The 56196-nt window shown below is 72.5% G+C and carries 55 protein-coding genes (2 of these 55 only partly in view); 30 read left to right on the top strand and 25 right to left on the bottom strand.

Annotated elements, in window-relative coordinates:
* The 10 genes from hemL to hemE form a co-directional block, all read right to left on the bottom strand.
* On the bottom strand, nt 1–1116 hold the 5' portion of the coding sequence (gene hemL / locus MRBLMI1_RS06470) for a glutamate-1-semialdehyde 2,1-aminomutase (protein WP_367728522.1). It extends 213 nt beyond the left edge of the window; the window shows 1116 of its 1329 coding nt (coding positions 1–1116); it begins with the start codon at nt 1114–1116; the stop codon falls past the left edge of the window.
* Between the two features lie 67 nt (nt 1117–1183).
* The gene (hemB, locus tag MRBLMI1_RS06465; RefSeq protein ID WP_367728519.1) at nt 1184–2167 is read right to left on the bottom strand and encodes a porphobilinogen synthase; all 984 of its coding nucleotides are present in this window, start codon (nt 2165–2167) and stop codon (nt 1184–1186) included.
* The gene (locus MRBLMI1_RS06460; protein ID WP_367728517.1) at nt 2164–2979 is read right to left on the bottom strand and encodes a uroporphyrinogen-III synthase; all 816 of its coding nucleotides are present in this window, start codon (nt 2977–2979) and stop codon (nt 2164–2166) included. Before MRBLMI1_RS06460 ends, hemB begins: the two co-directional genes overlap by 4 nt.
* On the bottom strand, nt 2976–3974 hold the full coding sequence (gene hemC / locus MRBLMI1_RS06455; protein ID WP_367728509.1) for a hydroxymethylbilane synthase: 999 nt from the start codon (nt 3972–3974) through the stop codon (nt 2976–2978). Before hemC ends, MRBLMI1_RS06460 begins: the two co-directional genes overlap by 4 nt.
* Complete coding sequence (hemQ, locus tag MRBLMI1_RS06450; protein ID WP_367728507.1) at nt 3971–4639, bottom strand: hydrogen peroxide-dependent heme synthase; 669 nt, start codon at nt 4637–4639, stop codon at nt 3971–3973. The genes hemC and hemQ overlap by 4 nt, the downstream gene beginning before the upstream one ends.
* A gap of 190 nt (nt 4640–4829) precedes the next feature.
* On the bottom strand, nt 4830–5108 hold the full coding sequence (locus tag MRBLMI1_RS06445; protein ID WP_367728506.1) for a hypothetical protein: 279 nt from the start codon (nt 5106–5108) through the stop codon (nt 4830–4832).
* Nucleotides 5098–5508 carry a phage holin family protein gene (locus MRBLMI1_RS06440; protein ID WP_367728504.1) on the bottom strand — a complete coding sequence of 137 codons (411 nt, stop codon included), beginning with the start codon at nt 5506–5508 and terminating at the stop codon, nt 5098–5100. Before MRBLMI1_RS06440 ends, MRBLMI1_RS06445 begins: the two co-directional genes overlap by 11 nt.
* Before the next feature lie 3 nt (nt 5509–5511).
* Complete coding sequence (locus MRBLMI1_RS06435; protein WP_367728494.1) at nt 5512–5913, bottom strand: hypothetical protein; 402 nt, start codon at nt 5911–5913, stop codon at nt 5512–5514.
* 155 nt (nt 5914–6068) lie between these two features.
* Nucleotides 6069–7616 (bottom strand): protoporphyrinogen oxidase, encoded by a 1548-nt coding sequence (gene hemG, locus MRBLMI1_RS06430; protein ID WP_367728493.1) that lies wholly within the window; start codon nt 7614–7616, stop codon nt 6069–6071.
* Nucleotides 7613–8650, bottom strand: a complete 1038-nt coding sequence (hemE, locus tag MRBLMI1_RS06425; RefSeq protein WP_367728489.1) for a uroporphyrinogen decarboxylase — start codon at nt 8648–8650, stop codon at nt 7613–7615. The genes hemG and hemE overlap by 4 nt, the downstream gene beginning before the upstream one ends.
* A gap of 111 nt (nt 8651–8761) precedes the next feature.
* Here hemE and MRBLMI1_RS06420 point away from each other — a divergent pair, with 111 nt between their 5' ends.
* The 16 genes from MRBLMI1_RS06420 (at nt 8762) to MRBLMI1_RS06345 (ending at nt 26376) form a co-directional block, all read left to right on the top strand.
* A complete protein-coding gene (locus tag MRBLMI1_RS06420; RefSeq protein WP_367728487.1) occupies nt 8762–10087 on the top strand; it encodes a glutamyl-tRNA reductase in 1326 nt (441 codons plus the stop codon).
* A 496-nt stretch (nt 10088–10583) separates the two neighbouring features.
* Complete coding sequence (locus tag MRBLMI1_RS06415; RefSeq protein WP_367728475.1) at nt 10584–11159, top strand: HhH-GPD-type base excision DNA repair protein; 576 nt, start codon at nt 10584–10586, stop codon at nt 11157–11159.
* A 133-nt stretch (nt 11160–11292) separates the two neighbouring features.
* A complete protein-coding gene (locus MRBLMI1_RS06410; RefSeq protein ID WP_367728473.1) occupies nt 11293–11613 on the top strand; it encodes a hypothetical protein in 321 nt (106 codons plus the stop codon).
* A gap of 20 nt (nt 11614–11633) precedes the next feature.
* Nucleotides 11634–11945 (top strand): pore-forming ESAT-6 family protein, encoded by a 312-nt coding sequence (locus MRBLMI1_RS06405; protein WP_367728472.1) that lies wholly within the window; start codon nt 11634–11636, stop codon nt 11943–11945.
* 103 nt (nt 11946–12048) lie between these two features.
* Nucleotides 12049–12393, top strand: coding sequence for a DUF6507 family protein (locus MRBLMI1_RS06400; protein WP_367728468.1), 345 nt, complete (start codon nt 12049–12051; stop codon nt 12391–12393).
* Nucleotides 12393–15017 carry a hypothetical protein gene (locus MRBLMI1_RS06395; protein ID WP_367728465.1) on the top strand — a complete coding sequence of 875 codons (2625 nt, stop codon included), beginning with the start codon at nt 12393–12395 and terminating at the stop codon, nt 15015–15017. The genes MRBLMI1_RS06400 and MRBLMI1_RS06395 overlap by 1 nt, the downstream gene beginning before the upstream one ends.
* The gene (locus tag MRBLMI1_RS06390) at nt 15014–15499 is read left to right on the top strand and encodes a hypothetical protein (protein ID WP_367728464.1); all 486 of its coding nucleotides are present in this window, start codon (nt 15014–15016) and stop codon (nt 15497–15499) included. The genes MRBLMI1_RS06395 and MRBLMI1_RS06390 overlap by 4 nt, the downstream gene beginning before the upstream one ends.
* 5 nt (nt 15500–15504) lie before the next feature.
* On the top strand, nt 15505–16362 hold the full coding sequence (locus MRBLMI1_RS06385) for a hypothetical protein (protein ID WP_367728462.1): 858 nt from the start codon (nt 15505–15507) through the stop codon (nt 16360–16362).
* Between the two features lie 79 nt (nt 16363–16441).
* Nucleotides 16442–17389, top strand: coding sequence for a hypothetical protein (locus MRBLMI1_RS06380; RefSeq protein ID WP_367728460.1), 948 nt, complete (start codon nt 16442–16444; stop codon nt 17387–17389).
* 139 nt (nt 17390–17528) lie between these two features.
* The gene (locus tag MRBLMI1_RS06375; RefSeq protein WP_367728458.1) at nt 17529–18302 is read left to right on the top strand and encodes an FHA domain-containing protein; all 774 of its coding nucleotides are present in this window, start codon (nt 17529–17531) and stop codon (nt 18300–18302) included.
* Nucleotides 18303–18348: 46 nt separating this feature from the next.
* Entirely contained in the window at nt 18349–19422 is a 1074-nt protein-coding gene (locus MRBLMI1_RS06370) for a DUF6177 family protein (protein ID WP_367728456.1), read from the top strand.
* Nucleotides 19422–19679 carry a hypothetical protein gene (locus tag MRBLMI1_RS06365; RefSeq protein WP_367728454.1) on the top strand — a complete coding sequence of 86 codons (258 nt, stop codon included), beginning with the start codon at nt 19422–19424 and terminating at the stop codon, nt 19677–19679. The genes MRBLMI1_RS06370 and MRBLMI1_RS06365 overlap by 1 nt, the downstream gene beginning before the upstream one ends.
* Nucleotides 19676–21025 carry an EsaB/YukD family protein gene (locus MRBLMI1_RS06360; protein WP_367728453.1) on the top strand — a complete coding sequence of 450 codons (1350 nt, stop codon included), beginning with the start codon at nt 19676–19678 and terminating at the stop codon, nt 21023–21025. The genes MRBLMI1_RS06365 and MRBLMI1_RS06360 overlap by 4 nt, the downstream gene beginning before the upstream one ends.
* Nucleotides 21026–21048: 23 nt before the next feature.
* Nucleotides 21049–21924, top strand: a complete 876-nt coding sequence (locus MRBLMI1_RS06355; RefSeq protein ID WP_367728451.1) for a hypothetical protein — start codon at nt 21049–21051, stop codon at nt 21922–21924.
* A complete protein-coding gene (gene eccCa / locus MRBLMI1_RS06350) occupies nt 21921–26021 on the top strand; it encodes a type VII secretion protein EccCa (protein WP_367728447.1) in 4101 nt (1366 codons plus the stop codon). Before MRBLMI1_RS06355 ends, eccCa begins: the two co-directional genes overlap by 4 nt.
* Nucleotides 26011–26376, top strand: coding sequence for a hypothetical protein (locus MRBLMI1_RS06345; protein ID WP_367728433.1), 366 nt, complete (start codon nt 26011–26013; stop codon nt 26374–26376). Before eccCa ends, MRBLMI1_RS06345 begins: the two co-directional genes overlap by 11 nt.
* A gap of 25 nt (nt 26377–26401) precedes the next feature.
* On the opposite strand, the gene MRBLMI1_RS06340 is transcribed toward MRBLMI1_RS06345, so the two are convergent.
* From MRBLMI1_RS06340 to MRBLMI1_RS06325, 4 genes are all read right to left on the bottom strand, one after another.
* Nucleotides 26402–28105, bottom strand: coding sequence for an amidase (locus MRBLMI1_RS06340; protein ID WP_367728431.1), 1704 nt, complete (start codon nt 28103–28105; stop codon nt 26402–26404).
* Nucleotides 28102–29136, bottom strand: coding sequence for an agmatine deiminase family protein (locus tag MRBLMI1_RS06335; protein WP_367728429.1), 1035 nt, complete (start codon nt 29134–29136; stop codon nt 28102–28104). The genes MRBLMI1_RS06340 and MRBLMI1_RS06335 overlap by 4 nt, the downstream gene beginning before the upstream one ends.
* Before the next feature lie 114 nt (nt 29137–29250).
* The gene (locus MRBLMI1_RS06330) at nt 29251–30870 is read right to left on the bottom strand and encodes an amidohydrolase (protein WP_367728427.1); all 1620 of its coding nucleotides are present in this window, start codon (nt 30868–30870) and stop codon (nt 29251–29253) included.
* Nucleotides 30867–32120 carry an MFS transporter gene (locus MRBLMI1_RS06325; protein WP_367728424.1) on the bottom strand — a complete coding sequence of 418 codons (1254 nt, stop codon included), beginning with the start codon at nt 32118–32120 and terminating at the stop codon, nt 30867–30869. Before MRBLMI1_RS06325 ends, MRBLMI1_RS06330 begins: the two co-directional genes overlap by 4 nt.
* Nucleotides 32121–32322: 202 nt before the next feature.
* On the opposite strand from MRBLMI1_RS06325, the gene MRBLMI1_RS06320 reads away from it, so the two are divergent.
* The gene (locus MRBLMI1_RS06320) at nt 32323–33309 is read left to right on the top strand and encodes a LacI family DNA-binding transcriptional regulator (RefSeq protein ID WP_367728420.1); all 987 of its coding nucleotides are present in this window, start codon (nt 32323–32325) and stop codon (nt 33307–33309) included.
* An 81-nt stretch (nt 33310–33390) separates the two neighbouring features.
* Here the strand turns inward: MRBLMI1_RS06320 and MRBLMI1_RS06315 are convergent, their stop codons facing one another.
* From MRBLMI1_RS06315 to MRBLMI1_RS06305, 3 genes are all read right to left on the bottom strand, one after another.
* The gene (locus MRBLMI1_RS06315; protein WP_367728418.1) at nt 33391–34779 is read right to left on the bottom strand and encodes a glycine--tRNA ligase; all 1389 of its coding nucleotides are present in this window, start codon (nt 34777–34779) and stop codon (nt 33391–33393) included.
* A gap of 122 nt (nt 34780–34901) precedes the next feature.
* Nucleotides 34902–35888, bottom strand: a complete 987-nt coding sequence (locus MRBLMI1_RS06310; protein WP_367728416.1) for an aldo/keto reductase — start codon at nt 35886–35888, stop codon at nt 34902–34904.
* Nucleotides 35889–35890: 2 nt separating this feature from the next.
* Nucleotides 35891–36784 carry a helix-turn-helix transcriptional regulator gene (locus tag MRBLMI1_RS06305; RefSeq protein WP_367728414.1) on the bottom strand — a complete coding sequence of 298 codons (894 nt, stop codon included), beginning with the start codon at nt 36782–36784 and terminating at the stop codon, nt 35891–35893.
* Nucleotides 36785–36908: 124 nt separating this feature from the next.
* Between MRBLMI1_RS06305 and MRBLMI1_RS06300 the strand changes: the two genes are divergently transcribed.
* The 3 genes from MRBLMI1_RS06300 to MRBLMI1_RS06290 are packed head-to-tail and all read left to right on the top strand — an operon-like array spanning nt 36909 to nt 38756.
* Complete coding sequence (locus MRBLMI1_RS06300) at nt 36909–37256, top strand: carboxymuconolactone decarboxylase family protein (protein ID WP_367728406.1); 348 nt, start codon at nt 36909–36911, stop codon at nt 37254–37256.
* Nucleotides 37253–37684 carry a cupin domain-containing protein gene (locus MRBLMI1_RS06295; RefSeq protein WP_367728404.1) on the top strand — a complete coding sequence of 144 codons (432 nt, stop codon included), beginning with the start codon at nt 37253–37255 and terminating at the stop codon, nt 37682–37684. Before MRBLMI1_RS06300 ends, MRBLMI1_RS06295 begins: the two co-directional genes overlap by 4 nt.
* A 52-nt stretch (nt 37685–37736) precedes the next feature.
* Nucleotides 37737–38756 (top strand): zinc-dependent alcohol dehydrogenase family protein, encoded by a 1020-nt coding sequence (locus tag MRBLMI1_RS06290; RefSeq protein ID WP_367728402.1) that lies wholly within the window; start codon nt 37737–37739, stop codon nt 38754–38756.
* 18 nt (nt 38757–38774) lie between these two features.
* Here MRBLMI1_RS06290 and MRBLMI1_RS06285 read toward each other — a convergent pair whose 3' ends face one another.
* The 3 genes from MRBLMI1_RS06285 to MRBLMI1_RS06275 all read right to left on the bottom strand — a co-directional run bounded on the left by MRBLMI1_RS06285 (nt 38775) and on the right by MRBLMI1_RS06275 (nt 41683).
* Entirely contained in the window at nt 38775–39308 is a 534-nt protein-coding gene (locus MRBLMI1_RS06285) for a hypothetical protein (RefSeq protein WP_367728400.1), read from the bottom strand.
* Nucleotides 39309–39419: 111 nt separating this feature from the next.
* The gene (locus MRBLMI1_RS06280) at nt 39420–40115 is read right to left on the bottom strand and encodes a response regulator (protein ID WP_367728398.1); all 696 of its coding nucleotides are present in this window, start codon (nt 40113–40115) and stop codon (nt 39420–39422) included.
* The gene (locus tag MRBLMI1_RS06275) at nt 40112–41683 is read right to left on the bottom strand and encodes an ATP-binding protein (protein WP_367728397.1); all 1572 of its coding nucleotides are present in this window, start codon (nt 41681–41683) and stop codon (nt 40112–40114) included. Before MRBLMI1_RS06275 ends, MRBLMI1_RS06280 begins: the two co-directional genes overlap by 4 nt.
* Before the next feature lie 167 nt (nt 41684–41850).
* On the opposite strand from MRBLMI1_RS06275, the gene MRBLMI1_RS06270 reads away from it, so the two are divergent.
* The 6 genes from MRBLMI1_RS06270 to MRBLMI1_RS06245 all read left to right on the top strand — a co-directional run bounded on the left by MRBLMI1_RS06270 (nt 41851) and on the right by MRBLMI1_RS06245 (nt 46978).
* Nucleotides 41851–42870: a Bug family tripartite tricarboxylate transporter substrate binding protein gene (locus tag MRBLMI1_RS06270; RefSeq protein ID WP_367728395.1), complete on the top strand. Its 1020-nt coding sequence runs from the start codon at nt 41851–41853 to the stop codon at nt 42868–42870.
* Entirely contained in the window at nt 42867–43421 is a 555-nt protein-coding gene (locus tag MRBLMI1_RS06265) for a tripartite tricarboxylate transporter TctB family protein (RefSeq protein WP_367728393.1), read from the top strand. The genes MRBLMI1_RS06270 and MRBLMI1_RS06265 overlap by 4 nt, the downstream gene beginning before the upstream one ends.
* Nucleotides 43422–43433: 12 nt before the next feature.
* Nucleotides 43434–45110, top strand: coding sequence for a tripartite tricarboxylate transporter permease (locus MRBLMI1_RS06260; RefSeq protein ID WP_367728392.1), 1677 nt, complete (start codon nt 43434–43436; stop codon nt 45108–45110).
* Nucleotides 45111–45277: 167 nt separating this feature from the next.
* Entirely contained in the window at nt 45278–46087 is an 810-nt protein-coding gene (locus MRBLMI1_RS06255) for an SDR family oxidoreductase (protein ID WP_367728390.1), read from the top strand.
* 7 nt (nt 46088–46094) lie between these two features.
* Nucleotides 46095–46304 carry a multidrug transporter gene (locus tag MRBLMI1_RS06250; protein ID WP_367728388.1) on the top strand — a complete coding sequence of 70 codons (210 nt, stop codon included), beginning with the start codon at nt 46095–46097 and terminating at the stop codon, nt 46302–46304.
* Between the two features lie 98 nt (nt 46305–46402).
* On the top strand, nt 46403–46978 hold the full coding sequence (locus tag MRBLMI1_RS06245; protein ID WP_367728387.1) for a hypothetical protein: 576 nt from the start codon (nt 46403–46405) through the stop codon (nt 46976–46978).
* Nucleotides 46979–46986: 8 nt separating this feature from the next.
* Here the strand turns inward: MRBLMI1_RS06245 and MRBLMI1_RS06240 are convergent, their stop codons facing one another.
* Nucleotides 46987–48663, bottom strand: coding sequence for a sigma-70 family RNA polymerase sigma factor (locus MRBLMI1_RS06240; RefSeq protein WP_367728385.1), 1677 nt, complete (start codon nt 48661–48663; stop codon nt 46987–46989).
* A 442-nt stretch (nt 48664–49105) separates the two neighbouring features.
* Between MRBLMI1_RS06240 and MRBLMI1_RS06235 the strand changes: the two genes are divergently transcribed.
* Nucleotides 49106–50617 carry a LuxR C-terminal-related transcriptional regulator gene (locus MRBLMI1_RS06235; RefSeq protein WP_367728384.1) on the top strand — a complete coding sequence of 504 codons (1512 nt, stop codon included), beginning with the start codon at nt 49106–49108 and terminating at the stop codon, nt 50615–50617.
* 12 nt (nt 50618–50629) lie between these two features.
* Here the strand turns inward: MRBLMI1_RS06235 and MRBLMI1_RS06230 are convergent, their stop codons facing one another.
* Entirely contained in the window at nt 50630–51031 is a 402-nt protein-coding gene (locus MRBLMI1_RS06230) for an arsenate reductase ArsC (protein ID WP_367728382.1), read from the bottom strand.
* A 61-nt stretch (nt 51032–51092) separates the two neighbouring features.
* The gene (locus MRBLMI1_RS06225; protein WP_367728380.1) at nt 51093–52415 is read right to left on the bottom strand and encodes an MFS transporter; all 1323 of its coding nucleotides are present in this window, start codon (nt 52413–52415) and stop codon (nt 51093–51095) included.
* Between the two features lie 216 nt (nt 52416–52631).
* On the opposite strand from MRBLMI1_RS06225, the gene purU reads away from it, so the two are divergent.
* Nucleotides 52632–53519 (top strand): formyltetrahydrofolate deformylase, encoded by an 888-nt coding sequence (purU, locus tag MRBLMI1_RS06220; protein ID WP_367728379.1) that lies wholly within the window; start codon nt 52632–52634, stop codon nt 53517–53519.
* Between the two features lie 51 nt (nt 53520–53570).
* On the opposite strand, the gene MRBLMI1_RS06215 is transcribed toward purU, so the two are convergent.
* Together MRBLMI1_RS06215 and MRBLMI1_RS06210 are read right to left on the bottom strand one after the other, a co-directional pair.
* A complete protein-coding gene (locus MRBLMI1_RS06215) occupies nt 53571–54455 on the bottom strand; it encodes an FHA domain-containing protein (protein WP_367728377.1) in 885 nt (294 codons plus the stop codon).
* Nucleotides 54456–54469: 14 nt separating this feature from the next.
* Entirely contained in the window at nt 54470–54745 is a 276-nt protein-coding gene (locus MRBLMI1_RS06210; protein ID WP_367728375.1) for a hypothetical protein, read from the bottom strand.
* Between the two features lie 155 nt (nt 54746–54900).
* Between MRBLMI1_RS06210 and MRBLMI1_RS06205 the strand changes: the two genes are divergently transcribed.
* Both MRBLMI1_RS06205 and MRBLMI1_RS06200 read left to right on the top strand, forming a co-directional pair.
* The gene (locus MRBLMI1_RS06205) at nt 54901–55425 is read left to right on the top strand and encodes a helix-turn-helix domain-containing protein (RefSeq protein ID WP_367728371.1); all 525 of its coding nucleotides are present in this window, start codon (nt 54901–54903) and stop codon (nt 55423–55425) included.
* A protein-coding gene (locus MRBLMI1_RS06200) for an MFS transporter (RefSeq protein WP_367728369.1) crosses the window boundary here: on the top strand, nt 55422–56196 show its 5' portion. Its footprint extends 557 nt past the window's final position; 775 of the gene's 1332 nt are visible here — the first part of the coding sequence; its start codon is at nt 55422–55424; its stop codon lies off the right edge, out of view. Before MRBLMI1_RS06205 ends, MRBLMI1_RS06200 begins: the two co-directional genes overlap by 4 nt.

Here is a 56196-nt window from a genome sequence, read left to right as displayed (position 1 = left end):
CTCGGGCAGGAAGGCGACGCCGAACAACGATCCGGCGTGCGGGACCGCGTGGACGACGCCCTCCGCGCTCAACGCCGCGCCGAGCGCGTGCGACACCTGCGCGGCCGCAGCGTCGACGGCCGCGTACACCTCCGGCGTCGCCAGCCGGAGCGTGGCGAGACCCGCCGCGACCGAGAGCGGGTTCCCGGACAGGGTGCCCGCCTGGTACACCGGGCCGAGCGGCGCGAGCTGGTCCATCACGTCGGCACGGCCGCCGAGGGCGGCCAGCGGCATCCCTCCGCCGACGACCTTGCCGAACGTCAGGATGTCGGGCAGGTACGTCTCGCCGTGGCTGGCCTGCAGGCCCCAGAAGCCGGCGGGGTGGACGCGGAAGCCGGTGAGCACCTCGTCCATGATGAGCAGCGCGCCGTGGCTGTGCGCGATGTCCGCCAGGGCGGCGTTGAATCCGGGCAGCGGCGGCACGACGCCCATGTTCGCGGCGGCCGCCTCGACGATGACCGCGGCGATGTTCTCACCGTGGACGGCGAACGCCTCGCGCACCGCGTCCAGGTCGTTGTACGGCAGCACGAGGGTCTGTGCGGCGATCGGTGCGGGGACGCCCGCCGATCCGGGCAGCGCCAACGTCGCGACACCCGAGCCGGCGGCCGCGAGCAGCCCGTCGGAGTGGCCGTGGTAGTGCCCGGCGAACTTGATGAGCAGGTCGCGACCGGTCGCGCCGCGGGCCAGGCGGATGGCCGTCATCGTCGCCTCGGTGCCGGTGGAGACCAGACGGACCTTCTCGACGGGCTTCAGATCGCCGACCTGCACGCGGTGCGCGATCAGATCGGCGAGCTCGACCTCGGCGCCGGTCGGCGCCCCGAAGGACAGACCACGGGATGCCGCCGACTGCACGGCCCCGACCACCTCGGGGTGCGCGTGTCCGAGCAGGGCCGGTCCCCACGACGCGACGAGGTCGACGTACTCGCGTCCGGCGGCGTCGGTGATGCGCGGACCCGCCGCCGACTGCACGAAGCGCGGGGTGCCGCCCACCGAGCCGTATGCCCGCACGGGCGAGTTCACACCGCCGGGGATGACGTCCTTGGCACGGGCGAACCACTGGTCGTTGAGGTCGGTCATGGCATCCATTCTTCCGGGCAGGACGACGCGCGGGGTCGGACGCTGAACGCCCCCTCGCTCGGACGGGTCAGAGCTCTTCGCGGAGCCAGCGGGCGGCCTCGAGGGCCCAATAGGTGAGGATCGCGTCGGCGCCGGCGCGGCGGATGCCGAGCAGGCTCTCGAGGATCGCGCCGCGGCGGTCGATCCACCCGTGGGCGGCGGCGGCCTCCACCATCGCGTACTCCCCCGACACCTGATAGGCCCAGACCGGGACGTCGACGGACGCCTTCACCTCGGCGAGGACGTCGAGGTAGGGCAGTGCCGGCTTGACCATGACGACGTCGGCGCCCTCCTCGACGTCGAGCAGCGCCTCGCGCACCCCCTCGCGTCCGTTGCCGGGGTCGAGCTGGTACGACCGGCGGTCGCCCTTCAGCTGGGAATCGACGGCCTCGCGGAACGGACCGTAGAACGCTCCGGCGTACTTCGCGGAATAGGCCAGGATCAGGGTGTCGGTGAAGCCCTCGGCATCCAGGGCGTCCCGGACGGCGGCGACCTGGCCGTCCATCATCCCGGACAGGCCCAGCATCGCCGAGCCGGCCCGCGACTGCGCCAGGCCCATCGCGGTGTAGCGCTCGAGGGTCGCGTCGTTGTCGACCGCCCCGTCGGGCTGCAGCACGCCGCAGTGCCCGTGGTCGGTGAACTCGTCGAGGCAGAGATCGGTCTGCACCACGACGGCGTCGCCCACCTCGGCGACGACGGCCGCGGTGGCGAGGTTCAGGATGCCGTTCGGGTCGTCGGCCCCGGAGCCGACGGCGTCCCGGTGCTCGGGCACGCCGAACAGCATGACCCCGCCGATGCGGGCCTCGGCGGCCTCCGCGACGACGCGGCGCAGGGAGTCCACGCTGTGCTGCACCACGCCGGGCATGGAGCCGATGGGGCTCGGCTCCGAGATGCCCTCTCGGACGAACAGCGGGAGCACCAGCTGCGACGGCACGAGGTGGGTCTCGCGGGCGACGCGGCGGATGGCGGGAGTGCGCCGGAGACGGCGCGGGCGGTGCTGGGGGAAGCTCATCTGTCGTTCTCGTCGGTGGGGAGGGGGAAGCGGGCCACGGCCTCGATCAGCGACTCGACCGTCTGCCGCTCGGCGACCACGTCGACGGTCAGCCCGGCGCGCTTGGCGTCCTTGGCCGTCCGCGGACCGATCGCCGCCACCACGGTGGTGGAGGGGATCTCGGCGAACTGCGCCACGACCTGTTCGGCCACCGAGCCGCTCGTCACGAGGATCGCGTTGATCCGTCCCGACCCGACGTCGCCGGCGATCTTCTCCGTCACGGGCACGCCGACGGTGCGGTAGGCGACGACGCTGCGCACGTGGTGGCCCGCCTCGATGAGCAGCCGTGTCAGCACGGGCTTGGCGATCTCGCTGCGCAGGGTGAGCACGTTCTTCGGCTCGGTCTCGAGCGCGATCATCTGCTCGGCCATGCCCTGCGCCGAGTTGTCGCGCTCGGGGACGAGGTCCACGCGGTAGCCGACCGCCTGCATCGCGGCGGCGGTCGTCTCGCCCACGGCGGCGACCTTCGTCGTCGCCGGGATGACCGCGCGGTAGGCGTAGAGGACGTCGACGGTGGTCGCGCTCGTGAGCGTCAGCCAGTCGAAGGCGCCGTCGGCGAGGTCCGCGAGGGCCTGGTCGAGCGTGGCCTGGTCGTTCGTGGGGGCGAAGTTGATGAGCGGCGCGATCACCGGGACGGCGCCGCGCTGGCGCAGGCTGGCCGCGACGCCGTCGCCCCAGGGGCCGCCGCGCGGCACGAGGACGCGCCGGCCGGCGAGCGGCTTGGGCACGCTCCCCGTGGAGGTGGTCGGCGTCTGCCGATGGCCTTCGTTCATGTGGTCGACTCTCGTGGTACCAGGTCGGCCGCCCCACGTTCGAGCAACCGACGTGCGGCTTCTTGGCCCGCACGCGTCGCACGCGCGATGGGTCCCCCGTCGTCGGCAGCATCTGCATCGTTGCCACTGCCCGGTCCCCGAGCATACCCCGGGTCCAGCGGCACGGTCCGATCGATGCCGATCCGACGCGAACCGTCCAAGGCGTACACGACGGCCCGCAGGCGCAGGTCGCCGTCGACGAGGGCCGCGTGCGTCCCGACGGGCGCGTGGCAACCGGCGTCCAGCTCCGACAGGACCGTCCGCTCCGCCGTGATGGCGATGCGCGTGCGGTCGTCGTCGAGCTGCGACAGGGCGTGGAGGATGTCGGGGGCGATGTCCGCGCGCGTCTCGACCGCCAAGGAGCCCTGTCCGGGCGCGGTCGGCCACTCGCCGAGGCCGAGGTACTCCGCCTCGAGCCCGCCGAGGTCCCCGCCCAGGCGCGAGATCCCGGCGGCGGCCAGGATGACGGCATCCAGTTCCCCGTCCCGCACGCGGGCGAGTCGGGAGTCGACGTTGCCGCGGATGTCGCGCACCTCGAGCCGGGGGTTGTGCCGCAGCACCTGCGCGATGCGCCGGGGCGAACCGGTGCCGACCGTGGAGCCGGCCGGGAGCGACGACAGCGGGGTGCCGTCGCGGGTGACCACCACGTCGCGCGCGTCCTCCCGGGACGGGGTCGCCGCGATGACGAGGCCGTCGGGCTGCGCGGTCGGGAGGTCCTTCAAGGAGTGCACGAGGAAGTCGCAGCGGTCCGCGGCGAGCGCCTCGCGCAGGCCGTTGGCGAACACGCCCCGGCCGCCGAGCTGCGACAGGGACGCGCGGTTGACGTCGCCCTCCGACACGATCGGCACGAGGTCGACCTGGCGACCGGACGCCTCGGCCACGGCGTCCGCCACCATCTGCGACTGCGCCATCGCCAGCGCGCTGCGCCGGGTGCCGAGACGCAGGGGCGCGGTCACTGGAGGATCTCGGGGATCTCGTCGAGCGTGACCAGGCGGCCCGTGTAGAAGGGCACTTCCTCGCGCACGTGACGGCGGGCCTCGGTGTACCGCAGGTCGCGCATCATGTCGACGAGGTCGGTGAGCACGTCGGCCTCCATCGGGAGGAGCCACTCGTAGTCGCCGAGGGCGAACGACGCGACGGTGTTGGCGATGACGCCCTTGTAAACGGAGCCCTTCTTGCCGTGCTCGATGAGCATCTCGCGGCGCTCGGCCTCCGGCAGGAGGTACCACTCGTAGCTGCGCACGAAGGGGTACAGGCACAGCCACTGCTGGGCCTCGATGCCGCGGAGGAAGCCCGGGACGTGCGAGCGGTTGAACTCGGCGTCGCGGTGGACGCCCATGGCGTTCCACGTGGGGAGGAGGTTCTTGAGGAGGTCGGTGCGGCGCAGGCGGCGGAGGTCGCGCTGCAGCGCCTGGGGGTCCTCGCCGTGCATCCACACCATGAGGTCCGCGTCGGCGCGCAGCCCGCTGACGTCATAGAACCCGCGGACGGTCACGCCGTCGGCCTCGACGAGCGCCGTGATGTCGGCGAGCTCGGTGGCGTCGGTGGCGGTGACGGGGTTCTCGGGGTCGCGGCGGAACACCGCCCACAGCGTGTAGACGGAAGAGGAGTCGTGGGACATGTCCCTAGTCTCGTCCGGCGCGCGCGCCGGTCCAAACCGGTTGACTCATCGGCGAACCACCCCTCGGGATCCGGATGCCGCTGAACGCGGTTGCCGCCCCGAAACGCGGTGCGCGGGCGTTCGCCCGGGGCGTCGGGCACTCGCGGACGCGACGACGCCCGGCCCCGCACGGGCCGGGCGTCGGACGCGATCAGCGCGTGTAGGCGCGGACGATGCCCCAGACGGCGAGGCCGACGGTCGCGGCGACCCCGACCACAGCGGCCGCGGCGGCGGACGGGTTGGAGCGGGCGAAGTGCCGCGCCCGCTCGACGCCGCGGTCCAGCGCGTCGCTCGCGCGACGCGGGACGTTGGCCTTGACCTCGATGGCCGCCAACGCGGCCTTGAGCTCCGCGCGGGCGTGCTCGACCGGGTCGCTGATGCCGAGCGGCACCGCGGTCTTCGGCACCGGGACGGGACGGTCAATACTCATCGCGGGCCTCCTTGATGATGCGGACGTCTTCGGAGATCGCCTTGCCGGGGTTCTCGCGGGACGACAGGCGCTTGAAGCGCAGGATGCCGAGCAGCGCCAGGACCGCGGTGATGAGGATCATCACACCGAAGACGACGAGCGCCGACAGCCAGACCGGCCACCACGACGACAGCCCCGCGATGACGAAGGCGAAGAACACCGGGACGGCCCAGAAGACGACGATGAGCGCCCCCACGAACCAGCCGGCGCCGATCCCGGCGTCCTTGGCGGTGCGCTGCGCCCACGCCTTCGCGCCGTTGATCTCGGCGACGACGAGGTTGCGCACCAGCTCGGGGATGTCCCCGAGCAGGGTGAACAGGCTGTCGTCCGAGCGGTCGCGGAATCCGCGAGGAGTGGTCATGCCTCAGCTCCCGGACGAGTCGGAGCCGCCCTGGGCCGCCTTCGCACGCGCGGTCGCCGACTTCTCGGCCTTCTCCGCCTCTTCGACGGAGTCCTCGACGGTGTCGGCCACCTCTGCGGCCGAGTCCTTGGCGACGCGGGCGGCGCGCTGCGCGCGCTCCGACACGGTTCCCGGCTGGGTGGCCGCGCCGGTCACGGACTTGGCGCCCTTCCAGACGACGCCCGGAACGGCCTTGAGCGCGGAGGCGCCGAACGCCTTCACCTTCTCGACCTGACCCTGGACGGCGGGCTGGTCCCAGACCTTCTCGGCCTGGCCCTTGATCTGCTCGTACCGCTCGCGGCCTGCACGTGCTCCGAGCACGTAGCCCGCCACGAGTCCGACGACGAGTGCTGCTTTGCCCCTCATGGGGTCTCCTCACGCTCGATCGAGTGCTGGTCGAGACTCACAGTAGCGATGTATTCCCGGCGCGGCATCCGCCCTTGACATCGCCCGGACTCTGACGGAGGGGCTCCACGCGTCCACGGCCTGCCGCGCCGAAGCCGTGAGCTCCGACCGGGCGCTCACTCCGCGAGCGGCCGCCCGCGCCAGAGCACGGCGCTGCGGATGCGGTCGGCCTCCGCGCGGGCGTCGGGGACGACCTGCGCGAGCCCGGTCCCGGCGATCCACGCCCCCGTCGCCCCCAGGCCCGGGACCGCGCGCACCGCGCCGCGCGCCGCTGCGACCTCCCCGGCGCGACCGATCGTGGCCGCGGGCTGCGACTGGACGTACCGGACCCGGTGCGACGCCGAGAGCACGGTCGGCGGCAGCGGGACGCCGAGCATCCTCTCCGCCTCGGACAGCGCCAGCCGTGCGGCCGCGTCGTCGTCGAGGGCGGCGGTGGCCGGCTCCTCGCCCTGGGCGCCGAACGACACGCGGACGACATGGATGCCGGGGGCGGCGGCATCCCGGACCCAGTCCCACTTCGCGGTCGAATGCGTGAGCGCCTTGGCCGCGTGGCTGCCGGGGACCGTCAGCACGCCCGTGCCTCGAGGAGCGGCGTCGAGGTCGCGGGATTTCACCACCAGCGTCACCACTTCCACCACCGGGGCCACGGGCTCGTCGCCCGACAGGGCGGGGACCACGGGCGCGAGGAGCGCGCGGGCCGGCCCCTCGGGCAAGGCGACGACGACGGCATCGGCGTGGACGTCCTCGCCCTCGGACGTCGCGACGCGCCAGCCGTCCTCGAGCCGGTCGAGGCGATCGGCGCGGACGTCGGTCCGCAGGTCGACGCCGAGCTCGGTCAGCCGGGCGACGAGCCCGTCGGACAGACGGGACATCCCGCCGGCGAGGCCCTCGACCGCCCCGCCCGGCGCGGGGCCGCCGCTTCTCGACACGGGCACGTCGGACGCGGGGCCGCCGCTTCTCGACACGGGCACGTCGGACGCGGGGGCATCGGCGGCGCGGGGGGCGGAACGGCGCGCGTGCAGCTCCGCCACCGCGCCCTGCAGCGATCCCGTACGCGTGAGAGCGGCGTTCAGACCCGGCGCGGCCAGATCGACGTCGATGTCGTCGGGCCGCGCGGAATACACCCCGCTCGTCACGGGGGCGACGAGACGGTCGAGCACCCGCGCCCCCATGCGCGAACGCACCAGGCGACCGAGGCTGTGCTCGTGCCCGATCGTCAGCGGAGGACGCACCCGGTCGACGTAGGCCCGCCACACGCCGGCCCACCCGATGACCCGGCGGACGTCGGGGGCGAACGGGTTGGCCGGGATGCCGAGCACCCCACCCTTCGGCAGGGGCGCGGCCGCGCCGCCGGGCAGCCCGGCGACCCACGCGCCGGCGGGGTTCGGTGCGACGATGTCGTCGTCGAGGCCGAGCTCGGCGAGCAGCTTCCGCACCACGCCGCCGCGCGTCGCGAAGCTCTCGGCGCCGACGTCGAGCGTCATGCCGCCGACCTCCGCCGAGCGGAGGACCCCGCCGAACACCGGCGACGCCTCCAGCACGGTCACCCGCAGGCCGACCTTCGCGCACTCGAGGGCGGCGACCAGTCCCGCGATCCCGCCGCCGACGACGACGACGTGCGTCTCGTGCGCCTGCCGCGCGAGCCGCTCGAGGGGATCGCTCACGCGTCCTCCCCGTGGGCGCGGGCGACGATGCGGGTCAGGACGTCGGGGTCGGTGTCCGGCGGGACGCCGTGACCCAGGTTGAGGATGTGCGCCCGGGCGGCGCGCCCGCGGGCCAGCACGTCGTCGACGTGGGCGGCGAGGACGGGCCAGGGGGCGCCGAGCAGGGCGGGGTCGATGTTGCCCTGCAGGGTGACGTCGGGGCCGACGATTGCCGCGGCCTCGTCCAGCGGCATCCGCCAGTCCACGCCGACCGCGTCGGCGAGTCCGCCCAGACGCATGTCGTCGAGGAACGCGCCCGTGCCGACGCCGAAGTGGATCCGCGGAACGGCGATGCCATCGAGCGCCTCGACGGAGTGCGGCGCGATGAACTCGCGGAAGGTCGCCGGCGACAGCGACCCGGCCCACGAATCGAACAGCTGCACGGCCTGCGCCCCGCCGTCGACCTGCGCGTCGAGGAACGCGCGCGACACCTTCGCCAGCCACCCGGCCAGCCGGTGCCACGACGCGGGGTCGGCGTGCATCATGCCGCGCGCCCGCAGGTGCTCCTTCGACGGCCCGCCCTCGACGAGGTACGCCGCCAGGGTGAAGGGGGCGCCGGCGAAGCCGATGAGCGGGACGCGCCCGCCCAGCTCGGCCGTCACGAGCCGCACGGCCTCGCGCACCGGCTCGGCCGCCGCGGCCACGTCGGCGGGGTCGATGGACGTCACGCGCTCGACGTCGGCGGCGGTGCGCACGGGGTCGGCGAAGACGGGGCCGCGTCCCGGCTCGATCTCCACTCCCACCCCGGCCAGGCGCAGGGGCACGACGATGTCGCTGAAGAAGATGGCCGCGTCGACGTCGTGCCGGCGGATGGGCTGCAGCGTGATCTCGGCGGCGAGGTCGGGGGTGAGGCAGGCGTCGAGCATGCGGGTGCCCACGCGCAGCTCGCGGTACTCGGGGAGCGAGCGGCCGGCCTGCCGCATGAACCACACCGGCTGACGCTCAGGACGGTCGCCGCGGAGGGCACGAAGAAGGGGAGCGTCGGGAGAGGCCATGGCATCCATCCTCCCATTCACCGACCGGCCGACGCGGGGCGGGAGGGGGATGGATGCCTCGATGTCGAGGCTCCCGGAATACCTCGCGGGCACCGCGCGTAGAATATGAACGTGCTGCTGTGCGTCAGCGCGAGTCACAAGACCGCGTCCTTCGAGCTCCTCGAGCGGCTCAGCGTACCCGCGGCACCCATCGCCCCGCTCATCGCCGAGCACGACGAGTGCGTCCAGGGTGCCGTCGTCGTCGCGACCTGCAACCGCTTCGAGGCCTACGTCGACATGGACGAGCCGGTCACCGCGGCCGTCGCCGTCGGCGTGGAGGCCACACTCAGTGCGATCGAGGCCGCCACCGGCGTGCCCGCCAGCGAGCTGGAGGGGGCGTACACCGTCCTCGGCGGCGGCGAGGTCGCCGAGCACCTGTTCTCGGTGGCATCCGGTCTCGAGTCCGTCGTCGTCGGCGAGGGCGAGATCGCCGGTCAGGTGCGTCGCGCACTGACCGAGTCGCGCCAGCTCGGCACCACCTCGGCGGAGCTGGAGCGTCTGTTCCAGCGTGCGTCGGAGGCGCAGCGCGGCGTCAAGAACTCCACCGCGATCGGCCGCGCCGGGCGCTCGCTCGTCCGTCTCGGACTCGAGCTCGCGTCGAGCCGCATCGCGGACTGGTCGACCCAGCGCGTGCTGCTCGTGGGCACCGGCGCGTACGCCGCGGCGACCGTGGCCGCCCTGCGCGACCAGGGAGCGGAGAACATCTCCGTGCACTCCCCGTCCGGACGCGCCGCGAAGTTCGCCGCGAAGCACGGTCTGCGGGCCGTCTCGGCCGAGACCTTCCCCGCTGCCGTGGTCCAGGCCGACCTCGTCATCACCTGCACGACCGCCGAGCACCACGTGCTCAGCGCCGCCACCTACGCCGCCGGTCGCGGCGCGTACGAGACGGCGGTCGAGAGCGCGGCGGGGTCCTGCCCCGCCGACCACACCTCGAGCCGGCTGGTCATCGACCTCGGCCTGCCGCGCAATGTCGACCCGGACGTGGCCACGGTGCCGGGCGTCGACCTGCTCGACCTCGAGACCATCCGCCTGCACGCCCCGCTCGAGGAGCTGCAGGCCACCGACGCCGCGCGCGACCTCGTCCGCGACGCCGCGCGCCGCTTCGCCTCCGTCGGCGAGCGCAAGAACATCACCCCCGCCGTGGTCGCGCTGCGCGCCCACGTCTTCGGCGTCCTCGACACCGAGATCGCCCGCGTCCGTGCCCGTGGCGACGAGGGCGGCCAGACCGAGCAGGCCCTGCGCCATCTCGTCGGCGTCCTCCTGCACACCCCGACCACGCGCGCGCACGAGCTCGCCGAGGCCGGTCGCGCCGACGACTACGTCGACGCCCTCTCCGCGCTGTTCGGCATCGAGGTCTCCGCGCCCGAGGTCGTGCGCGACATCGCCGACGCGGGCTGACGCACCTCGCTGCCTGGTGGCGGCGGGAGGAGATGACGGGACGGGAGGACGCCCCATGGCATCCACGTCCTCCCTCCGCCACATCTCCTCCGCTCCCCGACGGCTCCGCCCGGTGGCCGCGGGAGGAGATCACGGGACGGGAGGACGACCCGTGGCATCCACGTCCTCCCTCCGCCACATCTCCTCCGCTCCCCGACGGCTCCATCTGGTAGCCGCGGGAGGAGATCACGGGACGGGAGGACGCCCCATGGCATCCACGTCCTCCCTCCGCCACATCTCCTCCGCTCCCCGACGGCTCCGCCCGGTGGCGGCGGGAGGAGATGTCGGGACGGGAGGACGACCCGTGGCATCCACGTCCTCCCTCCGCCGCATCTCCTCCGCTCCCCGACGGCTCCGCCCGGTGGCCGCGGGAGGAGATGACGGGACGAGAGGACGCCCCGTGGCATCCCTGTCCTCCCTCCGCCACATCTCCTCCGCTCCCCGCGAGAATGGAGGCATGAGCCTGCGCATCACCGACGACCCCGCCGCCGACGAGCTCCTCTCCCGCGACCCGCTCGCCCTGCTGATCGGGATGCTCCTCGACCAGCAGATCGCCATGGAGACCGCGTTCACCGGTCCGCTGAAGATCCGCGAGCGCATCGGCACCGTCGACGCCGCGACCATCGCGCACTACGACGCCGACGAGTTCACCGCCGCGTTCTCGCAGAGCCCGGCGGTGCACCGGTTCCCGGGGTCGATGGCCGGTCGGGTTCAGTCCCTCTGCGCGGCGATCGAGGAGGACTGGGACGGGGATGCCGCCGCCCTCTGGACCCGTGACGACCCCGACGGCGCGACGGTGCTCAAGCGACTGAAGGCCCTCCCGGGCTTCGGCGACCAGAAGGCGAGGATCTTTCTCGCGCTGCTGGGCAAGCAGTGCGGCTTCGACGGCGACGGCTGGCGCGAGGCGGCGGGCCCGTACGGCGAGGAGGGGTCCTTCCGCTCCGTCGCCGACATCACCAGTCCGGAGACGCTGACGAAGGTGCGGGAACACAAGCGCGCGGCCAAGGCCGCCGCCAAGGAGGCCAAGGGCTGACCTGCCCTCCACAGGCTCAGAAGAAGGAGAGTTCTCTCATCTTTCTTGGGACCGTCGGCCGCGCTGGTTAGGGTGTCAGAGTTCGTTGCACGGTTTTTTCACGGATGAAGGGTGGGCTCTCGTGAAGTTCGCAATGGGTTCCGACACTCTGGGTGTGCTGGGTAAGGCCACCTCGGGGTCGAGCGATGAGCTGTCGCTGCTGGTGCGTCAGCTGTTCGAGGCGGCCGAGCCGCTCGAGGGGCAGTTCCAGGGCGCGGGTCGCGCCGCATTCGACCGGTTCAAGTCGCGCACCGACGCGATCTCGTCCGAGCTCAAGCTGGCTCTCGACGGCGTGCTCGGCGGCATCTCCGGCATGGACCGCTCGTTCCAGGAGGGCGAGACGTCCATGGTCGACCAGACCACCGGCCTCGAGGCCGGCTCGGCATTCGACGCCGCGCGTTTCGGCGCCCGTTGAGGATCGGAAGGGACTGACTCATGGTGAATCAGGGAGATCGTCGCGACTACTCAATCGCGGCCTCGCAGAACGCGCAGGACAACTTCAACCGCGTCGCCGCCCAGCTGGAGGCGCTCATCGACCAGCACGATCGCGACGTGCAGGCCGCCATGTCCGACTACTCCGCCGACGGGGTGTCCGAGGACTACCGCGGCAAGGAGACCCGCTGGAAGAACGCCGCCGCCGAGGTGCGGGGCATCATCCAGACGCTGCGCTCCTCGCTCGAGCGGAACGACGAGTCGGCCCAGACCGCGCTGAGCAAGGCTCGCGCGGCCGTGGAGTCGATCGGCTGATCATCGCCGCACGATGCCGGGCGCGGGATGCGCCCGGCATCGACGGCGCCCGCGACCGGGGTGAGGGACGCGGGCGAATGCGAGATTCGAAAGGGTGGGGGCGATGACCAGCTGGCGGATACAGCCGTCCGGCGTCGTGTCGGTGCTGCAGACGGTGAACGTTGACGCCGAGGCGCTCGGTGCGGCGCTCAACGCGCTCAGTCCGGCGCTCGAGGGGGCCGTGACGGCGACGCAGTCCGGAGCCATCTCCGAGGCGGTGCAGACCTACTTCGAGCAGGAGGAGGCACCGCGCATCCAGGGCATGAGCGCCCGGATCGGCGCGGCCGCTCAGGGCGTCGTCAGCGCGACCGAGGCCTACATCGCAGGCGACATGGAGATGGCCGCCAACGCCGAGACGGCCGCGATCGCCGCCGTCTACCCGCCCGCCCTCCCCCACGGGATGCAGTGATGCCCAGCCCCATCGATCCCGACAAGATCCCCGGTGCCGACATCCTGCCGGACGTCATCGACGAGAACGCCCGCACGATCGGGACCATCTCCGGTCAGGTCGCCGACCACGGGTCCAACGTCCACTTCGCCTGGCAGGGCATGGCCGGCGTCTACGAGGCGCCCGAATCGCCGACACTGCTGGGGCTCATGGCGCCCGTCAGCGCACAGGCCACCCAGGTGGGCGACAACCTCTCCGAGGTGTCCGCGGCGCTGATCGCCTTCGCCGCCGACGTGCGCCCGATCAAGGCGGAGCTCGACTCCCTGCGCGTCGAGGCGCAGACCTTCGTCGACTCCATCCAGGGCGGCGTGCAGGTCCGCGAGATCAACCCGGCCTGGACGGCGGCGCAGTCGCCCTACGGCGGCGCGACCGCCATGCCGACGTATCAGGGTTCGTGGGGGTCGTCGACGACGTCCGCTCCCGCGACCCCCGACAAGTACCGCACGGTCACGAAGGAGTGGCACGAGTCGCAGGAGCACGTCGACCGCAACAACGAGCTGCTGGCCGCGGTCAACGCCCAGCAGGTGAAGCTGTGGGAGGCCGAGCGCGCCTGCGCGAACCGCATCCGCGCGCTCTTCGGCGGTGCCGCGCTCCGCGCGGCGCAGTCCGAGGACGACGCCCTCGGTTACGGCATCGCCGAGATCCCCGAGGGCACCGAGATGCCGTGGGGCGCCGAGGTCGAGCGCACCGAGGGCTGCGGCGAGGCGACCGCGAAGTTCGTGTTCAAGGACTTCCTCTGGGAGGGCATCGCCGTCGGCGGCGTCTGGGGCACGATCACCGGCCTCGGCACCCTCGTACTCGGCTACAACCCCGAGACGGGCGAGTTCTTCTCCGGCGACGCCTACGGTGCCGCATGGGGGAACCTGGGCCTCATTGCGTTCTCGGGCGTCGCCAACTCGCCCCTGCTGGGCCCGCTCTTCGCGAGCGACGCCGCGATGGAGGCCACCGGGATGGGCGGATTCCTCCCCCAGGAGGTCCGCGACTTCAAGGCGAAGGCCGACGAGGCCGCCCTCAACACCGGCAAGGCGCTCATCGCCTGGGACAAGTGGCAGGACGACCCCGGCACCGCCCTCGGCGAGTCCGTGTTCAACATCGGCACGGCCCTCATCCCTGTGGGCGGCGCGGCCGTCGCCGGTGTGAAGACCGCCTCGACGGCGGCATCCGTCGTCTCGAAGATGGCGAAGGTCGTCGACTTCGTCGACCCGGCCGCGCTCGCGATGAACGGAGCGATGCGCCTCGGCGGGGCCGGTCTGCACAGCCTGGACGGCCTCATCGGACGCCTGGGCTCGAACGCCACCGACGGCTTCCACCTGAACACCCCGGACACGCCGTTCATCGCGGACGACGCGACCTCGGCGCTGCGCGCACTGGACGACGCGGGCGTCGATCTCGGAACCGTCACCGCGCGCGTGGAAGACGGCATCCCGGTCTACGAGTTCCCGCCGACCGCGGAGATCCCCTCCGGCCGGATCGAGATGCCCGCGGGCTCGTTCGACACCGTCCGCGGCGGTGACGTCCCGGTGCGCGCCGACGGCGGCATGTCCGCTCCAGTGCGCGAGCCGGAGCTCGTCACGGCCGGCGGCGTCCGCGGCGAGACCGGTCCGGCAGTCGGGAACTCGATCGTCGAAGACGCTCCCGTGCGGACGGAGACGAGCGGCTCAGGCGAGTCGACGGTCGTCCGCGAACCCTCCACCGAGACCGGTGGAGGCAGCAGCCATGCCGGCGGGCACAACGGCTCCGACGGCACCACGGGCGGCGGCGTGGGCCGCGGCGACGACGGCGCCACGGGCGGCGGGCGCAGCGACGACGGCGGTGGGCCTCCCACGAACGACCCGACTCGTCTGCCTGACGGCGACTCCTTCGAGCCGCGGATGTCGCACGACCAGGTCATCCAGTCCCCGAGCGCAGAATCGGCGATCGAATCGGCCGCAGCTCGTCACGGCCTGTCGCCCGACGAGTTCCATCACCTCATTCACGAGAGGCCCTTGGAATCCCTCACGCCCGAGGAAGCGCGCGTCGTTCTCGACGTCCGGGAGAGCATCCCGATGCCCCAGCCCGGCGAGGTCATGCAGAAGATCCTCGGCCAGACGGACGTGGACAACCTGCTGCAGCACAAGTACGGGCCGGAGGACACGGTGGGCGGTTTCGTCGCTCGCGCATCCGACGCGGCGCGGCTGACAACGCCGGAGGAGATCGCTCGCGGTTTCGGACTCGACTATGGCCCCGGACGAACGGTTCCCGATCAGTTCACGGCGCCGATCGGTGAGACCTACGCCGTGCGGTTCACCCTCCCCGAGGGTGCTGACCTGCGGGTACCGTCAGCCGATGCCGGCGCCTTGGCGGGGTACCTCTTCGACTCTTCGGGTCAGCCGTACTACCGTCCGCAGCGCATGGATCCCCTCGGACCCTCCAACCCGTTCCTCGGACATGGCTTCGTGGGCGACGGCGGTATCCAGATCATCCCTGAGTACCATCTCCCGGGCCGGATCGACCTCGAGCTCGGTACAGAGATCTACCGGATCACGGCATCAGGGGAGGAGATCCCCTTCGTCGTATTGACCGAGAACGGATGGGTGCCGGTGTGAACGAGGACCATGGTGACCTCCGCAGCACCGGTACCTGGATCGAGACGACGGACGGGTGGTTCGTATCGACGTACCGCATCAAGCCGGGGACGATCCCGTCGCGGTTCGTCGTCTACGACCATGAGGGTCCGGGTCAGCGAGAGATCCCCCCGTGGGATGTCCTCGCGGTCGAGCGAGTGGAGTCAGAGGGTCTCTACCAGGGTCACTGGATTCCTCTGGTTTCGATTTCGAAGAGCGATGAGACCGCGGTGTGGAGTCCTGTTCCTCGAGACCAGCTCGGCTCCTTCGCCATGCTCTATTACGACAACGGCCCGGAATTCGATGCCATCGCCGCGATTCCCGGAGCCGCGGTGCACGACCCCCGTTCTCTGTACGGCGGGGTCTCATTGCGGGTTCCTGTCCCCGAGATCGAGGATTACCGCGAGAAGGTCATCCCTCTCGCAGGCTCGACGTCGGCTGACTCGGAGTCCACGCCAAGATGAGAAGCATGGACATCTTCGAGAAGGTCGTGAGCCCAGCGCGACGTCGACTCTGGACGCAGGGCGACGAGTTCCTCTGCGGGTTCGTTGCGCGGCACGTCGACGTGTCCTGGGCGCGCACTTCCTCTGAGGTTCTCGAGGCGCACGGCTACGCCGCCGATGATCCGCTCTTCGCTGGTGAGCCTTTCGTCGACGTGCTGCGTTTTCACCCCCGCGCGACACTGACTTTCGTGCCTGCCACGGGCGCCGTCGACGGGGGTGGCGAGGGGTTCGTGGGCCTTCCCCCATTCACCGGTACCGGATTCTCCCCGACGACGAAGGGGCTGGTCCCGCTGTGGTGGGTGGAGCCGACGAGGGTACCCGCCGGCTCCGAACTGTGGCGCATCCATACGGACGGACGCGAAGAGTTCCTCTCGGCCTACGCGAACGTCGCGTCGGGGTGGCAACCGGGTCAGGGGCGAGCATTGCCGTCAGACGTCTGCGGAACCTTCTCTCGATGGAAAGGGGTCTCCTTCCTCGCGGACGAGTTGGAGAACGACCGCGTCGTACTCGCGTCCTTCAGACCGTTCGACGGAGGTAAGGCCACCGAACGCGGGCTCTGGGCCCACGTCGTGGAGGCCGAGGAGATCGAGGACGTCCACGCACTCCGCCTCACGGCTACGCTGAACGGCCTGCGCTTCCAGGTCGCTCGACGGTGGAACGACGGCACCGGAACGGTCGCGCGTCTCGTCTACATCGGTCGAGACGCCCCCTCAGCGGACGACGCAGGGCTGGAGCGCGTCGACGCGGGGGTGTACGAAACCACGGCACGCCTGGAGGACGTCACGGATGTGCGGGGTGAGGAACTCGTCCGAACGACGGCCTAGAGACGCAGGCCCTATCCACATCCTCGCCGTCGCGGATCTCGCACCGGAGCTCATCTGCGCCACGCCCACACATGGGGGCGTGATCCTGCGCGCAGACGAGTTGACCCTCCAGATCCGGGCAACGGAAGCGGGATGGCAGGTCCACAAGCAGTGGCGCGACCAGGATAGGGGCACGGTATTCCGGGCCGAGACTTCCGACGACGTCGTCCGGTACCTCGTGTGCCTGCTCGCCAATGACATCCGGACAGCTCATCGCCTGCCGGCTCTTCGCCGCCCCCTCGCCATCGATGGGGACGGAGTGGCGGTTCCCGCGGAGGGTTTCCTGCTTGAGCGGGCCCCGGACGCGGGATTCATCCTGTCGCGAGGAACCCCTGGTCCGAGGCGCTTCTTCGCCAGCGATATCGAGGCAGCCAAGTTCAGCTCCCTCGCCGACGAGGATGTGAAGAGCCTGCAGACGAGTCTCCTGCACGGAGCGCCAACGACGCGCGAGGGTGTCCTCGAAGCCATCCGACGCGAGGGGCTGCACGGCTACCGATGGTTCGAAGACGCGACGAATCAGGCAGACGTGGTCGCGATCGCCCGCACGCCGGACGAGTGGGCCGTCTTCGCGACGGATGAGCGTGCCACCCCGGTCGGGCGTCGCGAGTTCGCCTCGGAAGAGGCTGCCCTCGAGCACTTCCTCTCACGTCTGCGCGCGGCGAACCGCGTCACCGGCTGGCGGAGCCACCAGCAGGGACGCGAGAGGGGGGCCGCGGCATCCCTCTCCGTCCGCTATTTCATCCGTGAGCACCTCGTCGACGGGCGGCTCGTCCCCGTCCGCCTGTTCCGACGGCGAACGGATGCCACGGGCCCGACCGACGAATACCTCGCGGACGTCGACGCGTGGGTCCGCGATTCGCGGGGCGTGCTCGATCGCGCCGTCCGATTCCCCCTGGACGCCGACCTCGAGGAGATCTCCGCGGATGCCGCGGGCGATGTGATCGCAATGGTCGCCGCACGCACCTACGTCCCGCTCCATCGACGCTGATCAGCCGGCCCCACCGACGAGATGCAACCTCACTCGCGAATTCTGCCGGGACGCGAGTTGTCCACACAAGGCACCGAACCGATCCGCGCGCCCGCAGCGAGGTGCATAGGGTTGGAGGGTTGAGGGGCGAGGAGAGCCGATGACGAGTACGCAGGAGGCACCGCGGCTGGCCGACGTCGATCCGCTGGTGTTCACCGCACGCGCGGGCGCCGGACAGATCGCGGGCGCTGTCGCGCTCGACGTCGTCATGCCGCTCGCGCTGCTCGTCGCCGGCATCGTCGTCGTCGCCGGCGGGCTCCCCTCCGCAGGCTGGGCCCTCATCGCGCTCGCCGTCGTCCTGCTCGCCGTCGCGGTCTGGCTCCTCGGCCGCACCGGCCGCACCCTCGGCACCGCGACCGTCAACGCGCGCGTCGTGCGTCGCTCGAACGGCGTCGCCGCCGGATCCGCCGCTCTCGTCGCGCTGTTCACCGGCGGCCTCGTGCTGTGCGATCTGCGGCGTGCGCGCGATCCCTTCGCCCCCGCCGTCTCGGCGTTCCGCTTCCCCGACTCCGCGCTCGGCCGCACCACGAGCTCGGCAGCGCGTTCGACCGCCCCGGGGATCCTTCTCGACTCGGGCGAACGTCTCACGCTGACCACCGCCCTCATCCTGGGCCGCGATCCGTCCGCCCCGGCGGACGCTCCCGCCGACGTCTACCGCTGGGCCGACATGTCCCGGACGATGTCGAAGTCCCACGTGCGGCTGGAGTGGGACGGGCACCAGGTCTGGGTCACCGACCTGGGCTCCACGAACGGCACCTTCGTCCGCGGCGCCGGAGCTCCCACCCCTCTCCTCCCGCACCAGCGCACCCCCGTTCCCACCGACGTGGTCATCGAGGTCGGCGACCGCGTCCTGACCATCCGGGACGCCGCGTGAGCGGCGGAACGCCCCCGCGGGCGCGTCGGACGAGAAGGGATGCCGCATGAGCACCGTCACGCACCCGTACCTCGACGCCGCGGGCCCGGGCTGGGCCGGAACGGAGACGCGCGCGCAGGTGATCGCGCTGACCACCGGGATGAGCGACTTCCTCCACAAGACCGCGACGCAGGGCCTCCGTCCGATCGTCGTCTCCACCGAGTTCTCCCGCATGACGCAGCCGATGGCGCAGGTGCTGTCCGCCGTCCGCGGGCATTGGGTCGTCCGTACCCGCGACGACGGCTTCTACGACGCGCGCAGCGGCGCGCGCCTGTCCGCCCCCGCGGAGGCCCTGACGGCCGGCGCGGCGAACGCCGACGGCATCCATCCGCTCTTCGTCCGGGCGCAGGTGGCATCCGCACTGCAGGTCGTCGCGACGGTGTCCACCCGTCACCGGGTGTCGCGGCCCGTCCGTCTCGGCGGCGTCGCCGAGGCCGCCGTCGACCTCTTCACCGGCACCGAGCCCGCCGCCTGGGGAGCCCTCGAGCCGCTGCTGGCCCCCTGGGACCGCGGCGATTTCACGGAGCGCTCGCGCCGGCGCGTCCCCCTCGACAGCCACTGGATCGCCGTCGGCGGCGGCGACCGGCCGGTCGTGTCCACGATCCAGGTCGGACGCACGAGCGAAGGCCTGGAGGAGACGACGCGGGTGTGGGCCGCGGTCCCGGGCGTCGGACGGGACGCGGGGGCGACCGCCACCGCCGAGGCCCGCGAGATGCTCGCGCGCGCGGGGACCATCGGCCTGCCGCTCATCGGCGTCGCGTTCGCGGCCATCGGCGCGCCCGATCTGGCGCGGCGGGCCACCGCGACGCCGCAGCCCGAACCGCTCGCCCTGCTCGTCGGTCCCGCCGGCGTGCGCGCCCTCGGCGTCGACCCCAAGCGGTGGATCGGCGAGGTCGGCGGCACCGTCGTCGGCAGCCCCCGCCTCCCCGGCGTGCTGCTTCCGCTCGGGTCGGTCGACGGCGGTGGCTGGACGCGCCTGGAGGACGTCCTCGCCACCCTCGATCCCGCCCGACTCGCCGACCTCCTGAACCTCGCGCCGCATGTGCGCGCGCTCCTGCAGGCCCCGGAAAGGAGCCGTTGATGCCCGACCAGCGCGACACCGTGCTCATCGAGCAGGCCAAGATCCAGCGCATGCGGCTCGGCGCCGCGCTCGTGTACGGGCACATCGGCGAGCGCCGCACCGTCAACGACCACATGAAGCGCCTGATGGGATCCATCGTGGTCGCCGCCGTGGCCTGCGCCGCGTGCGTCGGCGTCTCGTTCGTGTCGCAGCTGCTGACCGAGCGCGCGCAGGAGAGCTCGTCGATCCAGACCCCCACCGGAGCCGTGAACCCGTGAGCATCTACACCCGTCTGACCGTCGCGGGCTCCGCGCGCCGAGCCGAGGTCGTCGTCCCCAGTGGCGAGCCGGTCGGCGCGGCCCTGCCCCGTCTCCTGGACCTGCTCGGCGAGACCGCCGGCACGGTGGCCCGTCCGATCGCGGTCGTCGCCCCGGACGGCGAGCAGATCGACATCGCCCTCTCGCCGCAGCAGCTCGACCTCACCGACGGCACCCTCGTCCGTCTCGTGCGCCTCGACGCCGCACCCCCGCCCCCCGTCGTGATCGACGTCACCGACGCCGCCGCCGACGCCCACGACGCACGCCCCGACCGCTGGGACGAGCGGGCGCGGATGGCCGCCGGAGGAACGGGCATTGCCGCGGCGTTCGCCGTCGCGGGGGCGCTGTCCCCTTGGACGTCGCCCACGCTCGCCGCGTTCGCCCTGCTCGGCCTGTCCCTCCTCCTCGCCGTCATCGCCACGGGGGTCGGCCTCGGCGGTCTCCGCCGCCTGTCGACGTGCATCGCCGCGGCGGCGGCCGGACTGGCGCTGCCCATCGGCGGCGCGACGGTGGCAGCTATGGCATCCGTCGGCCTCCCCGTCGAGTCGACGGTGCTCGCGGGCGTGGCCGCGGCGCTGGCGACCGGATCGACTGTCGCGCTGCTCGGCGTCGGTGTCGCGCAGCGCCGTCGCGGGGCCGCCTCCGGGGCGGCGCTCGGGGCCGTCCTGTCAAGCCTGCTCCTCACGCTCCTCCTGGCGGGAGTGGATGCCACGGCCGCAGCGGCCGTGACGGGCGTCGTGGCCGCGTTCGCGACCGGTCCGCTGCCCTGGATCGCGCTGTCGTCGGCGGGGCTCACCGATCTCGACCAGCGCGCCGCCGACGGCGAGCCGCCAGCCCGTCCCCGCGCCTTCGCCGCGATCGACGAGGCGTATGCGGCGTTGACGTGGAGCGTCGCCGCCGTGGCCACCGTGCTGGCTGCGACCGGCGTGGTCCTGGCGCTGTCCGGCGAGATCTGGACGGAGTTGCTGGCCCTCGCACTCTTCGTCGTGGCCGCCTTGCGGACGCGTGCCTTCCCGTTGCGCTCGCACGGCTGGCTGCTGTGGGCCGCGGCCGCCGCCGTCGCCGCCGCCGGCCTGTCGGTGCTGCTGTCGGGCGGACTGGGGTGGATCGGCGCCGCGGCGGCGGTCGTGCTCGCGGGCCTGGTCGCCACGATGGTGCTCGTCTCGCCGCGCCCCCACGTGCGGGCGCGGCTGCGCGGACTGGGGAACATCGTCGAGACGCTCGCCGTCGTGTCCCTCATCCCGCTCCTGGTGGGGGCCCTCGGCGTCTACGCGGACCTGCTCGGCATGTTCGGCGGGGGCTCCTGACCGTGCCGGATCTGCGAGCGGTCATGACCGCCCTCTTCGGCAGCGGAGCCGGCGGTCGTCGGGAGCTGACCGCGTGGGACGACGCGATCCGCGGCGGCCTGTCGACCACGCGACGGGTCGGCGTGGTCTCGCTCTCCCCGGGGGCGGGCACCAGCACGGTCGCGCATCAGCTGGTGCGCGCGGTCGCCGCCCGCCGCAGCGAACCGGTCCTCGCCGTCGACGTCTCGTCCGGCGACGACGGCCTTGCGGCGCGCGTCGGCGCAGCGACGGCGGCACCCGACGAGACGCGGGCATCCGCCCGAACCACCGCGGAGGCGCTGAGCGGACTCGAGCTCCGCGACGGCGTCGTCGGGCTGCGGCCACGGGACGTGGACGACGCCGTCGGCGCCTGGCTGGCCGAGGCCGCCCCGATCGCGCGGTTCTTCGACGTCGCCGTCACCGACTTCGGCGCTCGGCACCCGGTGGTCGATCTCGCCGCCTGCGCGGCGCTGTGCGACGTCGTCTGCCTGGTGGCCGACGGACGTCGCTCGCCCGCCGAGCACGCCCGCTCCGTCGTCGACGCCCTGACGGGGCTCCCCGAGTCGCCGGCGGTCGTCCTGGCCCTGGTCGACCACGCGCGGGACGGCGCCGGCGTGGCCCGCGCCTTCTCCGCCACCGACGCGCACCCGGTCGTCGCCGTGCCCTTCGACCCGGGCCTCGCCTCGGGCGGACGTCCGCGACGGTCGGTCACCAACCTGGCGCTCGTGGAACTGGCCGCGGCCGTGGTCGCGGCCGGCGGCGCCGCCGCACGACCCGCCGATGCCGGACGCCGCACGGCCGGCGGTCCATCCGCCCACGGCGACGGGCGCATTGGGGCCCCGGGCGCCGACGCCGCCCCGATCGACGAGAGGACCGCATGACCGTCCGGATCGTCCACCGGCCCGCCCGCATCAGCGAGGCGGTCGAACCCGCTCCCGAGGTGATCCTCGCCCCGCCGCCGCCGATCGGCGAGGGCGCCACCGGCTTTCCGCTGCAGTCGCTGCTGCCCATCGTCGGCAGCCTGTCGTCCATCACGATGATCGTGCTGCTCCGGAACAACCCGATCATGGTCGTCGTCGGCGCCGTCATCCTCGTGGTCGCGCTCGTGGGCGGCCTCGGCATGGCCTTCACCCAGCGCGGGAACGCGGCTCGGCAGCGGCGCGTGCAGCGCGAGCGCTACCTCGACTACCTGGAGGAGACGCGCGAGAGCGTCCGCCGGACCGCCGAGTCGCAGCGCGACGCCGCCCTCACCCTTCACCCCGCCCCGGGAACCCTGGTCGAGATCACGGCCGATCCCGCCCGCCGGTGGGAACGGCGCCCGGGCGACCCCGACTTCCTGCGTCTGCGGATCGGCACGGGGGACCTCCGCGCCGTCGACGTCACCCTGCCGCCGGAGCAGAACCCGGTACAGCCCTTCGACCCCGTGATGAGGGAGTCCGCCGAGCGCATGGTGCGTCTCGCCGGGGTGTCGCAAGGGATGCCGGGCATCGTCGACCTCGAACGCGGCGGGCAGGTCTCGCTGGTCGGTGCGCGGGAGGACACGCTGCGCGTCGCGCGGACCCTGGTCGCGCAGATCGCCGCGTTCCACTCCCCCGACGACGTGCACATCGCCGCCGCCGTCGCACCCGCCCAGCGCGACGACTGGCGCGGTCTCGACCTGCTCCCGCACGTCTCCCGCGCCACCCCTCCCTCCGGCGCCGTCGCGGCACGCCGCGTCGCCCCGACCCTGGCCGAGCTGCTCTCGCTGCTGCGCGACGAGCTGCGCGACCGGGTCGCCACCGCCGCCGCGTCGCGCCGCGCGGGCCGCCGCACCAAGCCCGGGCGTCTCGTCGTCTTCGTGGACGAGGCCGACGGAGCGGCATCCGCCGTCCCCCGTCTCGATGCGGCCCTCGACCTCACCGCCCTCGGCGTGACCGTCGTCCACCTCGTCGACGACCGGCTCAAGGAGCCCACCACCGTCGCCGTGCGCGTCAGCGTGACGGACGGGGTCGCCACCGTCGAGACCCCGGGCTCGGGCGAGGCCGCGGTCGGCGGCATCCGGATCGACGCGCTCACCCCGTCCGCCCTCGAAATCGTGGCCCGACCGCTCGCGGGGCTGCGACTCACGCGGACCTCCGCCGAGGACGCCGGCACCGCCCTCGCCCCCGACGTCACGCAGCTGCTCGGCGTCGGAGACGTGGATGCCATCGACACCACGACCGCCTGGCGCCCCCGCGGTGCCGCGGAGTTCCTGCGCGTGCCGATCGGCGTGGACGACCACGGCGGGCCGGTGCTCCTCGACCTCAAGGAGTCGGCGCAGCTCGGCATGGGCCCGCACGGGATCTGCATCGGAGCCACCGGCTCCGGCAAGAGCGAGCTGCTGCGAACGCTCATCCTCGGCCTCGCGCTCACCCACGCCCCCGACGACCTCAGCATGATCCTCGTCGACTACAAGGGCGGCGCGGCCTTCGCGCCCTTCGCCCGGCTGCCCCACGTCGCCGGCATCATCGACAACCTCGCCGACGACCCGCAGCTCACGGAGCGCGCCCGTGCGAGCATCCAGGGCGAGGTCGTGCGTCGGCAGCGACTGCTCAAGGACGCCGGGAACGCGGCATCCATCGGCCACTACCGCCAGATGCGCCGGGAGCGTCCCGACCTGCCCGCCCTGCCGCACCTCTTCCTGGTGATCGACGAGTTCGGCGAGCTGCTCACGGCCGAGCCCGACTTCGTCGAGCTGCTGCTGACCATCGGGCGCATCGGCCGCTCCATCGGGGTGCACCTGCTGCTGTCGAGCCAGCGGATCGAAGGCGGACGCCTCCGCGGACTCGACACCTACCTGTCGTACCGGATCGGTCTGCGCACGTTCTCCGAGTCGGAGTCCGCGGTCGTGCTGGACACCCCGGATGCCTTCCACCTGCCGGCCATCCCGGGCTTCGGGTACCTGAAGGTCGACACGTCGGTCTACACGCGCTTCCGCGCCGGGTACGTCTCGGGACCGGTGCCCGACCCGATCGAGTCCGGCCCGCGTCACGACGACGCCCCGCCGGTCCTGCTCGTGCCGGACTACGACCTCCCCGAGAGCGACGTCGAGGTCGAGGAGCCGGTCGAGGTCGAACCCGAGACGCCGACCACCGGACGGACCCTCGTGAACGCCGCGACCTCGCGCCTCGCGCGCGGCGTCGCGCGCACCCGCCCCGTGTGGCTGCCGCCCCTGCCGCCGGTGCTCACACTCGGCGGCATCCTCCCCCAGGCGGACGGCGCCGGCACGCTGCGCGCGCCGATGGGTCTCCTCGACGACCCGTCGCGGCAGACCCAGTCGCCGTGGATGCTCGACCTCACCCGCTCCGGCGGGCACGTGTCGATCACCGGCGCCCCGCAGTCCGGGCGGTCGATGTTCCTGCGCACGCTCGCCGCCTCCCTGTCGTTCACGCACTCGCCCCGCCAGGTGAGCATCTACGGCATGGACCTCACCGGAGGCGGCCTCGCCCGGATCGAGCCCTTCCCGCATGTCGGCGGCGTGGCGACCCGCGGCAACCGGGAGCGGCTCGGCCGCCTCCTCGAAGAGCTGACCGGCATGCTGGCGGTGCGCGAACGGGTGTTCCGCGACCACGGCCTCGACTCCTTGGCGGACATGCGTCGTCAGCACGCCGACGGACGACTGCCCGACCTGCCCAGCGCCGACGTCGTGCTGCTGGTCGACGGGCTCGGTGCCCTCCGCCAGGACTTCGAGGACCTCGAGGCGCCTCTCGCGCAGCTGCTCGAACGCGGCGGCAGCTTCGGCATCCATGTCGTCGTCGCCTTGTCCCGGTGGAACGAGCTGCGCATGAACCTCCAGGGGCTCATCGGCACGCGGCTCGAGCTGAAGCTCAACGACCCCGCGGACTCGCAGATCGCCCGGAAGCTGTCGACGACTCTGCGCGCCGACGAGCCCGGCCGCGTCCTCACCGACGAGAAGCTGTTCGCGCAGATCGCGCTCCCCCTCCTCGAAGAGGTCGACGACGGCGACACCGGCGAGGCCCTGGAACGCCTGGCCCGCGAGAGCGCCGCGCGCTGGGGCGGCCAGGGCGCAGCCCCCATCCGGCTGCTGCCGGAGGTGCTGTCGCCCGCCGAGCTCCCCGACGCGATCGACGAGCCGGATGCCGTCCCGTTGGGCCTCCGCCAGGACACCATGCAGCCGGTCGCCCTCGACCTCGCGTCGCGCGATCCGCACCTCCTCGTCCTCGGCGACAGTCGCTGCGGCAAGACCACGACCCTCCGCGGCATCGTCCAGGGCGCGATCGACCGGCACTCGGCGGAGGAGCTCGTCATCGCCCTGATGGATGCGCGCGGCGAGCTGGCGGCCGAGATCCCGGACGCATATCTCGGCGGACACGCCTCGTCCGGTCGGCAGGCCCGTCTGCTGGCCGAGTCCATCGCCGTCGAGCTCGAGAAGCGTCAGGGCGATCGCGGCGCCGGTCCGCGCATCCTCGTGATCGCCGACGACTTCGACATCCTCGCCGCGGGCGGCCAGGAACCCCTCCGCCCCCTCCTGCCGTACCTCGCCTCCGCCCGCGACCTGCGGCTGAACGTCGTCGTGAGCCGGCCGGTCGCCGGCGCATCGCGCGCGATGTTCGACGTCGCCCTGCAGGGCATCCGCGACACCGGCGGGACGACCCTCATCATGTCCGGCGATCGCTCCGAGGGCGCCCTCCTGCCCAAGTTGTACGCCGAGCCGATGATCGCGGGTCGCGGACGCCTGGCCCGCCGCGGCGAGCGCCCGACGCTCGTCCAGGTCGCCGACTTCGTCGCGGAGATCCCGGATGCCGTTCCCGTCGCGACCGCGGCACGCCCCGGCTCCGCGGCATCCGACGTCGTGACGGAGATCCCGGATGCCGTTCCCGTCGCGACCGCTTCCCCCGACGGTGAGGACGCGCGTCCCGCGACCTCGCCCACACCATCGCAGACGGACGGGGAGCAGAAGCCGCTCCTCCGTCGACGAGGAGCGAACCGTGCCCCGTAGCAGCATCGCTTTCACCCGCGACCCGCTCGACATCGACGCGCTCGCCCGCGCCGTCTCGACCGTTCTGACAGTCGAGGAGCTGGCAGAGACACCGGTCGAGATCCGGCCTCTCGACGACGGGGCTGCCGCGCAGGTGCTCCTGCTCGATCGGGTCGTGCTGACGGTGCTGCGCCCTCGCCTCACCCCGTCCCCCACCGAGCTGGCGCGCGTCTACGGTCTCACCGACGTCGACCGCGACGCGACGCGATGGAGCACCGAGGCCGTGAGCCCCTGGGAGCCGGAGGGCGTGATCGGCATCCGCCTGCTGGAGGCCGCGGCCGCCGAGCGCGCCGGGCGGGTCGTCCACCAGGCCTGATCTGCGCGATGCCGCGCGCCGCCGCTCAGCCGGGCAGGCGCGGCGTCCGCGGCGGAGGAGTGCGCCGCGGCCCCGTCGCCTCGAACGCCGCGGCGAGGGCGAGGAGCCGCGCGTCGTCGTAGGCGCGACCGGCGAAGGTCAGTCCGACCGGCATGCCGATGTCGGGCAGCGTCCCCATCGGGACGGTGACGGTCGGGACGCCGCAGTGCCGGATGGCGAGATTGCCGGTGGCGACCCAGACGCCGTTCCGCCAGGCGATGTCGGCGGAGGCCGGGTTCACGTCGGCGTCCGCGGGGCCGATGTCGGTCATGGCGGGGAAGACGACGGCATCCAGGCCCTGCTCGTCCATCCACTGCTCGAGGTCCCGTCGCCGGGTCTCCTCGAGGCCGGCGAGCCCGTCCGCGAGGTGCGGGATGTCGGTCATCGCGGCCACCGGATGCCGCCGGACGTGCTCCGGGTACTCGGCGATGTCATCGTCGAACCCGTCGTAGCGGTCGGGCAGAGCCCCCGCCGGGTGCGGGAAGATCGCCGCGCCATCGACGCTGGTGAGGTCCGGGACGGCCGGGTCGCCGTTGGCTCGCAGGAAGTCGTCCCACGCCCACGCCGAGAGGTCGACGATCTCGCGCCGCAGGAACGCGGGGCTGACGAGGCCGCGCGTCGCGATGGTCGGGGCGCCCGGCCGGTCGGCCTCGTAGTTGCTGACGAGCGGGAAGTCGGTCTCGACCACCGTCGCCCCCGCGGCCTCGAGCGCCTCCCGCGCGCTGCGCCACAGCGCGAGCACGGAGGGACGCGGCTCGATGCGCCGTCCGGTCGGCCCGCCCACTCCGGCGGGGCCCGTCCCGGCCTCGTCATCGGTCCCGAGGAACATGCGCGGGATGCCGAGACGCACACCCTCGAGCGACGCCGAGGCGGTCAGCGCGGCGAACGACTTCGGCCGCACGGTCGAGGCGTCCGGGATCGCGATCCAGGGCTGCACGCGCCAGAAGTCGCCCCGGGTGTCGGGGTCGTCGGCGACGATGACGTCGAGCACCGCCAGCATGTCCGCCATGGAGCGGGTGTGCGGCACGACGACGTCCATCGTTGGGACCAGGGGCCAGTTCCCGCGGACGGAGATGACCCCGCGCGAGGGGGTGTAGGCGCAGAGGGCGTTGCAGGAGGCGGGGGCGCGTCCGCTGGACCAGGTCTCCTCCGCCAGCCCGAAGACGCCGAACGAGGCCGCGGTCGCGGTCCCCGAGCCGTTGGACGAGCCCGACGCGAACGCGGACGTCAGGTAGTCCGCGTTGTACGGGCTCTCGGCGCGCCCGTAGAGTCCGCGCTGCATGCCGCCGTTCGCCATCGGCGGCATGTTGGTCAGGCCGAGGCAGATCGCCCCAGCGGCCCGCAGCCGTTCGATGGTGAAGGCGTCGCGCTGCGCGACGAGGTCGGCGAAGGCGGGACTGCCGGCGGCGGCGGTCAGCCCCTCGACGAGGTAGCTGTCCTTGGCGGTGTACGGGATGCCGTCGAGCGGCCCCCGCGCCTCCCCCGCGGCCCGGCGTGCGTCCGACGCGGCCGCCTCGGCGAGCGCCGCCGGGTTGCGGACGACCACGGAGTTCAGCCGCGTGTCCGTGTCGGGGCCGTCGTACGCGTCGATGCGGGCGAGGTGCGCCTCGACGAGCTCGACGGCGGTGGTCCGGCCGGCCGCGAGCGCGGCGGAGAGGTCGGCGATGGATGCCTCGACCACATCGATCACGACGCCACCTCCGGCTGCTGCTGGGTGATGCAGTGGATGCCGCCGCCGCGGGCGAAAAGCTCCCGGGCATCGACGCTCACGACCCGTCGTCCGGGGTAGACGTCCGCGAGGACCTCCCGTGCCCGCCGGTCGGCGGCGTCCTCGCCGAACCCGCACGCGACGACCCCGCCGTTCACGACGAGGTGGTTGACGTAGCTCCAGTCGACGTCGCCCTCGGCGTCGCGCAGGGTGGCCGGCGCGGGCAGGTCACGCACGCGGAACGGTCGGCCGGCGGCATCCACCTGTCCTTCCAGGAACGTGCGGAGCTCGCGCGAGACGAGGTGGTCGGGGTGGTCGCGGTCCTGCTGATCATGGAGCAGGACGACCCCCGGCGACGGGATCGTGGCGACGATGTCGACGTGCCCGCTCGTGCCGAAGTCGCCGTAGTCCCGGGTGAGCCCGCGCGGCAGCCACACGGCGTGCGTCGCTCCGATCGTGCGCGCCATCTCGGCCTCGACCTGCGCCCGGGTCGCGCCGGGGTTCCGTCGCGGGTCCAGCTGGACGGTCTCGGTCAGCAGCACCGTGCCCTCCCCGTCGACATGGATGCCGCCTCCCTCGTTCACCAGGGCGGAGGGCACGAGCTCCGCGCCGGCGAGGTCGGCGACGATGCGGCCGAGTCCGGCCGACTTCTCCCACTGCGCCCAGTCGTGGTCGCCCCAGCCGTTGAAGGTCCAGTCGACCGCACCGAGGACGCCCGGACGCGCGGCGTCGAGGACGAAGGTGGGTCCGACGTCGCGCATCCAGAACTCGTCGACGGGCGCCTCCACGACCTCGATCGTCCCGGAGAGCATGCGCCGGGCGCGTGCGGTCTCGCTCGGGTCGACCACCATCGTCACGGGCTCGAACTCGGCGACCGCGTGCGCGACGGCGGTCCACGCGGCGTAGCCGGCCTCGCGTTCCGCGTCGGTCTCGCCGAGGGTGGGGCCCTCGCAGGGGAAGGCCATCCACGTGCGGGAATGGGGAGCCGTCTCGGACGGCATTCGCCAGGTCATGTCTCTCTGTTCCTTCGAAGCGATTCGGGGGGACGGTTCGGGGCGCCTTTTTTCTCCCGGGGCGTCATTCTCGCGGCCCGGGAGGAGGAACGCGCCCCGAACCGGGCGGGTACGTCAGGCCACCGGCTCGGCCGCGTAGACGGGACGCCCGCCCACCAGCGTGGTCACCACGCGGGCCGCCAGCAGCGACGCCGGATCGGCCGACGAGGACGGGTCGCGGTCGAGCACGACGATGTCGGCCGCGAACCCGGGGGCGATGCGACCGCGCCACTCCCCGTCGCCGACCGATGCGGCGGCGTCCCGCGTCGCGTGCCCCAGCGCGGCGGCGAGTGACAGCGCGTGCTGCGGGTGCACGGCGGGGACGGAGCGGTCCAGGGCGGAGGCGCGCGTCGTGGCGACGTACATGTTGGCCAGCGCCTCGTACGGCGCCGTCGGAGCATCGGTCGAGAACGCCAGCAGCGTCCCCGCCTCCTCGTACTCGGGCCACGGGAAGGCCCGCTCCACGCGCTCGTCGCCCAGCATCGCCGCCCAGTTGGCGAAGATCGCCGGGTCGGCGTGAACCGGCTGCATGGATGCCGTCACCCCGAGCCGCGCCATGCGCTCGGCGGTGCCGGGCGCCGCGTACTCCAGGTGCTCGATCCGATGCCGTCGGGCGATGTCGCCGTTGGCCGCGATCGCCTGCTCGATCGCCGTGAGGGCGCTGTCGCTGGCGGCGTCCCCGATCGCGTGCATCGCGATCTGCAGCCCCGCCGCGTCGGCCGCCGCCACGACGGGGGCGAGATCGGCGAGCGGCCAGATGGGCTCGGCGTTCGAGCCGTCGGCGTAGGGGGCGCCCATGGCGGCGGTGCACGCGTCGATGACCCCGTCGATGATGAGCTTGATCCCGACGACGCGCACGGCCTGCGGCGCGGGGCGACGCGCGAGCTCGACCACGCGGTCCAGCTGGGCGAGGTTGCGCTCGCGGTCGCCGGTGTTCTCGAGGAGCCAGTGCGCGGCGACGTGCAGCGGCAGGCCGCCGTGACGCTCCGCCGCGCGGTCGAAGGCGGCGAGACCGTGCTCGTCGAAGGCCATGTCGACGACCCCCGTGACCCCGGCGCGCCCATAGGCGTCGAGGACGCGGTCGACCGCCGCGTCGCGCTCCTCGTCGGTCATCGCGGCATCCCGCTGCCCCCACGCGTACTGCACGGCGGCGGTCTCGATGAGCAGACCGTCCGGCTCGCCGTCCGCGTCGCGGGAGATCGCGCCCCCGGCGGGGTCCGGGGTGTCGCGGGTGATGCCGAGCTCGGCCAGCGCGGCGCTGTTCACCCAGCAGGAGTGGTAGTCGTTGGCATCCAGATACACCGGCACGTCGGCGACCACCGCGTCGATCATGGCGGCGGTGGGCCGCCGGTCCGGGACGGAGTCGAAGAGCCAGCCGCGACCGCGCAGGACCGTCGCGTCGGGATCCGCCGCCCGCGCATCCCGCAGCGCCGCCTGGATGGCCTCGAGCGAGCGCGCCTCGGTGAGCGGGACCTGCCCGAGCGCCGCTCCCATCATCAGCAGGTGGGTGTGCGCGTCGGTGAACCCCGGCAGCGCGAGCCCGCCGGCCAGGTCGACGGTCTGGTCGGCATCCATCGCCCGCGCGGTCGCGCCGACCGCGACCACGACGCCGTCCTCGACGGCGACGGCGTCGGTCCACGGATCCTGCGGGTCGGCGGTGAAGACGCGCCCCCCGCGGTAGAGCACCCGGGTCATGCCGACACCTCCCGTGCCGCGCGCTCGAGCCGCCGGGACAGCAGGCCCACGATGGTGGCGGGCACGGCGAGGACGAAGCTCGCGATCCCGAGGACGAGGGTGAAGCCGGCGTAGCCGAGCAGGGCCACGAGCTGGGCGCCGATGACCGGGGTGAGGGCGGAGCCGACGAGGTAGACCGCGAGCAGCGGCCCGGACCAGCGTCCGTCGGCGTCGAGCGCGGCGGCCGTGGCGACGAAGTACATGAATGCGACGGCGTAGATGCTGTTCCAGACGATGAACACGACGATGAAGACCGTCGGGTCGGTGATGTACCCCTGGGCGATCTTGAGGACGCCTCCCGCGATCATCAGGACGAGGAGAGGGATGCCACGGCCCAAGCGGTCGCCGATCGCGACGAGGGCGATGGTCCCGATCAGACCGCCGGCCGTCGCCCCGCTGAGGGCGATGCCCAGCCCTTCGGGCGTGAGGGCCGCCTGGTCGGCGCCCATGACCCCGGCCATCGCCCACAGCGAGTCCTCGCTGACCGCCCACAGGGCGAAGACGACGAGCAGGACCATGCCGGCGACGGTCACCGTGCGGGACGGGACGGCGGCGGCGCGGACCGTGCCGGTGGGCGGCACCTCGATCGGCACCGCCTCGCCGACCGCGGCGGCCGCGTGCACGGTCGCCGCGGGCGTCGCGGGCAGCCAGGCCACCAGCACCAGAGCGACGAGGCTGCACAGGGCGAGCGTGCCGAAGACGTTGAGGGGCGCCAGTCCGATGAGCGGCACCACCGCGAGGATCACCGTGATCAGCGCGCGGTTGGCCAGGCCGTTCAGGCCGGCGACGCGGTCCGGGTTGCGGAACGCGGCGAGGGCGGCGCCGGACGCGGCGACCGCCCCTCCCGCGCCTGCCCCGCCGACGAGGAGGCCGGCCGGGATCAGCGCGGGGACGAGCGCGGCGACGCCGAAGCCGACGACGGCGAGCGCCAAGCCGATCCGCGCGACCGGGCGACGCCGTGCACCGGCGCACAGACGCGCGACGCCGAGACCGGTGAGCGCGGTGAGCAGGAGCGCGCCGGTGACGAGCCAGCTGGCGGCCTCGAGGTCCGAGCCGGTGCCCTCCTGCGCGGCGGCGATCATGTAGGGCGAGAGGTTCACGCCGAGGTAGCCCGCGATCCCGACGACGAACGTCGCGCTCGCGGTGGGGAGGCGCAGGGGGAGGCGGACGTCGGCGACGGGGGTCGCGGCGGCGCGGGTGGGAGCGGACACGTCGGATTCCTTCGAACGAGCCGGGCGAGCCGGCGAGCGGTGTGGGGCTCCGGTCGGGTCGTCGTCGATCGCGGCCGGTGGAGCCGAGGCTAGGGACCCGGTGTTTCCGTTCTCCCGCCCGTTCTGTTTCAGACACATTAAACGTTTAAGTGAGCTCCTGCGCAAGAGGCGACCGCCGCCCGCTCCGGTAACGTCGAGCGCGATGGCTGCCCGCAAGAAGACGCTGCACGACGTGGCCGCCGCGGCGGGCGTGTCGATCGCCGCGGCCTCCTTCGCCCTGCGGGACAAGGCCGGGGTGTCCGCCGAGACCCGCGAGCGGGTCCTCGCCGTCGCCCGCGAGCTGGGCTACGTCGTGAACGCCCCCGCGCGCAGCCTCCGTACCGCCCGGTACGGGGCGGTCGGCCTGCACCTCCCGTCCGGGGCGACCCGCCTCCCGTACTACACCGAGTTCGCCTTCGGGGTCGTGGATGCCGCCGACCGCCGCGGCCTGTCGGTGATCCTCCTGCCCCACCGCGACGACGACGCCGCACCGCCCACCGCATTCGTCGACGGCTTCATCGTCGTGGACGCCACCACGGAGGACCCGGGAGTCCGCGGCATCCTGGACGCCGATCGTCCCGTCGTCAGCGGCGAGCACGTGGTCGGGGGCGGTGACGAGGTGAGCGCGAGCGTCGTCGCCGATCACGCTTCCGCCACCCGGCGACTCCTGTCCCACCTCGGGGAGCAGGGCGCCACGCGCATCGGTGCGGTGCTGCCGCCCCCGGGCACGGCGTGGAGCGACGCCGTCACCGCCGTCGTCGACGCGCACGAGCCCCGCGTGGAGACGCGCGTCATCCCGTTCGTCCCGACGGCCGACGAGGTCGACGCCGCCGTCACGGACCTGATGGATGCCGCCCCCCTCGACGCGCTCGTGGTCGTCCCGAGCGGCTCCGCCGCGCCGGCCCTCGCCGCGGCGACACGTGCCGGTCGCACCGTAGGCGCCGACCTCCTCCTCGCCGCCTACGTCGACGAGCCCATGCACGCGCTGCTGAGCCCCGCCGTCACCTCGTTCGACCTCGAGCCGCGGGAGCTCGGCGCGGCCTGCCTGTCGCTGCTCGCCTCCCTGTGGGACGACGACGCCCCCGAGGCCCGCGTCGAGACCACCGAGCCGAGGCTGATCGTCCGCGCGAGCACGCAGCCCCGGCGCTGACGCCCGTTCTCAGAGCAGCAGAAAGCGGAACGGATGCCGCGACCCCGAGGCCGTGGCATCCGTTCTCACCCGTCGGAGACGTCAGGCGCCGCGCAGACGCTCCGCCAGGTAGGCGTGCAGACCATCGAGCGGGATACGCTCCTGGCCCATCGTGTCGCGGTCGCGGACCGTCACCGCGTTGTCGTCGAGCGAGTCGAAATCGATCGTGACGCAGAACGGGGTGCCGATCTCGTCCTGGCGGCGGTAGCGGCGGCCGATGGCGCCGGCGTCGTCGAAGTCGACGTTCCAGCCCGCGCTGCGCAGCGTGTCGGCGACCTCGCGCGCCAGCGGCGACAGACGCTCGTTGCGCGACAGGGGCAGCACGGCCGCCTTGACGGGGGCCAGACGCGGGTCGAGCTTGAGAACGGTGCGGGTGTCGGTGCCGCCCTTGGCGTTCGGCACCTCCTCCTCGCGGTAGGCGTCCACGAGGAAGGCCATCATGGCGCGCGTGAGACCGAAAGACGGCTCGATCACGTACGGCGTGTACTTCTCGCCCGAGGCCTGGTCGAAGAACGTCAGGCTCGTGCCCGAGGCGTCCGAGTGGCTCTTGAGGTCGTAGTCGGTGCGGTTGGCGACGCCCATCAGCTCGCCCCACTCCTTGCCCGGGAAGCCGAAGCGGTACTCGACGTCGATCGTGCCGGCCGAGTAGTGGGCGCGGTCGTCCTCGGGGACGTCGAAGCGCTTCATGTTCTCGGGATCGATGCCCAGGTCGACGAACCAGTCCCAGCACGCCTCCACCCAGTGCTCGAACCACTCGTTCGCCTCGGCGGGCGGGGTGAAGTACTCGATCTCCATCTGCTCGAACTCGCGCGTGCGGAAGATGAAGTTTCCGGGCGTGATCTCGTTCCGGAACGCCTTGCCCACCTGGCCGACGCCGAACGGGGGCTTGCGACGGGATGCCGTGAGCACGTTCGAGAAGTTGACGAAGATACCCTGCGCGGTCTCGGGACGGAGGAAGTACAGGCCCGACTCGTCGTCGACGACGCCGAGGTAGGTCTTGACCAGGCCCGAGAAGGACTTCGGCTCCGTGTACTGGCCCTTCGTGCCGCAGTTGGGGCACGGCACGTCGGCGAGCCCGTTCTCGGCCTTGCGGCCCTTGCGCGCCTCGAAGTCCTCGATGAGGTTGTCCGCGCGGAAGCGCTTGTGGCAGCTGAGGCACTCCACGAGCGGGTCGGTGAACGTCGCGACGTGGCCGGACGCCTCCCAGACGCGCTTGGGGAGGATGATGCTCGAGTCCAGGCCGACCATGTCGCCGCGCCCGCGGACGAAGGTCTGCCACCACTGCCGGCGGATGTTCTCCTTCAGCTCCGTGCCGAGGGGGCCGTAGTCCCAGGCCGACCGCGAACCGCCGTAGATCTCACCGGCCTGGAAGACGAAGCCGCGATGGCGGGCGAGGGAGATGACCTTGTCGAGGCGGGACTGTTCGGCCACGGTGGCTCCAATGGTCGGAAGAGGCGAAGGGATGCCGCGAACGCGGGAACTCCAGTTTACCGAGCCGCGCTGCGCCGTCCGGCGTCGCGCCTGCGGCGCCCGGTGGACGGCAGCCAGAGCCGTCAGCGGTTGACGTAGCCCATGTGGGTCTCGTTGTAGCGGTTCCCTCGCACGCCGACACGATCGGCGAGGGTGTTCAGATCGGCTACCTCGTCGGCGGACAAGGCGACAGCGCTCGCCGCAGCATTTTCCTCAATACGGGGGGTGCGCCGAGTACCGGGGATGGGCGCGATCCAGGGCTGCTGGGCGAGCAGCCAGGCCAGGGCGATCTGGCCGGGAGTGGCATCCTTCGACGCCGCGAGGATGGTGACGTGCTCGACGAGCGCGGCATTGGCTGCGCGGTTCTCGGCTGTGAAGCGCGGGATGGTGGAACGCACGTCGCCGTCGGCGAAGGAGGTCGACGGATCCACGTTTCCGGTGAGGAACCCTTTTCCCAGGGGGCTGAACGGCACCAGCCCGATGCCGAGCTCGGCAAGGGTCGGCAGCACCTCGGCTTCGGGATCGCGGGTCCACAGTGAGTACTCGCTCTGTAGGGCGGTGACCGGGAAGGTCGCGTGCGCGCGACGAATCGTGCCGGCGGATGCCTCGGAGAGTCCGAAATGGCGCACCTTCCCCGCCGCGACGAGTTCTGCAACGGTGCCGGCGACGTCGTCGATCGGTACCTCGGGGTCGACGCGGTGCTGATAGAACAGGTCGATCACGTCGGTACGAAGGCGCTTCAGCGAGGCGTCGGCAACAGCGCGGATCTGCTCGGGGCGGCTGTTCAGCCCCGCCATCTTGCCGTCCTGGATGTCCCAGCCGAACTTCGTCGCGAGAACGACCTGGTCGCGGACGGGCTGCAGTGCTTCGCCGACGAGTTCCTCGTTCACGTAGGGACCGTAGACCTCGGCGGTGTCGAAGAAGGTCACGCCCAGATCGACTGCGGAGCGCAGCACCGTGATCATGTCGTCGCGTGTGCCGGGGTTGGGGCCGTAGCTCTGCGACATTCCCATGCAGCCGAGTCCGATCGCCGAGACTTCGAGACCGTGTCCGAGTGTCCGCGTGTGCATGATCAATCCTTTCGCGCCGGGGCGGCGGCGGTCGTGGGTGGAGTGGATTCGGCGTCTTTGGTCGCCTGCCAGGCAGCGAGCAGCTGCATTCGCTCGTCGCTGGCCGAGCCCGGCTCGGCGACGTAGATGAGGAATGTCAGGCCGGGATGCTGCACGAACTGGAGATCTTCGTACGACAGTTCGAGATCACCCACGACAGGGTGGACGAAGCGCTTCGTGCCGGCACCGTGCTGGCGCACGTCATGCGCGCCCCAGCGGATGCGGAACTCGTCGCTGCGCGTGGAGAGCTCCCCGACGAGATCCTGCAGGCTGCGGTCGTGAGGGTCGCGACCTGCCTCTGTGCGCAGGATTCCGACGGTGATGTCGGCGGCCTTGTCCCAGTTCGGGTGGTAATCGCGGGCCCGGGGGTCCAGGAACGCGTACCGCGCGAGGTTGCCGTGGCCCGGAGGCTCGAGCACCTGCGTCTGCAACGCACGGCCCAGCGCGTTGGTGGCGAGGATGTCCATGCGGCCATTTCGCACCATCGCCGCTCCCCCGCCGATCGCATCCATCATGAGCTGGATGCCGGGGCGAACGGATGCCGGGGTAGTCCTTCGGCGGGCCCGCGCCGGGGCGCTCCCTGCGGCGCGCGCGAGATCGGCGAGATGCTCACGCTCGGCGTCGTTCAGCTGCAGCGCGTGCGCGACACCGTGCAGGACGGATTCGGAGGCGCCGGCGATCTGGCCCCGCTCGAGTTTCGCGTAGTACTCGATGCTGACCCCGGCGAGCGTGGCGACCTCGCTCCGCCGCAATCCCGGAACCCGCCGGTTGCGCCCGCCGGGCAACCCCACCTGCTCGGGTGTGAGCTTCCCGCGTCGGGAGGTCAGAAACTCCCGCACCTCTGCCCTGTTGTCCATGCCATCGACGCTACGCGCAGTGCTCTTGTCGTGGGGTGCCACGCGAGTACACGTCTCGACAGAGACTCCCTCAGGGCCGCGTATCGGAGTTGAGTGGGGCCGGATCACAGAAGGAGGACTCCTCATGAGCGATGAGCAGACGACCGGCTGGACCGGCGGGCAGAAGGCGTTCGGCGACTTCGCGCCGGGCCTCGTGCACTACACCGACAAGGTGCTCTTCGACGAGGTGTGGGAGCGCGAGGCGCTGTCCAAGCGCGATCGAAGTCTCGTGACGATCGCCGCTCTCACGGCAACAGGCAAGACCGACCAGCTCGCCTTCCACCTCGACTTTGCACGCCAGAACGGTGTCACCGAGGAAGAGGCGAAGGAAGCCCTCCTCCACCTTGCTTTCTATACCGGCTGGCCGAACGGCATGGCAGCCATGACCGTGCTCAAGAAGAGCGTCGAAGACCAGGGCGAGGACCGGAAGTGAGCAGACTCGACATCGATACGATCTTCCCGATCGGCGAGAAGAACGACGCTTTCGCTCAGTACTTCGTCGGACAGAGCTACCTCGCCCCGCTCGCCGACCTGGGGATGAGCGTCTCCAATGTGACGTTCGAACCTGGATGCCGCAACAACTGGCACGTCCATCGTGCGAGCTCGGGTGGCGGTCAGATCCTCTTGGCGACTGCCGGCAGCGGTTGGTACCAAGCCGAAGGACACGAGCCCGTCAGCCTCGAACCGGGCACCGTGGTGCAGGTCCCTGCCGGCACGAAGCACTGGCACGGCGCGAAGGCCGACTCATGGTTCACCCACATCGCGATCGCGGTGCCGGGCGAGGACACGACCAACGAGTGGCTGGAACCGGTCACCGACGATGAATACGCCGCCCTGAAGGCGAGCGGCGGCAGCGCGTGACCGTCCTCGACGACACCTGCACGCTGTCCAACTGACCCCGAGGAGATCTCCCATGCAGGGAACCATCATGTATGCCCCCGGCGACGTCCGCGTCGAGGAGCGACCCGATCCGACCATCGAGAAGTCGACCGACGCGGTCATCCGTCTCGCCGCGACCTGCGTGTGCGGATCCGACCTCTGGCCGTACCGGGGCGTCGAGCAGCCCCACCACCAGCCGATGGGCCACGAATACGTCGGCACCGTCGAGCAGATCGGCGACGACGTGCGCACCGTCCGCGTCGGAGACTTCGTCGTCGGGTCGTTCATGGCGTCCGACAACACGTGCGAGATCTGTCTCGACGGTTACCAGTCGCGGTGCGTGCGGGGGGAGTTCGCCGGAGCGGGTGGCGCCCAGTCCGAGATGCTGCGAGTCCCCCTTGCCGACGGCACGCTCGTGGCCACCCCAGGGACACCTGACGCCGACCTGGTCCCCTCGCTCCTCGCGGCATCCGACGTTCTCGGCACGGGGTGGTTCGGCGCCGTCGCCGCCGCGGTCGGCCCCGGCAAGACTGTCGCCGTCGTCGGCGACGGGGCGGTCGGTCTCCTCGGCATCCTTGCCGCCACGCAGCTCGGTGCCGAACGCATCATCGCCATGTCGCGTCACGCCTCACGCCAGCAGCTCGCCCGCGAGTTCGGTGCGACGGACATCGTCGAGGAGCGCGGCGACGAGGGTGTGGCACGCATCAAGGAACTCACTCACGGATACGGCGCGCACTCCGTCATCGAGGCCGTCGGAACCCAGGAGTCCATGCAGCAGGCGATCCGTGCCGCCCGACCCGGCGGTCACGTCGGTTACGTAGGCGTCTCGCACGGTGTCGAGCTGGCCGGTGAGGAGCTGTTCTTCTCCGGCGTGCATCTGCACGGCGGCCCCGCGCCGGTACGGCGGTTCCTCCCGGAGCTCATCGACCTCATATTCCGGCGTGAGATCGACCCCGGGAAGGTGTTCGACCTCACTCTGCCCCTCAGCGAAGCGGCCGAGGGATACCGGGCTATGGACGAGCGGCGAGCCATCAAGGTTCTGCTCCAGCCCTGACCGCGCGGCATCCGTCGCTCAGCGCGCGGCGGCCTCCGTCACGCAGGCCGCCGAGAACAGGGTGCCGAGGATGCCGTTCGGGTCCGCGAGCTCGGCTGCGGACACCCCCGACGACGCGCCGAGCGTGTAGGGCAGCAACAGCATCGTGTCGGCCACCGCGGTGGCATTTGTGCAGTTCATCTTGGGGAAGACGACCGGGATGTCGCTCGTCGCGCCCGGCTCGACCTCGATGTCGCCCCCGGCCGGACGACGGCCGTAGCCGGCGACCCGGTCGTCGGTGATGAGCATGCGACCGATCTCGAGGACCTTGTCGGCGCGGTTGACCAGACGCACATGCGCGGTGCCGGCGGCGACGTCGTCGGGGTACTGCACGAGCACCGCATCGACGCCCGGCGGCAGGACGGTGGCCGACGGGCCGGGCCGGGGCGCCCCCGAGCACGCGGTCAGCGCGAGGACGGCGAGCGACAGGATGCCGAGGGCTCGGACCCCGCGCGCACGCGCGGTCGAGAGCGGGGCGGCATCCGTCGATGACGCGGGACGGGCGAGTGACACGAGCGAAGGGTACCGAGGCCAGATTGCGAAAAGCTGGGGGTGGCGCAGGAGTTCATCAGGCGCTTCCCCCGCTGTCGTCTGACGCGTCGCCCGTCGAGAGGCCGGGGACCCTCAGCCCGACCCGCGCGCTGCTCCCGCGAGCAGGTAACGGGTGCTGGGGCGCCCGGCCGTGGCGTAGTCCATGGTCCGTTGCGCCGCCCCCTCCTCCGCGAGGTGCTCGAGGTAACGGCGACAGCTCACCCGCGACAGGCCGAGGTGGGCGGCCACCTCACCCGCCGTCCCGCCACCCAGACGGATGAGCGCGCCGCGCACCGTGTCGAGCGTCTCGCGGGTGAGCCCCTTCGGAAGGCTCCGCCGGGCCGTGGGACGCATGACGGCGTCGATGTCCGACTGGTCGAGCCGGTCGCCGGGCGCCGCGGTCGACCGCTCCGCGATGACGTCGGTGATCCGGTCGTGCAGCTCCTGCGCCGTGAACGGCTTCACCAGGTAGTGCCGGACTCCCATCATCCGGGCACTGCGGACGGTGTCCATGTCGCGCGCCGCGGTGACCGCGACCACCTCGGGCTGGGTAAGGGCCACCTCGGCGCGCACCGCGCGCAGCGCGTCGATGCCGGAGAAGCCGGGCAGGTGCACGTCCAGCAGGACGAGGTCCGGCGACAGCGACCGGATCGCGGCGAGCGCGTCCGGTCCCGACGCCGCGGTGCCGACCAGCTCGCAGTCGGGATGGGCGCTGACGAACATGCCGTGCAGTCGCGCGACGGCCGGAGCGTCGTCGACGACGAGGACGCGAAGGGTCGCGGCGCTCACGAGACCGTCTCCCGCACCGGCAGCCGCACGGTGAACCGCGCGCCGCCGAGGGACGAGCGGTCCAACGCGACCGACCCCCCGTGGCGCCGGCTGATCCGGCGGACGAGCGCGAGACCGACGCCGCGGGTGCGAGCACGCGGGTCCTTCGTGCTCACGCCCGCCTCGAACACGTGCGCCGCGAGGGCCGGATCGACGCCGGGCCCGCTGTCCTCCACGACCACCTCGATCGCCGTGGGCCCGGCGTGGACGGTGACGGCGAGCGCGTCCTCCGCTCCGCACGCATCGAAGGCGTTGTCGACGAGATTGCCCAGCAGGGTCACCATGTCGCCGGTGTACGCGCCCGGCACGACGCCGGTCGCCTCCACCGTCATCCGGATGCCGAGCTCCCGGGCCCGCGCCGACTTCGCCGACAGCAGCGCGGACAGCTCCGTCCCCAGGCGGTCGGCGGCCGGACCCAGGTCGAGCGCGCCGCCGGGCTGCATGCGCGCGATGAACTCCCGCGCATCGTCCCATGCCCCGAACTCCAGCAGCCCCGAGACGACGTGCATCGAGTTGGCGAACTCGTGCGCCTGCGCCCGCAGCCCCTCGGTGAGCGACTGCTGGCCGTCGGTCTCGCGGACGGCGTTGTGCAGCTCCGTGTGGTCGCGCAGCAGCAGCGTGCCGCCGACGGGTCGGCCGTCGTCGTCGTGCAGACCGGTGGCCCGCGCGATGAGCGGCCGCTCCCCGGCCAGGACCAGGCGCCCCTCGCGCTCGCCGCGGGTGAGCACGTCGAGGATCGGGCCCTCCAGCACGTCGCCCGCACGCTCTCCGACGAGCGGGCCGGCACCGAGCAGCTGGACGGCGGCGTCGTTGGCGCTGGCGATCACGCCGTCGCGATCGATGCGGAGGACGCCCTCGCTCAGTCGGTGCAGCATCGTCTCGCGCTCGGCGACGAGCTCGGCGATCTGCTCGGGCTCGAGTCCCAGGATCCGTCGACGGATGAGAGAGGTGACGGCGGCCGCCCCGAAGACGCCGACGACGGCGGAGCCGCCGAGCGCGAGCAGCAGCCACGGGAGCCGCGACTGCACCTGCGCGGCGAGCTCCGACTCGAGCACCCCCACGGACACCGACCCGATGATGCGGCCCTCGTCCCCCGCGCCGACGTACAGCGGCACCTTCACGCGGTAGGACTCCCCCAGCGTCCCCGTCTCCGTCCCCGACCACACCTCGCCCGACAGCGGCGCTGACGGGTCGGTCGAGACGGCCTCGCCGATGCGATCCGGATTGGGGTGGGAGTACCGGATGCCGTCGGCGTCGGTGACCACGACGTAGGTCAGCTCGGACGCCTCGCGCAGCACCTCCGCGAGCGGCTGGATCACCTCGCTGGGCTCATCGGTGTCGAACGCCTCGGCGATCGTGGGCAGGCGGCTGATGGAGAAGGCGACGCCGACCATGCGGTCGCGGTAGGAGTCCCGGATGGACCGCTCCTGCAGCGTGACGGCCACGACCCCGGCGATGACGATGACGACGCAGACGATGGCGGCTTGCAGCAGCAACAGCTGCCATCTCAGCGACATCGCTCGGGGCACGGGCCCATTCTCCCCCGGTCGGGCGCATTTCCCCAGGCCGGCCGGGACCAATAGTTACCGAACTGCCTGTTAGTTGCGCAACCGCGACAGGCCGGGGCCGGGTCCCTAACGTCTGAGCATCTGCACGCCGGGCGACGATGCTCCGGCGGAACTCGAAGGAGAGTCCCATGCGTACGCGTTTCGCTGTCATCGCCCTGGCCGGTGTGGCCGCCCTGTCCCTCGCCGGCTGCAACCCCCAGGGTGCGGCCATGGGCGGCGGCGGGGATGCCGCGTCGGACGAGGCCGCCGCCGTCGACGCCGTCAACATCATCGTGCCCGCCGACCCGGGCGGCGGCTGGGACCAGACCGGCCGCGCCGTCTCGACCGTCCTCACCGACGGCGACATGGTGGGCACGGCGGCGGTCAGCAACATCGGCGGCGCCGGCGGCACGGTGGGTCTCGCCAGCCTCGCGAACGAGCGCGACCCCTTCACCCTCATGGTGACGGGTCTCGTCATGGTCGGCGCCGTGGAGACCAACGCCGCCGAGAACCGCATCGAGGACACCACCCCGATCGCCCGCCTGACCGAGGAGCCCCTCGTCGTGGTGGTGCCGGCGAGCAGCGAGTACGAGACGCTTCAGGACCTCGTCGACGCGGTCGTCGCGGACGGCCAGGCCGTCACCATCACGGGCGGCTCCGCGGGCGGCGCCGACCACATCCTCGCCGGGCTCCTCTTGGAGGAGGCCGGCCTGGACGGGGCCGGGATCACCGAGAAGCTCAACTACATCCCCAACGCCGGCGGCGGCGAGGCCGTGTCGCTGCTCCTCGGCAACAACGCCGCGGCGGGCATCTCCGGCGTCGGCGAGTTCGCCGAGTACGTCGAGTCGGGCGACCTCCGCGCGCTCGCGGTGTCCAGCGACGAGGCCGCGCAGCTCCTGCCGGAGGTGCCCACGATGATCGACGAGGGCTTCGACATCACCTACACCAACTGGCGTGGGCTCCTCGCTCCCGGGGACATCAGCGAGGCCGACGCGGCCGGCCTGATCGACCTCGTGACCCGCATGCGCGAGACCGAAGGCTGGCAGGACGCCCTCGAGACGAACGGCTGGACGGACGCCTTCCTCACCGGCGACGAGTTCACCTCCTTCCTCGACGAGAACATCACCGAGGTCTCGGGGACGCTGCAGAACATCGGGCTGATCTCATGACAAGCCCCACGACCGACCGGGCCGCGGCGTCGCCGCGGTCCGGCTGGGGCGCCGACCGCACCGGCAACCTCGTCTTCGCGGCGTTCATCGTCGCGCTCGGCGTCTTCGCCTTCGTCGGGGCCCTGACGATCCGCACCCCTGCCGGCCAGGTCATCGGCCCGCAGGTGTTCCCCTTCCTCGTGTCGGCCATCCTGCTGGCATCCGGTGTCTCGCTCGTCGTCGCGGCCCTGCGCGGAAAGATCGCCGCCGCGGACGCGGGCGAGGACATCGATCCGAATGCCAAGACCGACTGGTGGACGATCCTCAAGCTCGTCGGCCTCGTGGTCGCGGTCATCGTGCTCCTGGAGATCCTCGGATGGTGGGTGGTCGCCGCCCTGCTGTTCGGCGGCGTCGCCTGGACCCTTGGGGCGAAGCGCCCCTGGGTGGCCTTCCTCGTCGGGCTCGCACTCGGCATCCTGACCCAGCTGCTGTTCGGCGAGGGTCTGGGTCTGTCGCTCCCCCGCGGCATGGCCTTCGACTGGTGGTACGGCCCCGGACCCCTGTTCGGCTGATCGGAAGAAACCATGGACGCTTTCTCCTCCCTGATGGCGGGCTTCGCCACGGCGATGCAGCCCGAATACCTCCTCTTCGCCTTCCTCGGCGTGCTCGTGGGCACCGCGGTGGGCGTGCTCCCGGGCATCGGACCGGCGATGACCGTCGCCCTCCTCCTCCCTCTCACCTACTCGCTCTCGCCGACGGCGGCGATCATCACCTTCGCCGGCATCTACTACGGCGGCATGTACGGCGGTTCGACCACCAGCATCCTGCTGAACACCCCGGGCGAGTCGGCATCCGTCATCACCGCCATCGAGGGCAACAAGATGGCCAAGCTCGGACGCGGCGCGGCCGCGCTCGCGACCGCGGCCATCGGCTCGTTCGTGGCCGGGACCATCGCGACGGCCCTGCTCACCCTGTTCGCCCCGCTCATCGCCCGGTTCGCGGTCAACCTGTCGCCGGCCGACTTCGTGGCGTTGATCGTGGTCGCCTTCATCACGGTGGGCGCGCTGCTCGGGTCCTCCCCCGCGCGTGGCCTGGCCTCGCTCGGCATCGGCCTGCTCATCGGCCTCATCGGCACCGAGGTCACGACCGGTCAGGCCCGCTACACCCTGGGCGTGCTCGCCCTGTCGGACGGCATCAGCGTCGTCCTCGTCGCCGTCGGCCTGTTCGCCGTCGGTGAGGCGTTCTACGTCGCCGCGCGCCTGCGGCACGGGCCGATCCCCGTCATCCCGGTGACCCGCGGGTGGCGGAACTGGATGACGCGCGAGGACTGGAAGCGCTCGTGGAAGCCGTGGCTGCGCGGGACGTTCATCGGCTTCCCCGTCGGCACCATCCCCGCCGGCGGCGCCGACGTCGCGACGTTCCTGTCGTATGCGAGCGAGAAGAGCCTGTCGAAGAACAAGAGCCAGTTCGGACGCGGGGCGATCGAGGGCGTCGCCGGCCCCGAGGCGGCCAACAACGCCGCCGCAGCCGGTGTGCTCGTGCCGTTGCTCACGCTGGGCCTGCCGACCACCGCGACCGCGGCGATCATCATCACGGCGTTCCAGTCGTACGGCATCCAGCCCGGTCCGCAGCTGTTCCAGAACCAGGGCGACCTGGTGTGGGCGCTGATCGCGAGCCTCTACATCGGCAACGTCCTGCTGCTGGTGCTGAACCTCCCGCTGGCGGGCATCTGGGTGAAGCTGCTGCAGATCCCTCGGCCGTACCTCTACGCCGGCATCCTGACCTTCGCGGTCCTGGGGGCGTACGCGGTCAGCTTCTCGACGCTCGACATCGCCATCCTCCTCGTCGTCGGGGCGCTCGGGTACTTCCTGCGCCGCTTCGGCTTCCCGATCGCCCCTCTCATCGTCGGCCTCATCCTGGGGCCGATGGGAGAGCAGCAGCTCCGAAAGGCGCTCCAGCTCAGCCAGGGGAACCTGCTCGACCTGGTGCTCCACCCGTTCGCCGCGACCGCGTACATCGTCCTGGCGGTCCTGCTGGTCCTGGGCCTGTGGCTCAAGCGCCGCCAGAACAGCTACGAGCGCGCCCTGGAGGCCTCCCTCGCGGCCGACGAGGGCCACCCGCAGGCGGCGGTCGACCGCCTGTGGGAGCCGGGCGAGCGTCCGACCGACGTGCGCACGGACACGATCCGCGCCGAGCTGGCCGCCGAGGCGGCCGAGCGGGCGGCGTCCTCCGACCCCGGCCGCCCTCCCCGGAAGGACTGACCCCTGCCGTGACTTGTCGCAGATGTACGCCGGGGACTGCTCCCCGCGTACATCTGCGGCATGTCACGGCGTTGAGGACGACGATGAGAAGGGCGGGCGTATAACGCGCGGTCGGCACGGTGACAAGGCCGACGGCGGCATCCCGGCGTCCGCGTACCGTCGCACGCATGAGCGACGACTTCACTCCCCGGCACGCCATCGTCACCGGCTCCGACTCGGGCATCGGCGCGGCCACGGCCCTCGCCCTCGCCGACGCCGGTCTCGACGTCGCCGTCACGTACCACAGCGACGAGGACGGGGCCGAGGAGACGGCCGCCGCGGTCCGGGCCCGCGGCTCCCGCGCGATCGTCGCCCAGTTCGACGCGACCGACTTCGACAGCGTGCCCGGCGCGATCGACGCGATGGCCGAGGAGCTGGGCGGGCTCGACGTCTTCGTCAACAACGCCGGCGGCGGCGCGGGCGGCCCGTTCCTCGACCTCGACCTCGACGCCTGGCGCACCGACATCGCCCTCAACCTCGACGGCGCCTTCCTCGCCCTGCACACCGCGGCGAAGCGCATGGTCGCCGCCGGACGCGGTGGCCGTCTCATCGCCGTCTCGAGCGTCCACGAGCACCAGCCCCGCGTCGGGTCCGCGGCGTACGTCGCCGCGAAGCACGGCCTCGGCGGTCTCATCAAGACGATGGCCCTCGAGCTCGGCTCCCACGCCATCACGGCGAACGCGGTCGCCCCGGGCGAGATCGCCACGCCGATCAACGACATGGATGCCGACGACGCCGACAAGGTGCACCGTCCCGGCATCCCGCTGGGCCGACCCGGCAAGCCGGACGAGATCGCCGACGTCATCGCCTTCCTCGCCTCCCCCGCCGGTTCGTACGTGACGGGCGCGAGCTGGGTCGTCGACGGCGGAATGCTGCACATGGGCCCGCAGGCGGGCTCACACATGGAGTCGGACGCCTGGCGTTCGGCCGGACAGTGAGGTCGAGATGAGCGACGAGAAGAGCTTCGAAGAGAACCGGCGCGACCAGCTCACGAGCGCCCCGAAGGCGACCGAGGAGGACGCGGCACCGCGCTTCGACGTCACCGAGCACGACGGCGTGACGCGGATCGATGTGCGCGACGACGCCGCCGTTCGTCCCGGTCCCGGGCCCGGCGACCCCGCCGCCGAGAAGGACGTCCCGGTCACCGAGCCGTAGAAGCGGGCGAATTCCGGGACCCGGCGTCATGATCGCCGGTCTCGCTCGTCTTCCCCTTGAGGCCACCGTTCTCCGTGAACGGGGCGGAAGGGGATGCCATGTCCAACGGAGAACCGTCCGGGTTCCAGCCGCTGCCCGCTGATCGCGTCGACGGCTTCGTGCGCCTGTCGGCGCCGCACATCCTGCGCGTGGCGGGCCGCACCATCCCGGCGGATCTGCTCGGCGGGCTTCTGCCGTTCGAGCGAACGGACCGCGGGCGGCAATGGCGGAGTGTGCTCCCGCCGCTGCGGCGCCAGCTGCTGCCGCTGCGCGCCGACGCGGCGAACGCGCGGAGGGCAGCGCGCCGGGCAGCCATCGGGTCCGTCGACCCGACCGCGTCGGACGTCGACCTCGTCGCCGCCCACTACCCCGGCATCCATCGTCACCTCCTCGCCGTCCGCCGGACGCTCACCGGGGCACCGGAGGTCGGTCTCGTCGTGGTCGAGAGCGTGCGCCTGTCGGTGGTCATCTCGACCCTCGGTGCGACGGACCGTCGGCCCGACGGTCGCCACTGCCGACTCGTGCGCATCGACGAGCACCTTCGCACGCCCGCGCGCTCACGACCGGCGCCGACAGAATCCCGGCTCGATCTCCTCGTGAGCGCGTATCTGGACGCTCGACGGTCCGGCCGGTGACCCGAGGATCAGCCCGCCGGTGAGCCCGCCGCCGGCGTGCAGACGATCACGGGCGTGCCGGGCTGCCAGAGGAACGGGTCGGTGAGACGGCACACCGGCAGGAGCGGCGCCGGCGACGGGGTGGGCGAGGACGTCGGTGGCGACGGAGCCGGCACCGGCGCGGGCGTCGGAGATGGCGACGGCGACGGAGCCGGGGCGGGCGTCGGAGACGGCGACGGCAACGGCGACGGAGCCGGAGCCGGCGTGGGCGTTGGAGACGGGGTCGGTGTCGGGGACGGCGTGGGCGCCGGAGACGGAATCGGCGTCGGGGACGGGGTCCGTGTCGGCACGGGCGACGGGGGCGCCGTCGGAGACGGGGAGGGCGTCACCGATGCGGTCGGTACGGGCGACGGCGGAGGGGCGGGCGCCGGCGACTGCTCGGCATCCGGGACCGGGGAGGGCGGCTCGGACGGCGATCGATCCGCGGCTTCCGTCGCGGACCGGGAGGGTTCGGAGGCGGGAACGGCGCCCGCCCCCTGCTCCCGACCCTCCTCGCGGATGTCACCGGCCGACGGCGCCACGGCATCCGACCCTCCTGGGTCCGCCGGCGGTGCTTCCGGCGCCTCCCCGGCATCCGGCACGAGCCCGTCTGCGGGATCCGGCGTGCGCACCTCGTCGGCCGTCGGGGGCGCCGTCGGAGCCGCGGGGGTCGTCGCGTCCACGGGCGGGGAGGTCGGGAGGGCGACCACCTGATCTCGGACGTCCGGTGCCGCCGTGTCGACCGTCGACGTCATGACCGCCGCGAACACGACGGTTCCGCCGAGGACCGTCGCCAGCGCGGCTCCCCCGACGGCGGCACGGACCGACGGCATCCGTCCTCTGTCCCGCCCGCGCGGCGCCGCCACGGCTCCCGTGGTGAGGGCGGCGCGGTAGGCGGTCCAGGCCGCGTAGCCGGGGGCTGCCGACCCCAGGACGAGGGCGAGCAGCACGACCGCGATGCGCCGCGTCTCGCGTTCCGCCTCCGCGAAGGCCCTCCGGCAGTCCTCGCACACGTCGAGGTGGTCCTCGACGAGGCGCCGGGACGACGAGGCCAGAGCCCCGCGCCAGTACCGGCCCGCGCGTTCCACGACCCACCGGTGCTCCGCCGCGAGATCCGCCGACCGGAGGTGCGCCTGGATCCACCCCTGACGCAGTCCCTCCCGCGCGCGCAGGGCGAGGGCCGCGACCGCGTTCGGCTTCATGCCGAGCAGCGGCCCGATCTCGGCCGGACGCATCCGCTCGATCTCGCTGTACCAGAGCACCTCCTGCCACCGGCCGGGGAGGGACCGGAAGGCCTGCGAGGCCAGCGAACGGTCGTCCGCGAGGGCGGATGCGAAGTCGGCGGAGCTGTCGTCCCGGGGCTCGAAGCGGGTGTCGAGAGACGCCTCGGACGGCCGGCGGCTCCACTCGACGGCGATGTTGCGCGCGGCGGCGAGGGCGTACGGGCGGAAGGCCCCCCTCGGGCCGTTGCCGCGGTCGATCGCCGCCAGGGTGCGCGAGAACGTCTCGCCGGTGACGTCGTCCGCGTCGAAGGACGTGAAGAGGGATGCCGCGGCTCTCACGGCCTCGGCGTGACGTGACCACAGGTGCGCGTACGCGGAACGATCGCCCGCTCGCACGCGCTCGAGCAGCTCCCGGTCGGACGGGACGGCGCCGCGCACCCTCATCGGCACGCGCACCTGTGGACGCACCAGCCGGGTGGGGTGCGACCGGCGGGGGCATACCGCCACCGGTCGCACCGAGGAGGCCCCCCGGTCTCCTCGTTCTCCGTCGCGCGGGTCATACCCGTTGTCCTGCGCGTCGGATCCTCACCGTCCGGCCACCGCGAAGGGGTTCCGCGGACGGGAGCTGTTCGTGGTCTGACTGATCACCCGTCCATCCCGCCACACGATCCGCCCTCTGCGCCACCGAACCCAGCGTTTTTCATCACCCACATCACCCGCTCGCGCGTGTGAGCGCTAACGCCCGAACGCTCCCTTCATGGGTCACAATCAAGGCGAGGGTGATTTTTCGGGTGAGTTTCGTGCGGCGAAGCTGTGGATTCCAGGCACCGGACTTCACTGAAACGGACGAGGAACATCACCTTTTCGGCTCGCAGGGAGGTATTCGATGCACTCCGTCTCGTCCCTTGAAGACGCCCTCTCCCGCCGCGCGTGGGACGAGGTGAACGACATCTTCGACGCGCATTTCCTCCGCCTCCTGCTGCTGGATCCCGCCCTCGTCGACCGGGCTCTGGACGCCCTGCCCGAGGAGTGGTTCGCCGAACACCCTCGGCACGGCATGTCCCGCGCTCTCGCCCGGTCGGCCCGAGACGCCGACGGCCTCGTCCAGCAGGCGGCGCAGCGACGCTTCCTCGCATGGGTCGAGTCGCAGGACCACCCCGAGCTCCGCGACCTCCTCGGCGTCGAGGCGGCCCGCATCCGCGACTCCATCGCCCACGGCTGGTACGAGCAGGCGTCCGGTATCGCCGACGTGATGCTCGAGCTCATCCGGTCGGCTCAGACGGTCAGCAGCGAGTACAGCGACGTGCTGCCCGCGACGTACGTGCGCTGCGGCACCGCGAAGCTGCTGGCCGGCGACATCGAGGCATCCACCGCCTGCTACGCGGAGGCCCTCCGCTGGGCGCGCACGGGCGGCGGGCACCCCTACGCCAGGTACGCACGCGAGCACCTCGCGCTCGTCCATGCGCTCGAGGAGCGCTACGCGGACGCCGCGGCCCTGATCGAGGGACCCTTCGCGCGGAGCCCGACCGACACGGTGGCCCGCCGTCTCGAGGCCCCCGGCCTGCTCGCCCGCGTCCTGCTCGCCCTGTCCGATCTCGACACCGACGAGGCCAACCGCCTCCTCGACCTGGTGGACGACGGGATCCGCGCGAGCGAGTTCGGGTGGGTCGCGCTGCACGCCGGCGCCACCTCCGCGATCTTCGCCGGGGAGGCCTGGGACGCGATCCACAGCATCACCTCCGAGATCGTCGCGAGCGCGGAGCGCCACGGCCCCGGATCCCTCTCGGGTGCGACGCTCCGCGCGGACCTCGCGAGCCTGTACCAGGCGGTCGGCGACCTCCGCGCCGCCGAGCGCACGATGCTCACCCCGGGCCTGCTGCGCCGGCACAGCGGCGTCGTCACCTCGCTCGCCCGGCAGGCGCTGCTGCGGGGGCGTCCCGAGCAGGCCCTCAACGTCATGCTCGCGGGCGAGTCAGCCCGGCGCGAGCACATCCCCACCCGGCATCTGCCCTCGGGCGCGGTGGTCTTCGCGTCCGCCGAGCTGGCGGCATCCGGAGCCCTCTCCGAGAACACCCTGCGGCTGGCCGCGTCGTCCGTGGCGCACCACCGCGCCTTCAGCGCCCTCGCGCAGGCGACGCCCGAGCTGCGCGAGGAGCTCCTGCCGCTCGTCGGCACGAGTGCCGCCGAGGTGCCCCGGCCGTGGGAGTACCTCCCGCGCATCAAGCTGACGCGGCGGGAGCGGGAGATGCTGGACGCGCTGGAGACCCACGCGACCCTGTCGGAGGTGGCATCCGCCCTGCACGTCTCGATCAACACCGCCAAGACGCACGTGCGGGCGCTCTACCGCAAGCTCGGCGCGCACTCCCGCGACGAGGCGCTGTGGCTGGGCAAGGAGTGACCGGCGCCGGTGTCAGCGCGCGGTGAGGCTGTCGATCAGCGACTCGACGCGGACGCGGATGTCGTCGCGGATGGCGCGGACCGCCGCGAGGTCCTGTCCGGCCGGGTCGTCCAGCTCCCAGTCCTCGTAGCGCTTGCCCGGGAAGATGGGGCACGCGTCGCCGCATCCCATGGTGATGACGGCGTCGGAGGTCTTCACCGCGTCGACGGTGAGGATCTTCGGCTGGTTGGCCGAGATGTCGATGCCCTCCTCGGCCATGGCGGCGATGGCCATCGGGTTGATCGTGTCCTTGGGCGCCGACCCCGCGGAGAGGACGTCGATGCGGTCGCCCGCGAGGTGCTGCAGGTAGCCGGCGGCCATCTGGGAACGGCCGGCGTTGTGGACGCACACGAAAAGCACGGTGGGGCGGGTCATCGATTCTCCTTCGGGATCCCTCGAACGCTAGGCGACGCAGGTGAACGGCTGCTGGCCGTCGTCACCGGGGCAGGACGCCGCCGACGTGGCGGATCGTCCGGCCGCGCTCGACGACGATGCCGACCGCCCCGACGACCCAGAGCGGGACCTGCGTGAGGAAGGCGATGCGGAACGCGTCCAGCGAGTAGGTCTCCGGCGTGCCGGCGCCCTGCACGTCCATCGCGACGCCGATGAAGAGGATCGCCAGAAGCGCGGCCAGGAAGCCGCCGCCGTTCACGATGCCCGTCGCCGTGCTGAGGCGATGACTGGGCGTGAAGGTGCGCGCGTGGTCGAACGCGATCATCGAGGCCGGGCCACCGGTCGACAGCGCGAACATGAGCACGATGAGGAGCCACACCGGCGCCTGACCCGGCCACGCCGCGACCGCGATCCAGGCGAGGGCCTGGAAGACCACCGTGGGGAGGACGAGCCACCGGGAGCGGCGCTGCGGATGCCGGCTGGACAGGGCGCCGATGACCGGCCCGCAGACGATGCCGAAGAGGACGAGGGTGGTCATCACGAGAGACGCGGTCGCGGGGGCCAAGCCCTCGCCGGCCGTGAGGAACGGGAACCCCCACAGCAGCATGAACGCCGTCCCCGCGAAGGGCGTGGTGAAGTGCGACCAGAAGCCGAGGCGCGTCCCGGGGTGCGCCCACGTCTCGCGGAACCCCCGGCGCAGGTCCGCGGAGGAGGTGACGACGCGGATGGCACCGGTCTGGGTGTCGACGGACGTGTCGACCGGGTCGTCGCGCCGCTCGGGTGGACGGTTGCGGATGATCGCGAAGGTCAGGACGGCGAAGAGCACCCCGAGCCCCGCGACGCTGCCGAAGGTCACGCTCCACGTCGTCGCGTGCAGAAGCGCCGCCAGGGGAACGACCGCCACGATCTGGCCGAGCTGGCCGATGATGCCGGTCAGCTGCACGAGGATCGGCGCCCGCTGCGCGGGGAACCACGTCGCGATGACGCGCAGGACGCTGGGGAAGATCATCGCGTCGCCGGCGCCGATGAGGACACGGGCCAGGATGCCGATGCCCACGGCGTCCGCGAAGGCCATCACGAGCTGCCCGAGGGCCATCAGGACCATCCCGATGGCGATCATCGGGCGGGCACCGAACCGGTCGAGCAGCAGCCCCACCGGGATCTGCATCGCGCCGTAGACGAACAGCTGGATCACGGCGAACATCGACAGCGCCGAGGCGTCCGCGCCGAAGCGCACCGCGGCGTCCACGCCCACCGCCGACAGCGACGTGCGGTTCACGATCGAGACGACGTACGCCAGCACGCCGACGATCCACAGGGTCCAGGTGCGCCACCCCGGCCGGTCGAGGCGCAGGGTGCCGGTCACGCTTCTCCTGAGGACGAGGGGAGGGATGCCTCGAGCGAGGCGCCCCTCCAGGCTATCGGCGCCCCGACGCGGTGGGGGCGGCCGCTGCGCGCAGCGGACGCCGGCACGGACCGGCGGCCGCGCCGCCCGGACGGAGCCGGGAGGGGTGGCATCCCGAGCCCCGACACGACGCGGGACGTGGTCGGCGACCGGTCGCGCGCACGGCAGAATGGTCCGATGGCCTCCGTGAGCCCCCACCTGCAGCCCGACCACGCCTGCCTCATCGTGCACGGCAGCGACACCCCCGGAATCATCGCCGCGGTGTCCGCGCTCATCGCACGTCAGGGCGGCAACATCGTCGCGTTCGACCAGTACTCCGACGACCCGCGCGGTGGGGCGTACTTCCAGCGCGTGGTGTTCCACAAGCCGGACCTCGCGGCCTCGCTGCCCGACATCGAGGCGGACCTCGCGGCGACCCTCGGCGGCGGCTTCGAGCTGGAGTGGAAGCTCACGGACCTCGCCACACCCAAGCGCATGGCGATCCTGGCCTCGAAGCAGGACCACTGCCTGCTCGACCTGCTCTGGCGTCACCGCCGCGGCGACCTTCCCGTCAGCGTGCCGATGGTCGTGTCGAACCACACCACGTCGGCCGAGGACGTCCGGTCGTTCGGCGTGCCGTTCTTCCACGTCCCGTCCACGCCCGGACCGGACAAGTCGGCCTCCGAGGCGCGGATCCTCGAGCTCCTGGTGGGCAACGTGGACTTCGTCGTCCTCGCGCGGTACATGCAGATCCTCTCGCCGGAGTTCCTCGAGAAGATCGGGGTGCCGGTGATCAACATCCACCACTCCTTCCTGCCCGCCTTCATCGGCGCGGAGCCCTACAAGAAGGCGAAGGAGCGCGGCGTCAAGCTCATCGGCGCGACCTCGCACTACGTCACCGGCGACCTGGACGAGGGCCCGATCATCGAGCAGGACACCGTGCGCGTCACGCACGCGGACTCCTCCGCCGACCTCGCGCGCCGCGGCGCCGACGTCGAGCGTCAGGTCCTCTCCCGTGCCGTGCTCTGGCACGCGGAGGACCGCGTGATCCGCCACGGCAACCACACGATCGTCTTCTCCGACTGACCCGGGTCGTCCCGGCCCGGGTCGCGAGACGCGCCCGAGCCGGGGCGGACCTCAGTCGGGATCGGACGCGCGGCTGAGCGGTCCGCTTCCCCCGCGCGGGGCCTGCTTGCGCTGACGCGCCAGCTCGCCGCCGACGCGTCCGCCGTACGGCCGCCCGTGGTCGGCGAACTCGGCACGGAAGTACGCCAGTCGCCAGTCGCCCATCTCTATACGCGCACCCGTGCGGAGGATGCGCCCGCCGCCCCGGCCGCCCTGGTCGCGCGCGCCGCCGCCGCCGGTGGACTCGAAGGCGTAGAGGACGTACTCGTCGTCGCCCTCGTGCCGGATCTCCGCGTGCACCGGCGCGAGGCCGGGCAGACGCAGGTCCGCCTCCTCCCCCGATCCGATGACGGTCCGCTCGGGCAGCAGGTCGAACTCGCGCGGCGCCTTGCCGTCCCAGGTGGACGACCCGATGGCGAAGATGAGGCGCGGCCGTCCCGATCCGGGCGTGTAGTGGGTCGTCGTGACACGGCGACGGACGACCCGGTTGACCGTCGGCACGAGCGGGAGCGGGGTCGCCGGCGGCACCGGGAACGCCGTGGCGCGATTGCCGCGACGCACGAGCAGCGGCGCGAGCGCCGCGACGGAGCCCAGGCGGATGTGCGGCGACCCGGTGACGATGCGCTGCAGCGCGTTGCGCTTGACGCTCCCCATCTGCAGGATCGGCCCGTCGGGCCCCTCCAGCCGGACCGAGATGCCCCGCGCCGCGAGCGCGTCGGCCACGGTCGTCAGCTCGGACAGCGTCCGCCGTCCGTTCCCCGGCAGGCGCGAGGGGTCGCTGACGGTGATCCGGATCTCGCTCCCCTCGGCCGTGATCGTCCCTTCGAACGGCGGGTCGGCGGCATCCCTCCCCTCCTCCTGCTCGGAGAAGGAGAGATCGATGTCGAGGCGCACCATGACGGCGCCGCGTCTCAGCTGCCGCGGTGCGGGTCGGAGCCGGGCGCAGTGTCGTCGCTCGTGGTGACGCGCAGGGTGCCGTTCAGCTTCCAGGTGGCGCGGGGCGCGTCGGGGCCGATGTCGCGCGGGACCTCGACGGTCATGTCGACGAAGGAGTAGTTGACGGCCGCGCCGCGACCCGTCAGGTAGGACCACATCTCGCGGCCGAGGTCGGTCCAGTCGGTGATCGAATGGCCCTCGGGGCCCGAGGCGTCGGCGAACGGATCGGTGGTGGTGGAGGAGTCGGACATGGCTCGCGTCCCTTCTTTTCGTTTCGAGGGCACCAGGGTGGCAGCGCGTCCCGACGCGGAATGAGGGATTGCGCCGGACGCGGGGGTGCGGGACCATTCCGTCGACCCCCAAAGAGACATTTGACGGTGACGCGCGAGCCGGGCAGCATGTCCGGGTGACCTCCCTCGACGAGCTGCGCGCCACCGCGCATCCGCTCCGCCTGCGCCTGCTGTCGCTGCTGACCGGCGCCGCCCTGAGCGCCGCCGAGGCCGGACGCGAGCTGGGCGTCTCGCAGGCTTCGGCGAGCTACCACCTGCGGGTGCTCGAACGGGTGGGCCTCGTCCGCGTGGTCGAGATCGTGCGCCTGCGCGGAGGGGAGGCCAAGCGGTACCGCCACGAGGCGTCCTCCCGCCGGTACGACGTCGACGCTGCCGCCCGGACCCGTTCGCCCGAGGACGAGGCGGAGTACGTCGAGGCGCTCGTCGCCGAGCTGCGCCGCCGCGCCGGGCTCCGGACCGACGGACCCGCCCTGTCCACCGACGCCGAGCTGTGGCTCGACCCCGCCGTCTGGCGGCGCGTCGTGCAGCACGTCGGCGAGGCCTCGGCGCTGCTCCACGCCGCCGCGCAGCCGCCCCGGTCGCCCGGCACCCGCCCCGTGTCGATGACCGCGGCCCTGTTCCCCCTCCGGACCCCTCGATGAGCGCCCGCACGGAGGGACCGCTCTCCTTCGCCCCGTTCCGCTGGCTCCTCGCCGCGCGCACGGTCGCCATCGTCGGCAACGCGGTGGCACCCATCGCGCTGGCCTTCGCCGTGCTCGACCTCACCGGCTCCGCGGCCGACCTCGGACTGGTCGTCGCCGCGCGGTCGCTCGCGAACGTCGCCATGCTGCTCTTCGGCGGCGTGATCGCGGACCGTCTGCCCCGCAACGTGGTGCTCGTCGGGACGTCGATCGCGGCCGCGGCGACCCAGGGAACGATCGCCGCGCTGGTCCTCACCGGGACCGCCGGCATCCCCGCCCTGGTCGCCCTCGGCGTCCTGAACGGCGCGGTCGCGGCCGTGAGCCTCCCCGCGGCCGCCGCACTCGTGCCCGACACCGTCCCGGACGACCTGCTGCGCCCCGCCAACGCCTGGCTGCGACTCGGCCTGAACGCGGGCAGCATCGTGGGCGCCTCCGCCGGCGCGGGTCTCATCGCGGTCGTGGGGCCCGGGTGGGGCTTGGCGGTGGATGCCGCGACCTTCGCCGTCGCCGCCGTCCTGTTCTCGCGTCTCCGACTCCCCGACGCGGCGGGCGCCGGGGAGGGCGCGGCGACGGGCACGGCGACGGGCACGGCGGGCGCGGCGGCGGGCACGGCGGCCGGTCCGCGGGCCGCCGACGGCGATCCCGCCGGCACCGATCCCGCGGAGAGCGGTCCGACGACGCCGACATCGGTGTTGACCGACCTGCGGGAAGGCTGGCGGGAGTTCTCCGGCC

Origin of the sequence: Microbacterium sp. LMI1-1-1.1, assembly GCF_040815675.1 — a bacterium.
Lineage (GTDB): Bacteria > Actinomycetota > Actinomycetes > Actinomycetales > Microbacteriaceae > Microbacterium.
Note: the sequence above shows the minus strand (reverse complement) of the source record. Positions and strands in the feature narration are given on the sequence as shown.

Coding starts and splice junctions, on each gene's coding strand:
- hemB (WP_367728519.1), bottom strand. CDS start 2,167: ATGAGCTTCCCCCAGCACCGCCCGCGCCGTCTCCGGCGCACTCCCGCC.
- MRBLMI1_RS06460 (WP_367728517.1), bottom strand. CDS start 2,979: ATGAACGAAGGCCATCGGCAGACGCCGACCACCTCCACGGGGAGCGTG.
- hemQ (WP_367728507.1), bottom strand. CDS start 4,639: ATGTCCCACGACTCCTCTTCCGTCTACACGCTGTGGGCGGTGTTCCGC.
- MRBLMI1_RS06445 (WP_367728506.1), bottom strand. CDS start 5,108: ATGAGTATTGACCGTCCCGTCCCGGTGCCGAAGACCGCGGTGCCGCTC.
- MRBLMI1_RS06440 (WP_367728504.1), bottom strand. CDS start 5,508: ATGACCACTCCTCGCGGATTCCGCGACCGCTCGGACGACAGCCTGTTC.
- MRBLMI1_RS06435 (WP_367728494.1), bottom strand. CDS start 5,913: ATGAGGGGCAAAGCAGCACTCGTCGTCGGACTCGTGGCGGGCTACGTG.
- hemE (WP_367728489.1), bottom strand. CDS start 8,650: ATGGCCTCTCCCGACGCTCCCCTTCTTCGTGCCCTCCGCGGCGACCGT.
- MRBLMI1_RS06415 (WP_367728475.1), top strand. CDS start 10,584: ATGAGCCTGCGCATCACCGACGACCCCGCCGCCGACGAGCTCCTCTCC.
- MRBLMI1_RS06410 (WP_367728473.1), top strand. CDS start 11,293: ATGGGTTCCGACACTCTGGGTGTGCTGGGTAAGGCCACCTCGGGGTCG.
- MRBLMI1_RS06405 (WP_367728472.1), top strand. CDS start 11,634: ATGGTGAATCAGGGAGATCGTCGCGACTACTCAATCGCGGCCTCGCAG.
- MRBLMI1_RS06400 (WP_367728468.1), top strand. CDS start 12,049: ATGACCAGCTGGCGGATACAGCCGTCCGGCGTCGTGTCGGTGCTGCAG.
- MRBLMI1_RS06395 (WP_367728465.1), top strand. CDS start 12,393: ATGCCCAGCCCCATCGATCCCGACAAGATCCCCGGTGCCGACATCCTG.
- MRBLMI1_RS06385 (WP_367728462.1), top strand. CDS start 15,505: ATGGACATCTTCGAGAAGGTCGTGAGCCCAGCGCGACGTCGACTCTGG.
- MRBLMI1_RS06375 (WP_367728458.1), top strand. CDS start 17,529: ATGACGAGTACGCAGGAGGCACCGCGGCTGGCCGACGTCGATCCGCTG.
- MRBLMI1_RS06370 (WP_367728456.1), top strand. CDS start 18,349: ATGAGCACCGTCACGCACCCGTACCTCGACGCCGCGGGCCCGGGCTGG.
- MRBLMI1_RS06365 (WP_367728454.1), top strand. CDS start 19,422: ATGCCCGACCAGCGCGACACCGTGCTCATCGAGCAGGCCAAGATCCAG.
- MRBLMI1_RS06355 (WP_367728451.1), top strand. CDS start 21,049: ATGACCGCCCTCTTCGGCAGCGGAGCCGGCGGTCGTCGGGAGCTGACC.
- eccCa (WP_367728447.1), top strand. CDS start 21,921: ATGACCGTCCGGATCGTCCACCGGCCCGCCCGCATCAGCGAGGCGGTC.
- MRBLMI1_RS06335 (WP_367728429.1), bottom strand. CDS start 29,136: ATGACCTGGCGAATGCCGTCCGAGACGGCTCCCCATTCCCGCACGTGG.
- MRBLMI1_RS06330 (WP_367728427.1), bottom strand. CDS start 30,870: ATGACCCGGGTGCTCTACCGCGGGGGGCGCGTCTTCACCGCCGACCCG.
- MRBLMI1_RS06320 (WP_367728420.1), top strand. CDS start 32,323: ATGGCTGCCCGCAAGAAGACGCTGCACGACGTGGCCGCCGCGGCGGGC.
- MRBLMI1_RS06310 (WP_367728416.1), bottom strand. CDS start 35,888: ATGCACACGCGGACACTCGGACACGGTCTCGAAGTCTCGGCGATCGGA.
- MRBLMI1_RS06305 (WP_367728414.1), bottom strand. CDS start 36,784: ATGGACAACAGGGCAGAGGTGCGGGAGTTTCTGACCTCCCGACGCGGG.
- MRBLMI1_RS06300 (WP_367728406.1), top strand. CDS start 36,909: ATGAGCGATGAGCAGACGACCGGCTGGACCGGCGGGCAGAAGGCGTTC.
- MRBLMI1_RS06290 (WP_367728402.1), top strand. CDS start 37,737: ATGCAGGGAACCATCATGTATGCCCCCGGCGACGTCCGCGTCGAGGAG.
- MRBLMI1_RS06270 (WP_367728395.1), top strand. CDS start 41,851: ATGCGTACGCGTTTCGCTGTCATCGCCCTGGCCGGTGTGGCCGCCCTG.
- MRBLMI1_RS06265 (WP_367728393.1), top strand. CDS start 42,867: ATGACAAGCCCCACGACCGACCGGGCCGCGGCGTCGCCGCGGTCCGGC.
- MRBLMI1_RS06260 (WP_367728392.1), top strand. CDS start 43,434: ATGGACGCTTTCTCCTCCCTGATGGCGGGCTTCGCCACGGCGATGCAG.
- MRBLMI1_RS06255 (WP_367728390.1), top strand. CDS start 45,278: ATGAGCGACGACTTCACTCCCCGGCACGCCATCGTCACCGGCTCCGAC.
- MRBLMI1_RS06250 (WP_367728388.1), top strand. CDS start 46,095: ATGAGCGACGAGAAGAGCTTCGAAGAGAACCGGCGCGACCAGCTCACG.
- MRBLMI1_RS06245 (WP_367728387.1), top strand. CDS start 46,403: ATGTCCAACGGAGAACCGTCCGGGTTCCAGCCGCTGCCCGCTGATCGC.
- MRBLMI1_RS06240 (WP_367728385.1), bottom strand. CDS start 48,663: ATGAGGGTGCGCGGCGCCGTCCCGTCCGACCGGGAGCTGCTCGAGCGC.
- MRBLMI1_RS06235 (WP_367728384.1), top strand. CDS start 49,106: ATGCACTCCGTCTCGTCCCTTGAAGACGCCCTCTCCCGCCGCGCGTGG.
- MRBLMI1_RS06230 (WP_367728382.1), bottom strand. CDS start 51,031: ATGACCCGCCCCACCGTGCTTTTCGTGTGCGTCCACAACGCCGGCCGT.
- purU (WP_367728379.1), top strand. CDS start 52,632: ATGGCCTCCGTGAGCCCCCACCTGCAGCCCGACCACGCCTGCCTCATC.
- MRBLMI1_RS06215 (WP_367728377.1), bottom strand. CDS start 54,455: ATGGTGCGCCTCGACATCGATCTCTCCTTCTCCGAGCAGGAGGAGGGG.
- MRBLMI1_RS06210 (WP_367728375.1), bottom strand. CDS start 54,745: ATGTCCGACTCCTCCACCACCACCGATCCGTTCGCCGACGCCTCGGGC.